The organism is Saccharothrix australiensis, assembly GCF_003634935.1.
In the GTDB taxonomy this organism is placed as follows: Bacteria; Actinomycetota; Actinomycetes; order Mycobacteriales; family Pseudonocardiaceae; genus Actinosynnema; species Actinosynnema australiense.
Window position 1 is genome coordinate 6,789,050 of the sequence record NZ_RBXO01000001.1, and the last position, 56,955, is coordinate 6,846,004.

Below are 56,955 nucleotides of genomic sequence, written 5' to 3' on the forward strand. Positions count from 1 at the left end.
GCGCCTCCACCTCCCCGGCGAGCGGTGGGCGGCGTTCGTCGACCGCCTCAAGCGGTAGCGTCCGGATCGGGGTGGGCGTACCGGATCGCGTCCGGGTCCGTCGTCCCGCCCCGGTACAGGAACTGGCTCAGGCCGCCCCACGTCCGGCGCTCCTCCGCCAGGGTGTCCGGCAGCGCCAGCCGCAGCTCCTCCAACAGCTTCCACCGGTACAGGTCGAAAGCCGTCCGCAGGCGCTCGGCGTACGCCAGCATCGCGTGCGTCGCGTTGCGGTACAGGCCGTAGGACAGGACGAAGAGCGCTCCCGTCCACAGCAGGGCCACCTCGCCGCGCAGCACCGGGTGCCAGAACCCCGCGAAGGTGTGGCACACCAGCAGTGCCGCCAACGCGAGCACCACAGGCGTCATCCGGTAGGCCGCCCGGCACAGCGCGAAGGCGCACACGGCGATCGCGAAGACCGTCAGCCACGCCGCCACGCCCTCGACCCGCGGCAGCCGCCACGCCAGCCACCACGTCAGCGGCACCCCGAACAGCGGCAGGAACGCCGCCACGGTCAGCAGCAGGTCCACGGAGACCTTGGCGTCGCGCACCGTGTCGGCGAACTCCTGCGGCAGCACCGTCCGCAGCCGCGTCCACAGGACCACCGCGTCCAGCCGGTACCGGGTCGACGGGTGCTGCTCGGCCGCGCGGACCACGTTGCCCATGCCGGTCGGCGACACGTCGGCCGGCGGTTGCGGGTAGCGCAGGAACAGGTCCCGCTGCACCTCGGCCCGCCGGTCGCGGACGTCCTGCTCCACCACCGACAGGTGCGCGTCGAGCCGGCGCACCAGCCCGGTCACCGCGCCCACCCGCTCCTCGGTGTCGGCGCGGACGCCGCGCACCAGGTCGGCGAGGACGGCGGCCGTGCCGCCCGGCCACGTCGGCGGGTGCTGCGCGGGCAGGGCGTCGAGCCGGTCGAACGCCGAGCGGGCGGCCTCCTCGGTCAGCGTGCCGGGCGTCGCGTCGGCCGGGTCGGGCCAGGCGGCCCGCTCGGCGGCCAGCGCCTCCTCGCGCTCGCGCAGCGCCTCGTCCCGGTCGATCAGGGCCCGCCGCGCGGCGCGGTGGCGACGGGCGAGCGGTTCCCGCGCCCGCGCCGCCCACGCGGGCCAGTGGCCCTGGCACACCCGGTCCTGCCACTCGCGCAGCGTGCCCAGCACGAACGTCAGGAACGCCACCAGGACGAGGAACCCCAGCACCAGGCCGAGCTGCACGGTCGCGGGACGCCCGCCCCACGACCGGACCGCGCCCTCGACACCGGCGAGCGTCGTCCACACCACGACCGCGGTGCCGCCCGCGAACACCAGCACCGGGAAGAACGCGGAAACCAGGGCGCGCTTGTCGAAGTACCCGGTGATCTCGCGCAGCACCGAGGCGAACATCAGGCGTCGGGCTCCATCGCGCCGTGGAAGAACACGCGGCGGCAGTGGGGCGGCCGGCCGTCCCCCTCCGGTGCGCGCGGCAGGTGGAACGTCGGCGGCGCGCACTTGCGGCACACGTACCGCAGGGCGGCGACGTCCGGGTTGCCGGAGCGGACCGCCGAACCGTCCGGCAGGTCCAGCGGGAGGGCTTGTTCGATCGCCGCGCGCGGCACCACGCCGGACGGCAGGCCGTCGCGTTCGACGAGCACGAACGCCAGCCCTTCGCGCACCACCAGGTCGGCCAGGTCGACCAGTTCGTCCGGGTGCAGTTCGTCGGGTTCGCCGCCGACCACGGCCAGGACCGGGCAGCGGTCCGCCAGCGCGGTCAGCGTCGCCGTGCCCGGCGCGGCCAGCTGCGGTCTGCCCAGCACGCCAAGCGGCACGCCGTCCGAGGTCACGACGACGGCGTACTCGGCGTCCGCGCGCTCCACCGCGGCCCTCGCCCTCGGCACCTCGTCGTCGTACCGCACGACGACGTGGCTCCTGGCCAAGGACGACAACCGCACCGAGCCCACCACCCGTCACCTCGTGAACGAGTGCCCCATCGTAGGGACGCGGTCCCGACCACGTCCCCGCAACGATCGGGAACGCGCGGGCGCGTCACCCGTCGTCGGAGGGCCGCTCCCGCCGCGCGAGGGCACGCAGGGCAGGCAGGTCCAGGCCGGTCATCCGCTCGACCTCCGCCGCGTCCAGCGCGCCGCAGTCCGTCGCCCGGAGGAACGACGCCGACAGGGCCTGCGCGGTCGCCGGCTCGTCCAGCACCGCGCCGCCCGCGCGCGACACGTAGTCCCGCAGCCGGCGCGCGTCGGCCTCCGCGCCCTCCCGGTGGTGCGCGTGGACGGCCGCGTACCGGGTGACCAGCTGCGCCGGGTGGAGGTCCCAGCCCTGGTGGAAGCCGTGCGCCAGGGACCGCCGGACCAGGGCGTAGTGGGTCCGCCAGCCGTGTTCCACCCGGTCGCCGACCGGCAGGGCGTTCGTGGAGCCGTCGGACAGGGCCACGCCCGTGCCGGCCGCCGAGACCTGCATGACGTGCCGGGCGAAGTCGCACGCGCCGTGCGCCAGGTGCTGGTGCGCCGCGCCCAGCCCGCAGGCCGCCGTGTAGTCGTAGGTGCCGAAGTGCAGCCCGGTCACCCGGCCCCGGCCCGCCTCGATGAACGTCGGGATCGCGATCCGCCCCCACCGGTCCACGATCGACCGCGGCGTCTCGACCTGGATCTCGAACCGGAGGTCCGACCCGAACAGGTCCAGCACGTCGCCGAAGACCTCCACCTGCGCCACCGACGTCACCTTGGGGAAGGTGATGACGAAACCCGGCGGCACGTCGCCGAGCGCGGTCAGGAAGACGTCCAGGGTGCGGATGCCGCGATCGCGCGACGCCCTGGTGTCGAAGGACTTCACGCGCAGGCCGAACCGGGCGGGCGCGACGCCGTCAGCGAGCCAGCCCCGCACGACGCGCGCGGCGCGCTCGGCGTCGTCGTCCTCGTCGGGCCGGGAGCCGTAGCCGTCCTCGAAGTCGATCCGCAGGTCCTCCACGGGTTCGGCCGCGAGCTTCGCCCGGACCCCGGCGTGCAGGACCCCGGCGGACGCGGCAGGCAGGTCCAGCACCCGCGCCAGGTCCGCCGGCGTCGGCGCGTGCTCCGCCAGCGCGTCCAGCGCCCGCCGTCCCCACTCGGCGACCGTGTCCGACGTGACGCGGTCGGCCGGCACGTAACAGGTGTGCACGGGCTGCCGCCCCTCGGGCGCCCGCTGGTCCACGTCGGCCAGCCGGGCGGTGACCGCCGCGACGGCCGCCGGGTCCAGGGACGTCCGGGGCACGTCAGGCGATCCGCTCGTACGCGGGCAGCGTCAGGAAGTCCACGAAGTCGTCGGCCAGCGCGACCTGCTCGAACAGCTCCACGGCCAGGTCGAGGTGCTCGCCGTCGAGCCGGTCCCGCGTGTCCCGCAGGAGCGAGCGCACCAGGTCGGCGGTGACCGGCGTGCCGTCGTCCAGCACGACGCCGTTGTGGACCCACTGCCACAGCTGGGACCGGGAGATCTCGGCGGTGGCCGCGTCCTCCATCAGGTTGTGGATCGCCGCCGCGCCGTTGCCGCCCAGCCACGACATCAGGTACCGCACGCCGACGTCCACGGCGCCGGTCACGCCCGCGCGGGTCGCCTGCCCGCCCGCCGACGCGAAGTCCAGCAACTGGTCGGCGGTGACGTGCACGTCCTCGCGCGGCACGTCGAGCTGGTTGGGCCGGTCGCCCAGCCTGTCGTCGAAGACCTCCGCGCAGACCGGGACCAGGTCGGGGTGCGCCACCCAGCTCCCGTCGAACCCGTCGTCGGCCTCGCGCCGCTTGTCGTCGCGCACCTTCGCCAGCGCCCGCCGCGTGACCTCCGGGTCGCGGCGGTTCGGGATGAACGCCGCCATGCCGCCCATCGCGAACGCGCCGCGCTTGTGGCACGTCCGCACCAGCAGCTCGGTGTAGGCGCGCATGAAGGGCGCGGTCATGGTGACGCTGTCGCGGTCCGGCAGGACGTGGTCCGCGCCCTGGTCGCGGAAGTACTTGATGATGCTGAACAGGTAGTCCCAGCGGCCCGCGTTGAGGCCCGAGGCGTGGTCGCGCAGCTCGTAGAGGATCTCCTCCATCTCGAACGCGGCGGGGATGGTCTCGATCAGCACGGTCGCGCGGACGGTGCCGTGCGGTACGCCGAGCCGGGCCTGCGCGGCGGTGAACACGTCGTTCCACAGCCGGGCTTCCCGGTGGCCCTCCAGCTTCGGCAGGTAGTAGTACGGCCGGCCGAGCCGGGCGTTGTGGAAGAAGTGCAGGCCGAAGTCCACCAGCGCGCCGACGGCGGGCGCGCCGTCGACCTCGATGTGCCGCTCGGGCAGGTGCCACCCGCGCGGGCGGACGACGATGGCCGGGCGCGGGCCGTCGCCGAGCACGTAGCGCTTGCCCTCGGGCGACCGGTGCTCGATGGTGCCGCGCGCGGCGTCGTAGAGGTTGACCTGGCCGGCGACGACGTTGCGCCAGTGCGGGGTGTTCGCGTCCTCCAGGTCGGCCAGCCACACCTTCGCGCCCGAGTTGAGCGCGTTGATCGCCATCTTCCGCTCGGTGGGCCCGGTGATCTCGACGCGGCGGTCGCGCAGCGGCTCGGGCGCCTCCGCGACCCGCCAGTCGCCCTCCCGGACGTGCGCGGTCTCGGGCCGGAAGGACAGCGGTCGCCGCCGCTTCCGGAGGGCCAGCAGCTCGTCCCTGGTCGCGGCGAACGAGCGGTGCAGCCCGGCGACGAACTCCAGGGCGTCCGGCGTGAGGATCTCCGCACCCCGGTCCACCTCGCCCCCGAGCACGCGGATACCGGTCATGGGAGCCCACCTCTCTGGCGACGCCTTCTGCTGTGCGGACTATAGTTTTTGCATCGCGGAACAGCAACGAAGGGTGGACCGGATGGCGCTGGAGTCCACGGGCGGCGTCCAGTCGTTGCGGCGCGCCTTCGACCTCCTGGAGAAGCTGGCCGACGCGGGTGGCGAGGCCGGCCTGTCGGAGCTGGCCGCCGCGTCGGGGCTGCCGCTGCCGACCATCCACCGGCTGATCCGCACCCTGGTCACGTTGGGGTACGTGCGGCAGAACAGCAACCGCCGGTACGCCCTCGGGTCGCGGCTGATCCGGCTCGGCGAGAGCGCGTCGCGGCAGTTCGGCACGTGGGCGCGGCCGTTCCTGGCGGAGCTGGTCGAGGTGGTGGAGGAGACCGCGAACCTGGCCGTGCTGGACGGCGACGAGGTGGTGTACGTCGCGCAGGTGCCGTCCCGGCACTCGATGCGGATGTTCACCGAGGTCGGCAGGCGGGTCCTGCCGCACGGCACGGGCGTGGGCAAGGCGATCCTGGCCCAGTTGCCGCGCGCGGAGGCGCGGGCGCTGCTGGCGCGGACCGGCCTGCCCGCCGTGACGCCCAACACCATCACCGACGTGGGCGAGCTGCTGGCGGCGCTGGACCGGATCGCCGAGCGGGGGTACGCGCTGGACGAGGGCGAGCAGGAGCTGGGCGTGCGCTGCATCGCGGTTCCGCTGCCGGGCGCGCCGGCGCGGGCGGCGGTGTCGGTGTCCGGGCCGGAGGGGCGGCTGACCGAGGAGGCCGTCCACCGGATCGTGCCCGAGATGGTCGCGGTCGCCCGCCGGCTGTCCGACCGGGCCACCCTCGCGTGACCCGCTGTCACACGATCGGCTGACCCCGCAGGACCGGGCCGGGACGGGCGGGCGAAGATCTCCGGCGTGGGAACGACGCATGAGGGCCGCACCCTGACCCTGCACTGGGACGACCGCCGGGTGGTGGGCCGGTGGAGCGACGGCGCGGAGCTGGACCCGGTGCCCGCGGACGAGCCGGCCGACCGCGTGCAGTGGCTGGTGGACCTGATCGCGGAGTACCGCCGCGCCTACCCGGGCGCGCGGGTGCGGGCGACGAACCGGGACGACGGGTGGCGGGAGCCGTCGTCCGGGCGCCTGCGGCACGTGGTGCGGCGCGAGCGCGCCGCCGGGCCGTCCTACGTGGTGCGGTCGGCGCTCGAACCGCTGCACTACCACGTGCTCCCGGCCCAGCGGCAGGTCAAGGAGTGCTGGCACCGCTGCGCCGACGCGTGAGCCGGCCCGCGCCGGTCGCCCGGCCGGTGGTCAGCCCAGCAGGGCGTCCACGAACGCGGCCGGCTCGAACGGGGCCAGGTGGTCCGCGCCCTCGCCGAGGCCGACGAGCTTCACCGGCACGCCCAGCTCCCGCTGGACCTGGAACACGATGCCGCCCTTGGCGGTGCCGTCCAGCTTGGTCAGCACGATGCCGGTCACGTCGACCACCTCGGCGAACACGCGGGCCTGGGTGAGGCCGTTCTGGCCGGTGGTGGCGTCGAGCACGAGCAGCACCTCGTCCACCGCGGCCTGCTTCTCGACCACGCGCTTGACCTTGCCCAGCTCGTCCATCAGGCCGGTCTTGGTGTGCAGGCGGCCGGCGGTGTCGATCAGGACCGTGTCGACGCCCTCCTGCACGCCCTGCTTGACCGCCTCGAACGCCACGGACGCCGGGTCCGCGCCCTCCGCGCCGCGCACGGTGTGCGCGCCGACGCGCGAGCCCCACGTCGCCAGCTGGTCGGCGGCGGCGGCGCGGAAGGTGTCCGCCGCGCCCAGGAGCACGGTGCGGCCGTCGGCGACGAGCACGCGGGCCAGCTTGCCGGTGGTCGTGGTCTTGCCGACGCCGTTCACGCCCACGACCAGCACCACGGCGGGCTTGCCGGAGTGCGGCAGGGCGTGCACCGCGCGGTCCAGCTCGGGGTGCAGCGCGCCGATCAGCACCTCGCGCAGCAGCGCGCGGGCGTCGTCGGACGAGCGCACGCCGCGGGCGGCGATCCGCTCCCGCAGCGCCGCCACGACCTGGTCGGTGACGTTCGCGCCGAGGTCGGCCAGCAGCAGCGTGTCCTCGACGTCGGTCCACGAGTCCTCGTCCAGGTCGCCCGCGCCGAGCAGGCCGAGCAGGCCCTGGCCGAACGTGGAGCGGGACCGGGAGAGCTTGCCGCGCAGCCGTTCCAGCCGGCCGGCCGTCGGCTCGATCTCCTCGATCTCGGACGCCTCTTCGGGCAGCGGCACCTCGACGAAGCCGCGCTTGACCGAGTCGCGCGGCACGGCCGCGTCGTCGCCGACACCGGGCTGGCCGTCCACCTCGGTGCGGTCGGCGACCGGGTGCCGCACGGGCTCGGGCGCGGTCGGGGCCTCGGCGGCCGGCGGGGCCGCGGGCGCCGTGCCCGGTCGCTCCTCGGGCCGGGCCGGGGCCGCGGGCTCGGCGGCCGGCGGCGGTTCGGCCACCGGCGCGGCGCGCTGGGCAGGCGGCTCGACGGGTGGCTCGACGGGCCGCGCCGCGGGCTCGACCGTGTCCCCCGGCTCGGCCGGCTTCACCGGCTCGGCCACGCGCTCGGGCGCGGCGAACGTGACACCGCCACCCGCCTGGTAGCCGCCCGCGACCGGCTTGGGCCGCTCGGGCTCGGACAGGCTGATCCGCCTGCGCTTGGCCAGCACGACACCGGTGACGAGGGCGACCGCGAGCAGTGCCGCGACGACGACGACGATCCAGATCAGGAGCTCGGTGGACACGCCCCAATCCTCGCACGCCACGACTTGTCACCAATCAACGAACAATATTGATTTCCGGCTACTTTCCAACCAAAACCCTTGCGCTCGGAGCGCGCTGTGGAATAGGACACAGGCGTGCGGGTGATCGGGTTGATCTCGGGGACGTCGATGGACGCCATCGACGTGGCGGTCGGCGACTTCACCCTGGACGGCCCGGTCGTCGTCCTGACCCCCGTCGCGCACGGCGAGCACCCGTTCCCGCCCGAGCTGCGCGCACCGCCCGCCGACGCGCGCGACCTGTGCGTGCTGGACACCCGCCTGGGCCAGGCGTTCGCCGAGGCGGCCCGGCCGCACGCGGCGGACCTCGTCGCCTCCCTCGGCCAGACGGCGCACCACTGGGTGGCGGACGGCCGCTGCCTGGGCACGCTCCAGGTCGGCGCGCCCGCGTGGATCGCCGAGGCCACCGGGCTGCCGGTGGTCGCCGACTTCCGGGTCCGGGACGTCGCCGCCGGCGGCCACGGCGCGCCGCTCGCGAGCACGCTGGACGCGCTGTGGCTCGCCGAGCTGCCGGGGGCCGTCGCGCTGAACGTCGGCGGCATCGCGAACATCACCCGGATCACGCCCGACGGCGTGCTCGCCTGCGACACCGGTCCGGGCAACGCGCTGATGGACGCCGCGATGACCGCGCTGTCCGGCGGCCTGCGCACGCACGACGTCGACGGCGAGTTCGCCGCGCGCGGCCACGTGCACGCCGAACTGCTCGACCGGCTGCTCGCCGACCCCTACTACGCGCGGCCCGCGCCGAAGTCCACCGGCAAGGAGCACTTCGACCGCGCGTACCTCGACCGCGTGACCGACGGCCTGGTCATGCCCGCCGAGGACCTGCTGGCCACGCTCACCGAGCTGACCGCCCGCACCGTCGCCGACGCGTGCGCCGGCGCGTCGACCGTGATCGGGTCGGGCGGCGGGATGCGCAACCCCGTCCTCGTCGACTCGTTGCGCAGGCGGGTGGACCTGCGCCGCAGCGACGACCTGGGCCTGCCGGCCGACGGCAAGGAGGCGTACCTGGCCGCCCTGCTGGGCTTCTTGACCTGGCACGGGCTGCCCGCCAACGTGCCCGCCGCCACCGGCGCGACCGGACCGCGCCTGCTCGGCTCGATCACACCCGGCCGGGCGCCCCTGCGCCTGCCCGAACCCGCGGGCGCCCCCGTCACCGGGCTCCGGATTGGAGGACACCGTGCGCGCGCTTGACCTCGCGATCATCGTGCTGTTCCTGGCGGGGATGCCGTTGCTGGGGGTGTGGATCGGCGGGCGGCAGCGCTCCGCGACGGACTACTTCGTCAGCGAGCGGCGCATCCCGTGGTGGGTGGTGTGCGTGTCGGTGGTGTCGGCGGAGACGTCGACGCTGACCGTGCTGTCCGTGCCGACCATCGCGTACGGCGGGACGATGACCTTCCTGTCGCTGTCGATCGGGTACCTGCTCGGGCGGGTCGTGGTGTCGTTCGTGCTGCTGCCCAAGTACGTCGCGGGCGAGCTGGTCACGGCGTACGGGTTCCTCGGCGAGCGGTTCGGCGGCGGGCTCCAGGGCACGGCGTCGGTGACGTTCCTGGTCACGCGGCTGCTCGCGGACGGGCTGCGGCTGTTCGCCACCGCCATCCCGGTCAAGGTCGTGCTCCTGGCCTACGGGGTGGACGCGTCCTACTGGCTGATCGTGGCCGTGCTCGGCCTGGCGATGGTCGTGTACAGCTTCCTGGGCGGCGTGCGGGCGGTGGTGTGGGTCGACGCGATCCAGATGCTCTGGTACGTGCTGGGCGCGGCGGTGGTGATCGCGGTGCTGTCGGGGAAGCTGCCCGACGGGTGGTTCGCCTCCGCCGCGGACGCCGGGAAGTTCCAGGTCCTCGACTTCGCCGCCAACCCGCTCACCTCGCAGTACGCGGTCCTGACGGCGTTCGTCGGCGGCGCGGTGCTGTCGATGGCGTCGCACGGCGCGGACCAGTTGGTCGTGCAGCGGCTGATGGCGACCAAGGACGTGCGGGCGGCGCGGAAGGCGCTCGTCGCCAGCGGTGTCGTGGTGTTCCTCCAGTTCGCGCTGTTCCTGGTCATCGGCGTGCTGCTGTGGGCGTTCTACCGGGGGGCGCGGCCGGTCGAGGACCTGAAGCTGAACAACGGCGACGAGCTGTTCGCGCACTTCATCGTGCGCGACATGCCGCCGGGGCTGTCCGGGTTCGTGATGGCGGGCATCCTGGCGGCGGCGCTGTCGTCGTCGCTGGGCGCGCTGGCGTCCTCGACGGTGGCGGACGTGTACCAGCGGGTGGTGCGGCGGCCGCTGAGCGAGGCGGAGGTGCTCCGGCAGGGCCGGATCTGGACCGTGGTGTGGGCCGGCCTGCTGGTGGTGTGCGCGGGGTTGTTCGCGTCGTTCACCCGGCGCGGGAACCCCATCGTGGAGCAGGGCCTGTCCATCGCCGGGTTCACCTACGGCGCGCTGCTCGGCGCGTTCCTGCTGGGCCTGCTGTTCCGCGGCGCGCGGCAGGCCGACGCGGTGGTGGCGTTCGTGACGACGGTCGCGGTGATGGCGTTCGTGATCCTGGGCGTGAAGTTCGTCGGGCCGGAGGCGTCGGTGGTGATCGACTTCTCGGCGGCGACGACGACCTCGAAGGCGCTGGCGTACCCGTGGTACACGCCGATGGGCGTGCTGGTGACGCTGGTCGTGGGCGGGTTGCTGGCGCTGCGGCACAAGGGCGACCCGCCGGAGGTCGACGTCGCGGCGCGCACCGGGGCGGCGTGACGTCCCCGGGTACCCGTGCCCGGTCACCGGGCCTCGTGCCGGTCGCCGGGGTCGCGTGACCGTCGCCGGGGGCCGTCACCCGCGCCCGGACGGCCCCCGCGGCGACCTCAGGCCGCCCGGTACGCCACCAGTTCCAGGTGCAGGCGGAACCCGAGGCGGTCGAACATGCGCCGGGACGAGGTGTTGCCCACCAGGATCGACGCGGCGGCCTGCGGCCGGGCGCCGAACCGCTCGGCGAGCTTCCACACCAGCTCGGTGACCAGCGCCGAGCCGACGCCCGCGCCGCGCACGCCGGGCTCCACCGCGACGAAGTCGAGGTAGTACTCGCCCGGCTCGGCCTTGCCCGCCGCGTACCCGAGCACGGAGTCGCCGTCCATCGCCACGACCACCGTGTGCTTGCCGGTGCCGTCCACGAGCTTGCGGCCGGACAGGTAGGTCTTGGGGAAGCACCGCTCGTGCAGCACGGCCACCGCCTGGTGCACGGCCGAGTCCGTCGGCAGCACGCGCATCTCCCGCGCCGGCCCGGTGCGGGGGCAGCTCGCCTCGCGCAGCAGCAGACCGCGCAGGCCGTCGCCGTCGAGCACGTGGATACCGCTGGCGCGGCCGGCGGTGAAGCCGTGGCGCCGCGCGAACGCCGCCAGCCTGCGGTGCTCGGTGTGGCCGTACACCTCGCGGTCGACGATGCCGCGCAGCAGCGGCGCGGCGTGCGCGTACAGCGCGTCGGCGGTCTGGTCCCAGATCCGGCTGCCCGCCGGGTGGTTCACCGGCACGTCCACGAACGGGCCGTGCAGGAACACCCGGTTCAGCTCGGTGTCCACCTCGACGCTGAGCACACCGCACAGGCGGCCGGAGTCGTCGGTGGCGACCACCGTGCACGAGGGCCAGTCGGGTTCGAACTCGGCCAGTTCCTCGGTCAGCTCGCCGAGCGTCTCACCGAGGTAGCCGATGTGGTGCGCGGCGTCGGCCTGGAGCCGGACGAGCAGCGCCGGCACCTCGGCGAAGTCGTCAGGTTCGGCGAAACGGATGTCATACATGCCGGAATAGTCACTCGCGGGGCCAGCCCGGCGCGAGGGAGTTTTCCGACCCGCGCGCCGGCGACCTGACCAGGGACGTCGCGTGGCGCGTGCCGTCGCCGCGCGCCACGCCGGCGGGCGAACCGCGCCCGCCCGCCGAGGGGTATCTCTTGCCGCGGGCCCCGGGGTGGTGGACCCTCAAGGCGTGAGTGAGGAAACGATCCAACTCGAACTCAACGACAGCGGGGTGGCGGTAGACCTGCCGATGCCTGCCAACCAGCGGGACCAGGTGCAGGAGGTCCCCTACCGGCCGGTCGAATTCCGGGACGACGATCTGCCCAGCGCGCTGGCGCGGGCGTCCTCGTGGTTGCGGCAGACCCAGGACTGGCTGGGCGAGCCGGTCGACGTCATCGCGGTCCACCTGGACTACGACGACACGAAGGGTTCGCCGTACTACAACCTCAAGTTGTTGTGCAACGACGAGGACCTGGCCGGTGTGCCGCGCGTCGTCCGGAAGCACGAAGGCACGGTTACCCGCCAGTAGCGTACCGTTGGCGTCATGCCAGAACGCGTGTACCCGTCGGTGATCGCCGCGGCCAAGCTCCTGTTCCGCGTGCTCGATCTCCGCATCACGGTGGACGGGGCGCGTCACGTGCCGATCACCGGCGGGGCCGTGTTGGCGAGCAACCACGTCAGCTACCTGGACTTCATCTTCGCGGGCCGCGGGGCGTTGCCGTCCCGCCGCCTGGTCCGGTTCATGGCCAAGCACGAGGTGTTCGAGCACCGGGTCTCCGGGCCCCTCATGCGTGGGATGCGCCACATCCCCGTGGACCGCTCGGCGGGGCAGGAGTCCTACCAGCGGGCGCTGGCCGCGCTGCGGGCCGGTGAGGTGGTCGGCATCTTCCCGGAGGCCACCATCAGCCGGTCGTTCACCGTCAAGGACGTCAAGAGCGGAGCGGTGCGCCTGGCCGCCGAGGCCGGCGTGCCGCTCCTGCCGACCGCGGTGTGGGGCACCCAGCGGCTGTGGACGAAGGGCCGGCCCAAGAGCCTGACGCGGCGGCACGTGCCGGTGACGGTCGTCGTCGGCGAGCCGATCGAGCCGACCACCGACGAGGCCCTGCGCGCCCGGATGCAGGAGCTGCTCGACGAGGCACAGTCCCGCTACCCGGAGCCCGGCGAAGGCCAGTGGTGGCACCCGGCGCACCTCGGCGGCACCGCGCCGACCCCGGAGGAAGCGGCCGCCCTGGACGCCCACCGCCACTGACCCGCGCGGCCGCGAACCCCGCTCTGTCGGTGCCGCGTGGGACAATGGAACCGGGGGCCGGAGGCCACACCCGAACCACGCCGACGCCGCAAGGGCGAGCAGCCCGCCGAGCACCGCCCCACCGTTTTGTCGGTGGCCCGTGGGACAATGGACTCGGGGGCCGGAGGCCACGCGGCTTCGGAAACCCCGGCGCCCGACCACCCCCGGCACGGCACCCCGTCGAACGGGTTGCGACCCGCCGCGACTAGGACTCCGCCCGCCCGTCCCCATCCGCGCCGGCGCTCGACCCGGCGGCTCCCGCACCCGATCCCACCGCACCCGATCCCACCGCGCCGGCAGCCGACCCGACCACACCGGACCCGGCCGCACCAGCGCCCGCATCCCCGGCCGGCGCGGCGGGCCGCAGGTTCTCCCGCCCCCGCAGGCGCTGCGAGATGACCTGGCTGATGCCGTCACCCCGCATCGACACGCCGTACAACGCGTCCGCGATCTCCATCGTCGGCTTCTGGTGCGTGATGATCAGCAGCTGCGACCGCTCCCGCAACTGCTCGAACAGGCCGATCAGGCGGTGCAGGTTGGTGTCGTCCAGGGCCGCCTCGACCTCGTCCATCACGTAGAACGGCGACGGCCGCGCCCGGAAGATCGCCACCAGCATCGCCACCGCCGCCAGCGACTTCTCGCCACCGGACAGCAGCGACAGCCGCTTGACCTTCTTGCCCGGCGGCCGGGCCTCCAGCTCGATGCCGGTGGTCAGCATGTCGTCGGGCTCGGTCAGCACCAGCCGGCCCTCGCCACCGGGGAACAGGACCTTGAACACGACCTCGAACTCGCGCGCCACGTCCTCGTAGGCCGACGTGAAGACCTCCAGGATCTTGTCGTCGACCTCCTTCACGACGGTCAGCAGGTCGCGCCGCGTGGCCTTGATGTCCTCCAGCTGGTTGGACAGGAACTTGTACCGCTCCTCCAGCGCCGCGAACTCCTCCAGCGCCAGCGGGTTGACCTTGCCCAGCAGCGACAGGTCGCGCTCGGCGCGCTTGGCCCGCCGCGCCTGGGTCTCCCGGTCGTACGGGATCGGCTGCGGCGCGGTGACGGCCTCGCCGCGTTCCTTCGCGGCCTCGTACTCGGCGATCTCGGCGGGCGACGGCGGGATGCGCACGTCGGGCCCGTACTCGGCGACCAGGTCGTCCAGGCCGATGCCGAAGTCCTCGGCGACCTTGGCCTCCAGCTGCTCGATGCGCAGCCGCTGCTCCGCGCGCAGCACCTCGTCCCGGTGCACGGCGTCGGTCAGCTTCTCCAGCTCGACCGACATCTCCCGGACCAGGTTGCGCACCTGGACCAGGTAGGTCTCGCGCTGCGCCTTGCGCTCCTGCGCGACGTCGCGCTCCCGCGCGGCCCGCGCGAGGGACTCGGCGATCCGCTCCAGCGCGACCTCGCCGCCCCGGACGACGGCCTTCGCCACGACGGCGCCGCGAGCACGGGCCGCGTGGGCGCGCTGGGCGCGTTCGCGCGCCTCCCGCTCCGCCCGCGCCGCCCGGCGCAGCCCGTCCGCCTTGCCCTGCAACGCCCGCGCCCGCTCCTCGGCGGTCCGCAGGTGCAGCCGGGCGTCGACCTCGCCCTGGCGCGCGGCGGCCAGCTCGGCGGCGGCCTGGTCGCGCTGCGCGGTGTCCGGCTCGTCCTCCAGCGGCTGCTCCTCGGCGACCAGGAGGCGCTCCTCCAGCTCGCCCAGCTTGAGCAGGTTCTCCTCGCGCGCCGCCTCGACCTTCGCCCGCTGCGCGCGCACGCGCTCGACCTCGGCCTCCGCCGACCGCACGGCCGCCGCGAGCCGGTTGAGCCGTTCCGAGGACCGGGCACGCCGCACCTTGGCCTCGTTGAGCTGCTCCTTCAGGGCGTTGACCTCGGTGCGCCGCGCCTGCTGCTCGGCACGCGCGCCCTCCAGCGCCGCCGCCGACCGCTCCAGCGCCCGTTCGGCGAGCGCGAGCCGCTCGGCCGCCTCGTCCACGGCCGCCTGCACCTCGATCACGCTCTGGCTGCGCCCGGAACCGCCGACCGCCCAGTCCGCGCCGAGGACGTCGCCCTCGCGGGTCACGGCCCGCAGGCCGGGGTCCGCCTCGACCAGCGCCCGCGCGGTGGCCAGGTCGTCCACCACGGCCAACCGGTCCAGGGCCCGGTGCAGGGCGGGGCGCAGCGCCTCGGGCGCCTGCACGAGTCCGACCGCCCACCGCGCGCCGTCCGGCAGGGCGGGCGGCGCGGGCGGCGGCGCGACGGGCGCGGCGTCGCCGATGAGCACCCCCGCCCGGCCGGCGTCCTGCTCCTTCAGCAGCTCCAGGGCGGCCACCGCGTCCTGCCCGGACGCCACGGCCACCGCGTCGGCGACCGGTCCCAGCGCCGCCGCCAGCGCCACCTCGTACCCCGGCTCGACGGTGAGCAGCGCGGCGACGGACCCGAGCAGGCCGGGCAGCCGGGACGCCAGCAGCGCGCCCGCGCCGTCCTTGCGGGTCAGGCCGAGCGAGAGGGCGTCGACCCTGGCCCGCCACGACGCGATGTCCCGCTCGGCGGTCCGCTCGGCCCTGACCAGCTCCTCCACCCGGCCGCGGGCGGCGGCGTCCGCCTCCACCGCGAGCCGGTGCCGCTCGTCGAGCCCGACGTCGTCCTCGTCCTCGGTGCCGGTGACCTCGCGCGCCTCGGCCAGCTCCGCCGCCGCCACCTCGGCGCGCTCCACCGCCTCCGCCAGCGCGACCGACATCCGCTCGATCTCCTCGGCGGTCGCGGACGTCTTCGACCGCAACGCCTCCACCTGCCCGGACAGCCGGGCCAGGCCCTCGCGCCGGTCGGCGATCGCCCGCACGGCCGCGAGGTGCGCCTGCTCCGCCGCCGACACCACGCGCTCCAGCTCGGCCCGCGTCTCCACGGCCTCCGCCAGGCCGACGCGGGCCTCCGTCACGCCGTCCTGGAGTTCCTGCTCCAGCAACGCCGTCTGCTCGGCCTCGGCCTCCAGCTCGTCCGGGTCGCGCCCGCCGCGCGGCGCGTCGACGGCCGCCGACAGGTGCCGTTCGCGTTCCACGGCCAGCCGCACCGTGCCGCGCAGCCGCTCCTCCAGCGCCGACAGCCGGTACCAGGTGTCCTGGGCGCGCTGGAGCTTCGGCGCGTCGGCCGCGACCTGGTCCTCCAGCTCGTTCTGCTGCGCCTGCGCCTGCTGGAGGGCGTGCTCGACCTCGGTGCGCCGGGCGCGGGCCGCCGCCTCGTCCTGCTCCTCGCGGGCCAGCGCCGCGCGCCGCGTCACGAGGTCGTCGGCCAGCAGGCGCATCCGCGCGTCCCGCAGCTCGGACTGCACGACCTGGGCCCGGCGCGCGATCTCGGCCTGCTTGCCCAGCGGTTTGAGCTGGCGGCGCAGCTCGGCGGTGAGGTCGGTGAGGCGGGTCAGGTTCGCCTGCATCGCCTCCAGCTTCCGCAGCGCCTTCTCCTTGCGCTTGCGGTGCTTGAGGACGCCGGCGGCCTCCTCGACGAACGCCCGCCGCTCCTCGGGCTTGGACTCCAGGATCGCGGCGAGCTGGCCCTGGCCGACGATCACGTGCATCTCGCGGCCGATGCCGGAGTCCGACAGCAGCTCCTGGATGTCCATCAGGCGGCACGAGCTGCCGTTGATCTCGTACTCGGTCGCGCCCTCGCGGAACATCCGGCGGGTGATCGACACCTCGGTGTACTCGATCGGCAGCATGCCGTCGGCGTTGTCGATGGTCAGCGTCACCTCGGCGCGCCCGAGCGGCGCGCGACCGGAGGTGCCGGCGAAGATGACGTCCTCCATCTTGCCGCCGCGCAGGTCCTTCGCGCCCTGCGTGCCCATCACCCAGCGGAGCGCGTCGAGCACGTTGGACTTGCCGGACCCGTTCGGGCCGACGACGCACGTGATGCCCGGCTCGAAGCGCAGCGTGGTAGCCGAGGCGAAGGACTTGAAGCCCTTCAGCGTCAGGCTCTTGAGGTGCACCGGGGCAGCCTACCCGTGCGCCACCCGATCCCGTGGCGGACGCGCTGACCTGCCGCGATCACCTCCGACCCGCGCCGAGGGGAGGGCGGTCAGCGCTCCACGAAACCGGTCAGGCCGCCGCGGGCCTCCGACCAGCGTTCCACTACTGAGTCCACCCGACCGGGGGTACGCCCGGAACGCAGCGCGTCCAGCAGCGAACGGCACGCCTCCTCGGTCCCCTCGGCGTTGACCTCGACCCGCCCGTCACGCAGGTTCGACGCGCTGCCGACAAGTCCCAGCTCAAGCGCCCTGGCACGGGTCCACCACCGGAATCCGACGCCCTGCACGTGCCCGCGCACCCAGGCGGTGAGGCGTACCGCCCGCTCTGCTCCAGTCACTCCAACCATCCCGACATTTCACCCGTTAGTGGTACGGTGCGCGACCGTGACTGCACGGCGCGGTAACCGATCCGTCATGGGCGGACTCGTCGGATTGCTCCTCGGAGCCGCCGGTGCGACCGGTGTGGCCTTCGCCGGCCCCGAACAGCTCGCCCCGTTCGTCGCGCCCACCACAGCACAGCGGGCCCACGGCGACAACACGGGCGTCGGCGGTGTCGGCGGGGTCGGGATGCCCGCGGGCTCCCCCGAGCCGACCGCGACCGCGCCCACGACGACCGCGCCGCCCGCCACCACGACCACCGGAACGACCACGACCACCACCACGACCGAGACCACGACGACCACCACGACCGCGGCGCCCACCACGACGACCACGACCACCGCCGCGGAGGTGCCGCCGGCGTCCGGGGCGCAGCGGGTCGTGGACCTCGCGAACGAGGCACGCGCCGCCGCCGGCTGCGCCGCGCTGGCGGTCGACGAGCGGGCCGTGAAGTCCGCCCAGGGCCACAGCGACGACATGGCGGCCCGCGACTACTTCTCGCACGACACGCCGGAGGGCGTGGACTTCGCCGCCCGGATGCGCGCGGCGGGCCACCCCGCCCCGGGCGGCGAGAACATCGCCAAGGGCCAGCGCACGCCCGAGGCGGTCATGAAGGCGTGGATGAACTCCGACGGCCACCGCCGCAACATCCTGAACTGCGAGTTCACCACGATCGGCGTGGGCCTGGCCACCGACGGCTGGTACTGGACCCAGAACTTCGGCTGGTAGCCGTGGACGACACCACGGCCCCGCCGCTCCATCGACACCACGGCCGAGCCGTGCATCCGACAGGGGAGATCGCGTTGACCGAGGGGCTGTACGAGGCGCCGGAACCCGACCGCCGCCGCCCGCGCGTGTCGCCGAACATCCTGCTGGCCGCCTCCGGCGTGGTGGTGGCGACGATCTTCGCGTCCATCGCCTCGATCGCGGCCGGGTCGCAGCACGCCGCGCCCGCCAAGCCGATCCCGCGCGAGGACGTCGTGTCGCGCAACTCGCTGACCACCGCGCCGAGCACCACGACGGCGTCGGTGGCGGTCACCACGACCGCCGAGACGACGACGTCGACCGGCGGGACCACCACCACGACGACCACCACCACGCCCAAGCGGACCCGCGTGACGACGGTGACCCGCGCCGACGGCACCACCACGACCACCACCGTCGAGGAGCCCCAGCAGCCCCAGCCACCCCAGCCGCCGAACCCGACCCCCACCGTCGCGCCCACGTCCACGGACGACCCGCCGACCAAGCCGACGACGACCTCGGACACCTCGACTCCGACCACCACGACACCCCCGACCGGCGCCTCCTCCTCGTCGACCGGCTGAGGCCAAACGACCACCTCACGCGGGGGTGACGGACCACCACACGAAGGGGTGGAGGGCCGGGCCAACGATGAGGAGGCCGCCGTGCGCCGCCGATAACCCGGACACCCGACCATCCGTCCGGGTTGCCCACAGGGAGGTGGCGTGCCAGAGGAAGCCCAGCAGAAGTCGCCGAAGAGGAAGAGGAAGGTCCCGACGGTGGCGCTGCTCGCCGGCGGTGGCGCGGTCGTCGCCACGGTGGTGGCCGCGCTCGCGTCGGTGCTGGTCGGCGGCGACGACGCCCCCGCGCCGGAGGCGGTGCCGCCACCGCCTCAGGTCGAGGTCCAGGCGTCGGTCAGCACGTCGGTCCGGGTGGCGGACGGCCGGACGTCCACGGTGGTGATCACGGTGTCGACGCGCCCCTCGCCGTCGAATGCCGCCGATGCCGTCGCGCCGAGGGCCGAGGAGCCGCCGGCCGCCGCGGTGACCACCACCGCGCCCGCGCAGGCCCGGCAGCCGACGACGACCCAGCCGCAGAGCAACCCGCCGACCTCGTACGGGCCGATCCCCGACCCGCCGTCGTCCTCCACCACCGCGCCGACCACGAGCCCGCCGCCAACCACACCACCCCACGAGGAAGAAGACGACGACGAGGAGCCCTAACCCCCGCCCTTCTCGCCCTCCACTCCCCCATCGCCCCTGCACGCGCCTCGCGAGGCCGCGTCGGGTTGTCGCGCCTGATTTCCCGCCGATCACGCCCTTCGATCGGCGGGAAATCAGGCGCGACGGCCCGACAAAATGGCGGCCGAGCCGCCGCGACGAAGTCGCGGCAATCCAACACAGCCCACCTACCACACGTCCCCGCCGCGCCAGTCGCACGCCAGCGGGCCGCTGAGGTCCACGTCGGCCGTCACCGGCAGCACGAAGACGCCGCCGTCGTCCTCCTCGGTGCGCTCCGGGCCGCCGGGCGCCAGCACCGAGGTCGGCCCGAGCCACCGCCGCCACCCGCGCGCCGCGTAGAAGTCCACCGCGTCCTCCGCCGCACCCAACGCACCCAGCTCGTACGCGCCGCGCACCACGTCCTCAAGGGCCGTCATGACGGCCGCGCCGTGCCCGCGCTTGCGGCGGTCCTCCCGCACCGCCACGGCTTCCACGTAGCCCGTGCGCCACGCCCGGCCGCCGTGCACCAACCGGCGCTGCACCACGGAGCCGTGCCCGACGAGTTCGTCGCCGTCCCACACCAGCGCGTGCACGCCGCCCAGCGCGTGCTCCCAGTCCTCGTCGCTGAACTCGCCGTCGAACGCGGCGTCGCACAGCTCGCGCGCCTCCGCGAGCACCGCCGGTTCCACATCGGACGTGTGCGCCGTGATGATCACTGCTGTCCTCCCCCGAGGGTGACCGGTCCTCTGACCGCCACCGCCGACCGCTCGGGACCCGCGGTCGCCCGGCGTGCGCCGGCGCACGGTCCCGTGATGGACAACGACCGGGTCACCCCCGAAGTGCCCGTCGCCACCCCGCGCCGACGCGACGCGGATCACAAAATGATCATGTCACGACGAGCCTCGCCCCCTCGCTCCACTCCTGACGAGAGGACGGGGACATGACTGAGCACACGGGTTCCGCGGGCACCCCACCGCGGATCGTGGTCGTCGGCGCGGGCTACGCGGGACTGGCGGCGGCCAAGCTGGCGGCGAAGTGGACCGACGCACGGGTCACCCTGGTCAACGCCCACGACCGGTTCGTGGAACGGGTGCGGCTGCACCAGCTCGCCGCCGGGCAGCGGCTGCGCGACCTGCCGCTCGCCGACCTGCTGCGCGGCACCGGCGTCGACCTGGTGGTGGACCGCGTCACGGCGATCGACCCCTCGACCCGCGAGGTCCGGCTGACGCGCGGCGCGCTGACCTACGACCGGTTGATCTACGCGCTGGGCAGCCACGCGGACCTGGACTCCACGCCGGGTGCCCGCGAGCACGCCCGCACCATCGCCACCAGGGAGGACGCCGAGCGGCTGCGCGCGGACCTCGCGCACGCCCGGACGGTGGCGGTCGTCGGCGGCGGCCTGACGGGGATGGAGGCCGCCGCCGAACTGGCCGAGTGCCACCCCGGCCTCGGAGTAACGCTGATCACCAGCGGCGTGCTCGGCGACGCGCTGTCCGACCGGGCTCGCCGCCACGTGCGCGACGCCTTCGACCGGCTCGGCGTCGAGGTCCGCGAGCGGACCCGCGTCACCTCGGTCCACGCCGGGGGCGTGACGCCGGCCGACGGCGCGTCGATCACCGCCGACACCGTCGTGTGGACGGCGGGGTTCCGCGTGCCCGACCTGGCGCGGGAAGCCGGGTTCGCCGTCGACGACCGCGGCCGGATGGTCGTGGACGACACCCTCCGCTCGGTGTCGCACCCGGAGGTGGTGGGCATCGGCGACGCCGCCGCGGTCCGCCGCCCCGGCGGCGCGGAGCTGCGCATGGCGTGCGCGACCGGGATGCCCGCCGCGCAGCAGGCCGTGCGGGCGCTCGCGGACCGGTTGCGCGGCCGGCAGCCCGAACCGTTCCGGTTCCGCTACCGCCAGCAGTGCATCAGCCTCGGCCGGGGCGACGGCGTCATCCAGTTCGTCGACCACGACGACCGCCCGAGCGGGGCCGTCCTGACCGGACGCCTCGCCGCCCTGTACAAGGAGTCCGTGGTGCGCTTCACCGTCCTGTTCCAGCACTACCCCACCCTGCCCGCGGGCTGAGCGTCACAGCTCGAACCGGTAGCCCATCCCCGGCTCCGTCACCAGGTGCCGGGGGTGCGACGGCTCGGGCTCCAGCTTGCGCCGGAGCTGGGCCAGGTACACCCGCAGGTAGTGGGTCTCCTTCGCGTACTGCGGGCCCCACACCTCCTGGAGGAGCTGCTTCTGCGCGACCAGCCGGCCGCGGTTGCGGGCCAGGATCTCCAGCAGGCCCCACTCGGTGGGCGTGAGGTGGACCTCCTCGCCCGCGCGGACGACCTTCTTCGCGGCCAGGTCGACGGTGAACGACGCCGTCTCCACCACCGCGTCCTCGCCCTCGACCACCGCCGACCGGCGCACCGCCGCCCGCAGCCGCGCCAGCAGCTCGTCCATGCCGAACGGCTTGGTCACGTAGTCGTCCGCGCCCGCGTCCAGCGCCTCCACCTTGTCCGTCGAGTCGGTGCGGGCGGACAGCACGATGATCGGCACGGACGACCAGCCGCGCAGCCCCGCGATGACCTCCGCGCCGTCGACGTCGGGCAGGCCCAGGTCGAGCACCACGACGTCCGGTTTGCCCTCGGCGGCGACTTTGAGCGCGCCCGTGCCGTCGTGGGCGGTGAGCACCGAATAACCCCGTGCGGAGAGGTTGATCCGCAGCGCGCGCACGATCTGCGGTTCGTCGTCGACCACGAGCACCTTCGTCACGGTGCGACACTACGTCCTGCGTCGCCCGACACGCCGCGCACGACTCCGCTTTCGCGTGTTCCTGATGCGGTCTTTATGCCCTTGACCTCCGCATTTGCGCAGATTTGCCGGGTCAGGAACCGCATCGGTGCGGACCCGATGAGTACATCCGGGTGCGAATGAATCCGTTCGCTGGACATTGGTACTGCGACAGTGCGAATGTCCTGTCCGAATTCGGACAAGCGCTCACGGTCGGTGAGCCACGAGGAGGTCCTCGATGACCACCAGTGTGACCAACCAGGATGCGTTACAGCTCGTGGTCGCCGTGCACCGGCTGATCCGCAGCCTGCGGCAGTCGGGTCCGGTCCGGCGGTTGCAGCCGACGCAGCTCCTCGTCCTCGCCGAGCTGGCCGCACAGGGGCCCATGCGCATCGGCGAGATCGCGGTGCGCGCGCTGTGCTCGCAGCCGACGGCGACCACGGTGGTGACCGGACTGGAATCCGGCGGCCTGGTGCGCCGGGAGGCGGACCCGGCGGACGGCCGCGCCACGATCGTGGAGCTGACCGGCGCCGGCCGCGACACCATCCTGTCGCTCGCGCACGGCGAGGCCGAACTGCTGTCCGAGCGGCTGTCGCGGCTGTCCGAGGAGGAGCGCGACCACGTCCGCTCGGTCACGCCGCTGCTGCGCCGGCTCGCGGAGCCGAAGAAGCGCTGAGCCGCACCGGCCTCACGCCGCGCCGCGCGGCCTGGGCTGGCACCGCGGGCACGAGTAGGACGAGCGGTTCATGAACGGCTCGCGGACGATCGCCGTGCCGCAGCGCCGGCACGGCCGGTGCTGCTGCCCGTAGACGTTCAGCGACCGGTCGAAGTAGCCCGACCGGCCGTTGACGTCGACGTAGAGCGCGTCGAACGACGTGCCGCCCTCGCCCAGCGCCTCGCGCATCACCTCGGTGGCGTGCGCGAGCACCTCGGCCGCCTTCACGCGGGTGAGCTTGGCGGTCGGGCGCAGGCTGTGCAGGCGGCTCCGCCACAGCGCCTCGTCGGCGTAGATGTTGCCCACGCCGGACACCAGCGTCTGGTCCAGCAGCGCCCGCTTCACGTCGGTGCGCCGCCGCCGCATCGCCGCGACGGCCGCGTCCGGGTCGAACGCCGGGTCCATCGGGTCGCGCGCGATGTGCGCCACCGGCAGCGGGAGCGGGGCGCCGTCCACCTCCACGACCTCGGCCAGCGCCAGGCCGCCGAACGTGCGCTGGTCCACGAACCGCAGCTCGGGCCCGCCGTCGGCGAACCGCACCCGGACCCGCAGGTGCTTCTCGTCGGGCGCGCCGGGCGGCTGGACCAGCATCTGGCCGCTCATGCCGAGGTGCGCGAGCAGGGCGTCGCCGTCGGACAGCTCCACCCACAGGTACTTGCCCCGCCGCCGCGCCGCCAGCATCGACCGGCCGGCCAGCCGGGACGCGAAATCCGCCGCACCCGGCAGGTGGCGGCGGATCGCGCGGGCGTGCAGGACCTCGACCTCGGCGACGGTCCGACCGGCGACGTGCTCGTGCAGGCCCCGGCGGACGACCTCGACCTCAGGCAGCTCGGGCACGTGGTCGGGTCAGTCCTCGGTCTCGGTCTCTCCGGTGGCGGCCTCCAGCTCCTCCAGGAGCTCGTAGGCGGCGGCCTGCGGCTTGGTGGGCTTGAGCATCCAGCCACCGGCCTGCGTGGTGTCGCGGACCAGGACGAGGCCCTGGATGCCGCCGTTGCGGGAGGCGTTCAGCGGTCGGGAGCGGCGGTGGTCGCGCACGCGCCGGTTCGTGCGGACGTTCGTGGCATACATCGGCGTCAGTCTTCCTCGCTGGGTGAAGTCTGCGGTGGAGCCTGGTCGTCCGCGTGGCCGTTCCCGGACGCGGCGGCCTCCTGCTCGGCGCGAACGCGTTCGGACAGCACGCGGTAGGCGGCCTCGGCCGCCTTCTGCTCGGCTTCCTTCTTCGTACGGCCATCGCCGGCGCCGTAGGACCGACCACCGACGAGCACCGTCGCGGTGAACTCCTTGCGGTGGTCCGGCCCCTGGTCGTCCACCCGGTACTCGGGCACGCCCAGGCCCGCCGATGCGGTGAGCTCCTGCAAACTGGTCTTCCAGTCCAACCCCGCACCGCGCAGCGGCGCCTCCGCCAACAGCGGGTCGAAGAGGTGGTGGACCAGTCGACGCGCGGTCTCGATCCCGAACTGGAGGTAAGCCGCGCCGATGACGGCCTCCAAGCCGTCCGCGAGGATGCTCGCCTTGTCCCTGCCGCCGGTCAGCTCCTCGCCGCGACCGAGCAGCAGGTGCCCGCCCAGACCGTCCTCGCCCAGCCCCCTGGCCACACCCGCCAGCGCGTGCATGTTGACCACGCTGGCACGGAGTTTCGCGAGCTGCCCCTCGGGCAGGTCGGGATGGGTGCGGTACAGGTGGTCGGTGACGACGAGGCCGAGCACCGCGTCGCCGAGGAACTCCAGTCGCTCGTTCGGCGGCAGGCCGCCGTTCTCGTACGCGTACGACCGGTGCGTCAGCGCGAGCGTCAGCAGCTCGGCGTCCAACGGGACGCCGAGCGCTTCGAGCAGCGGGGCGCGGTCGGCGGACCGACCGCGCGACGACCTACCCCCCACTGGTGCCGCTTCCTTAGCCTTCGGAGGGTCAGGCCGGCTGGACGACCTGGCGGCCGTCGTACTGGCCACAAGTCGGGCAGGCGACGTGCTGCGGCTTCGGCTGGCGGCAGGCCCGGTTCGAGCAGGCCACCAGGTGCACGGCAGCGGTCTTCCACTGAGCGCGGCGCGAGCGCGTGTTCGAGCGCGACATCTTCCGCTTCGGGACGGCCACGACTAGTTCTCCTCTGGATTGTCACGATTCCCGCCGAACCGCTCCTGGAGAGCGGCCCAACGGGGGTCAATCGTCTCATGCCCGTGGTCGGGCCCGAGCTCGGCCAGCTTGCCACCGCAGTCGACGCACAGCCCGAGGCAGTCCGGCGAGCACAGCGGCACCTGCGGCAGCGCGAGCACGATGGCGTCGCGCACCACAGGTTCGAGGTCGACCAGGTCGTCGTGGAGCCGACTGACCTCGTCCTCCTCGGTGGTCTCGTCGGTGGTGCTGTCCGGGTACGCGTACAGCTCCGTCAGCTCCACCTCGACCTCGGACGACAGCGGTTCCAGGCAGCGCGAGCACTCCCCTTCGACCGTCGTCCGGGCCGTGCCGGTCACGAGCACGCCCTCGACCACCGATTCGAGCAGCAGGTCGAGCTCGATGTTCCCACCCGGCGGCACCGCGATCACGCCGAGCAGGCCGACGCCCTCGGCCGGCACCGAGCGGGTGACGGCGCGGCTGGCGCCCGCGCGACGCCCGAGGTCCCTGGTGTCGATGACCCAGGGCCCGGTCGCTGTGGGACGCGTGGACGCGTGACGATGCTCAGACATGATGTTCGGTGTTTGCCGACGGGCGCCTTGCCACGGCCAGCCGGTCAAGGGTACGGGACAACGGGCGTCGACGTGAAATCGGCAGGTCGAACGTCGTCCGGTCGGGTGTGGACAGGGGTGCCGGGAGGTCAGGAACGGGCGTTCGCCTCGTGGTAGTCGAACGGCGCCGCGGCGCTCGCCACGGCCGGGCCGCGCAGGTGCGAGCGGCCCTTGCCGACGGAGCGCAGGGTGTGGGCGAGCAGGTCCTCGAAGTCGGCCAGCTTGCCGTCGACGTAGGCGTCGCACTCGCTGCGCAGCCTCGTCGCCTCGGACCGCGCGGCCTCCAGCACACGGGCGGCCTCGGCGTGCGCGGCCCGCACGACCTCGGTCTGGTCGACCAGCCGGGTCTGCTCGGCACGGCCCTCCTCGATCGCCCGCTCGTAGTTCGCGCGGCCCGCCTGCACCATGCGGTCGGCCTCGGCGTGGGCGCGGCCGACCAGGTCCTCGTACTCCTGGCGACCGGCCGCGATGGTGCGCTCGGCCTGGTCCTCCGCCTCGGCGACCGCCCGCTCGGCGCGGGCACGGGCCTCGGACAGCATCCGCTCGGCCTCGTGCTGCGCCTCGGCCACCATCCGCTCGGCCTCGGCCCGCGCCTTGCTCGTGGTCGCCTCCAGCTCGTGCTGGGCCTTGCCGACCAGCTCGTCGCGGTGGTCCAGCACGTCCTGCGCGTCGTCCAGCTCCGCCGGGATGGCGTCGCGCACGTCGTCGAGGAGTTCGAGCACGTCACCGCGCGGCACGACGCACCCGGAGGTCATCGGCACGCCACGCGCTTCCTCGACGATCGTGACCAGCTCGTCGAGGGCCTCGAACACCCGGTACACGGCACACTCCCCACGCCCACACAGCGGTACCCGTCCTAGTGTGCCCTGCCGGTCACCCCGCCGTGGGGAGATCGGTAGGGCGTGTCCCACCCCTCAGCGCGAGATGTCGACCAGCACGAAGCTCGCGTAGTGGTCGGCCGTGTAGAAGTACGACTTCGGCGACGAGTTGCCCGTCACGATCCGCCGCGCGCCGCGGGTGGAGCTGCCGGGCGTCTTGACCGTGTACTCCCGGTAGTACCCGGACGAGCACGCCGGGAGGATGCGCTCCCGGTTCCGGAAGGTCTGGTCGTCCTGCGGGTACGGGTACGGCCCGCCGCGCTGGACGAGGCGCACGGTGTCGGTGGCCTGGGACGGCAGGGCGGACAGGGCGACCCGGCGGAAGGCCGACGTGTCGCCGCAGGCGGCCTGGGGGGTGGTGGCCTCCGCGGTCGCCGGCGCGGCGACCCCGAGGGACCCGACGAGAACGAGGAGCAGGGAGAGCAGCGCCGTGGCGGCGCGCGTGGTGATCTCGCTCATGTCACACCAGGCTAGTCACCCCGAGTGAGCATACCGCCACGACGAGGTGAACCGGTCGTGACCGATCAGCGGCGTTCCGCGAGGCGGTGCGTCAACCGCGCCATGATCGACGGCGGCAGCAGCGTCGAGACGTCGCCGCCGTAGGTCGCCACGTCCTTGACCAGGGAGCTGGCCAGGAAGCTGTAGATCGGGTTGGTCGGCATGAACAGCGTCTCGACCCCGGTGAGCTGGTGGTTCATCTGCGCCATCTGCAGCTCGTAGTCGTAGTCGCTGACCGCGCGCAGCCCCTTCACGATGGCCTGGATGTCGTTCTCGCGGCAGTAGTCGACCAGCAGGCCGTGCCACGAGTCGACCCGCACGTTCGGCCACTGCGCCGTCACCTCGCGGAGCATCTCCGTCCGCTCCTCGACCGAGAACAGGGTCTTCTTGTTCTTGTTGATGAGCACGGCGACGACGACCTCGTCGAAGAGCTTCGCCGCTCTGCCGATGATGTCCAGGTGTCCGTTGGTCGCCGGGTCGTAGGAGCCGGGGCACACGGCACGCGTCATGGTTTCGGACGGTAGCACCCGATCGGATGCGTCCACTCTGGTGCGTGGTCCGCATCACCCGTAGGGGTCACGTGCTCGGCCCAGTACAGGGCCGTGTCGCCGTATCGCTTGCTGCGCAAGGATTCCAAGGGACTGGGCCAGATCGGCTCAGCGCTGCGCGCGGCGCGTTCGACGATGACCACCGTGCCGTCGGCGGTCCACCCGTTGGCCACCAGCGCGGTGAGGACGCGGTGCAGCTCGTCGTCGCCCACGGCGTACGGGGGGTCGGCGAACACCACGTCGCAGGGCTGCTCGGCGGGCGCGGCGACGACGGCGTCCGCGGTGCGGGCGATGACTGTCGCGCCGGGCAGGGCGAGCGCCTTGGCGTTGGCCTTCAGCACTTCGGCAGCCCGCTTGTCCGACTCGACGAACACGGCGTGCGCCGCGCCTCGCGACAACGCCTCGAAGCCGAGCGCCCCGGAACCCGCGTACAGGTCGAGCACGCGGGCGCCGTCGAGCTCCACGAGGGCTTCGAGCGAGCTGAACAGCGCTTCCCGCACCCGGTCGGACGTGGGGCGGGTGCCGCGCGGCGGCACTTGCAGGCGACGGCCCCCGGCGACGCCCGCGACGATCCTGGTCACGGCTCCATCGTCGCAGGCGCGCCGACGCCGGGACGAACGCCCGGCACGCGGCCCCCCTCGACGGCGGGAGACGGTCCGACGCGGTCGCGCCGGAGCCCGACCCCACCCGGCTCGGCCCTGCCCGCCCGCGCCTGCCCGCCCGCGCCTGCCTGCTCTCCCGGCCCGACCCGGCCACCCGACCCGGACCGCCCGGCCCGGTCGACCCGGCCCGACCCGCGGCCACTACCCGGTTCGGCAGGCCGAAGGTCGCAGACCCGGCGTCACGACCGCGGAACAGCCCGCACCGCGCGACACCCTGCCCGGTGCTCACCGCCCGCAGGACGCCCCGCGACCGGTCCCACCGGACCTTCTCGACGCGTGAGGACGCCCACAGCCGCCGCACGTCCACTGTGGACCAGGCGACCACCGGCCTCAGGCCAGCGCCTGCCACCACCCGTCGACCGCGGGCGGGTCCTCCACGTCGATCCGTTCACCCGGACGCGGCACCGCGAGTGGGATTTCCCACGCCTTGGCCTCCCGCCACACCCGGTCGACCGGTTCGGCCCAGTCGTGGAACGCCAGGTTGAACGTCGCCCAGTGCACCGGGATCAGCAGGCCGCCGCGCACGTCCCGGTGGGCCGCCACCCCCTCCTCCGGCGTCATGTGGATGTCCGGCCACCCCGGCCCGTACGCGCCGATCTGGATCAACGACGCGTCGAACGGCCCGTACTCCGCCCCGATCCGCTCGTACCCGTCGAAGTACCCGGTGTCACCGCTGTAGTAGACGCGGTGCCGAGGCCCCAGGATCACCCACGACGCCCACAGCGTGTTGTCCCGCTGGAAGCCGCGCCCGGAGAAGTGCTGCGCCGGCGACGCGACCAACCGCACGCCGGCCACCTCGTGCGACTCGTCCCAGTCGAGTTCCACGATCCGGTCCTCGGGCACCTTCCACCGCCGCAGGTGCGCCCCGATGCCCAGCGGCACCACGAACACCGCCTCGCCGGACGCCACCAGCGCCCGCACCGTGGGCAGGTCCAGGTGGTCGTAGTGGTCGTGGGAGATGACCACCGCGTCGACCTGGCCGACCTCGCTCAGCTCGTGCGGCACCGGGTGCATCCGCTTCGGCCCGATCAGCCGGGACGGCGAGCACCGGTCGCTCCACACCGGATCGATCAGGACGCGCGCGCCGTCGATCTCGACCAGGCTGGACGCGTGGCCGTACCACGTGACGTGCAGCCCCTCGGCCGACCCGCCCGGACTGGGCGGCACCAGCGGCACCTCGCCCACCGGGTGCCGCTGCTGGCCACCGAAGAACAGCTCCCGCGCGGTGTCGCCCGCTCCGTCGGACGGCACGGCGCGGGTGCGCGCCCGGTTGCGGAACCTGCCGTCGCGGAACTGCGGGGAACGCCGCACGCGCTCCCCGCCGGGCGTGCCGCCCAACGCGACGGGCACGTCGCGCAACGCCCACGCGAGCGCACCCGCCGCCACGCCAAGCAGCGCTGCGGTGACCTTCTTCATGGCTCCTCCAACGGCCGGCTCGACCTTCGGGTTCCCACGAAACCGGAGATCAACCGGTGGAGTGACGTCCGGCGCTGTCGCGGCCCGTCGTCGGGCACCAGCCGTCATCGCCGGTCACAAGAAGTCATGACCGCATTCCCCGTCACCGGGCCACCCCGCCCGGCGACGACGTGATCGGGCCGGGCGTCCGCTGTGGACGCCCGGCCCGATCACGACGCCCGAGGGCTACCCCAGGACGACCAGCAGGTCACCGCCTTCCACCTGCTGCACGCCCCGCACCGCGAGCCGCTTCACGCGCCCAGCCCTGGGCGCGGTGATCGCGGCCTCCATCTTCATCGCCTCGATGGTCGCGATCGTCTGGCCCGCCTCGACCTCGTCGCCCTCGTCGACCGACGGCGTGACCACACCCGCGAACGGCGCGGCCACCTGGTCGGGGTTGTTCCGGTCGGCCTTCTCCGCCGCGGGCACCTCGGCCGCGATCGACCGGTCCCGCACCTGGATCGGGCGGAGCTGCCCGTTCAGGGTCGCCATCACGGTGCGCATGCCGCGTTCGTCGGCCTCGCCGATCGCCTCCAGGCCGATCAGCAGCCGCACGCCCGGCTCCAGGTCGACCGAGTACTCCTCGCCCGGTCGCAGGCCGTAGAAGAAGTCCTTGCTGCGCAGCACGCTCGTGTCGCCGTACGCGTCGCGGTGCGCCAGGAACTCCTTGGTCGGCCCGGGGAACAGCAGCCGGTTCAGCGTGGCGCGGCGGTCGTTCGCCAAGCCCGCGCGGTCCTCGTCGGTCAGCTCCGCCACGCCCCTGGGCGCCGCGCGCCCCTGGAGCGCCTTGCTGCGGAACGGCTCCGGCCAGCCGCCGGGCGGGTCGCCCAGCTCGCCGGACAGGAAGCCGACCACCGACGCGGGGATGTCGAACTTGTTCGGCTCCGCCTCGAAGTCCTGCGGCGACACGCCCGCGCCCACCAGGTGCAGCGCCAGGTCGCCCACGACCTTCGACGACGGCGTCACCTTGACCAGGCGGCCCAGCATCCGGTCCGCCGCCGCGTACATGGCCTCGATCTCCTCGAACTTCTGGCCGAGGCCGAGCGCGACCGCCTGCGTGCGCAGGTTGGAGAGCTGCCCACCGGGGATCTCGTGGTGGTACACGCGGCCCGTCGGTCCGGGGATGCCGGACTCGAACGGCGCGTACACCTTGCGCACGGCCTCCCAGTACGGCTCCAGGTCGCACACCGCCTGGAGGTCGAGGCCGGTCGCGTGCTCGGTGTAGTCGGTGGCCGCCACGATCGCCGACAGCGGCGGCTGGGACGTGGTGCCCGCCATCGATGCCGCCGCCCCGTCCACCGCGTCCACCCCGGACTGGATGGCCGCCAGGTAGGTCGCCAGCTGACCGCCCGCCGTGTCGTGCGTGTGCAGGTGCACGGGGAGGTCGAACTCCTTGCGCAACGCCGTGACGAGCCGCGCGGCGGCCGGCGGCCGGAGCAGGCCCGCCATGTCCTTGACGGCCAGCACGTGCGCGCCCGCGCCGACGATCTGCTCGGCCAGCTTGAGGTAGTAGTCGAGCGTGTACAGGCGCTCGTCCGGGTTGGACAGGTCCGCCGTGTAGCACAGCGCCACCTCGGCGACGGCCGTGCCGGTCTCGCGCACCGCCTCGATCGCCGGGCGCATCTGCTCGACGTCGTTCAACGCGTCGAAGATGCGGAAGATGTCGATGCCGGTCTTCGTCGCCTCTTCGACGAACGCGGTGGTCACGGCCTCGGGGTAGGGCGTGTACCCCACGGTGTTGCGACCGCGCAGGAGCATCTGGAGGGTGATGTTCGGCACGGCTTCCCGCAGCGCCGCGAGGCGTTCCCACGGGTCCTCGGCCAGGAAGCGCAGCGCCACGTCGTACGTCGCGCCGCCCCACGCCTCCAAGGACAGCAACTGGGGCGTCATACGTGCCACGTGCGGCGCCACCGCGAGCAGGTCCTTGGTGCGCACACGGGTCGCCAAGAGCGACTGGTGCGCGTCGCGGAACGTCGTGTCGGTGACCGCGAGCGCCTTCGACTCGCGCAGCCAGCGGGCGAAGCCCTCCGGGCCCAGCTCGGTGAGCTTCTGCTTCGACCCGGCCGGCGGCTCGGTGGCCGTGTCGATCGCGGGCAGCTTGTCCTTGGGGTCGACCGCGGACGGGCGGGGTCCGTTCGGCCGGTTCACCGTCACGTCCGCGAGGTAGGTCAGCATGCGCGTGCCGCGGTCGGCGGAGTGCCGCGCGGTCAGCAGGTGCGGGCGCTTCTCGATGAACGACGTGGTGACGCGGCCCTCGTAGAAGTCCTCGTCGTCCAGGACCGCCTGGAGGAACGGGATGTTCGTGGAGACGCCCCGGATGCGGAACTCGGCGACCGCGCGGCGGGCGCGTGCCACGGCGGCGGCGAACGTCCGGCCGCGGCAGGTGAGCTTCACCAGCATCGAGTCGAAGTGCGCGCCGATCGCGGTGCCCGCGCCGGTCGTGCCGCCGTCCAGGCGGATGCCCGAGCCGCCCGGCGAGCGGTAGGCGCTGATCATGCCGGTGTCCGGGCGGAACCCGTTGGCGGGGTCCTCGGTGGTGATGCGGCACTGGAGGGCCGCGCCGCGCAGCCGCACGGCGTCCTGGCTGAGCCCCAGGTCCGCGAGGGACTCGCCGGACGCGATGCGCATCTGCGACTGCACCAGGTCGACGTCGGTGACCTCTTCGGTGACCGTGTGCTCCACCTGGATGCGGGGGTTCATCTCGATGAACACGTAGTTGCCGCGCGGGTCGAGCAGGAACTCGACGGTGCCCGCGTTGCGGTAGCCGATGTGCCGCGCGAACCGCACGGCGTCGGCGCAGATGCGCTCCCGCACCGCGGGGTCGAGGTTCGGCGCGGGCGCGATCTCGATGACCTTCTGGTGGCGGCGCTGCACCGAGCAGTCGCGCTCGAACAGGTGCATCACGTGGCCCTCGCCGTCGGCGAGGATCTGCACCTCGATGTGCCGCGGCTCCACGACCGCCTGTTCGAGGAACACCGTGGGGTCGCCGAACGCGGACTCGGCCTCGCGGGACGCGGCCTCCAGGGACTCGCGCAGCGCGGCGGGGTCGTCGACCTTGCGCATGCCGCGCCCGCCGCCGCCCGCGACGGCCTTCACGAACACCGGGAAGTCGATGTCCTCGGCCGCGGCGAGCAGGGCGTCGATGTCGCTCGACGGCTCGCTCGACTTGAGCACGGGCAGGCCGGCCTCGCGGGCCGCCGCGATCGCGCGGGCCTTGTTGCCGGTCAGTTCGAGGACGTCCGCGGGCGGGCCGACGAACGTGATGCCGGCCTGCGCGCACGCCTTCGCCAGTTCGGGGTTCTCCGACAGGAAGCCGTAGCCGGGGTAGACCGCGTCGGCGCCCGCCTTGCGCGCCGCCTTGATGATCTCCTCGACGGACAGGTACGCCCGCACGGGGTGGCCGGGCTCGCCGATCTCGTAGGACTCGTCGGCCTTGAGCCGGTGCAGCGAGTTGCGGTCCTCGTGGGGGAAGACGGCAACCGTGCCGGCGCCCAGCTCGTAGGCAGCGCGAAAAGCCCGGATCGCGATCTCGCCGCGGTTGGCGACAAGAACCTTGCGGAACATTCGGCGTTCCCTCCCAGGTCACTCGGCGGTGAATCAAGGCAAGCTACCGTGCAGATCCCGCTCCTCGGGAGCTGCTTCCCACGTGACGGACGTCATCGTGATCGTTCACCCACGCGGTGGAGCAGCCGCCGACCCGGCGGCACGGCGCGAGGATTGTCCCTTGCCGGACCGCCGTGCGCAGCCTTCTGACGGGGGGCTCACACCACGCGCGGCGGTGCGTCCGGGCGACCACCGCCGCATCACCCGATAGTGATCTTGACCCCTCTCGAACGCACGTTCGACAATGGACCCGCAACGCCCACTGCCGAGACCGACCCGAGCAGCCGAGAGGAGTCCCTATGTCCAGTGGTGTCAGAGCGGTGGTGGCGGCCTCGAACGCCCCGTGGTTCGTCCGCCACCCAGTGCACCGAGCTTCGGGCGCGAGTTCCCGATCAACCACGGCGAGTGGGCGTGCCGCCGCGCCGCCGGCCGGTCAGGGCGTGCCGGTCGAAGGCGCGGCGTCCACCTCCAGTCCGGGATGACAGCAGCCGCGGTGGTACCGCGATCGACGCGATCACGACAGCAGGATGGCGGCAGCGGTGATCCTGGCAGGGGTGATCCTGGCAGCGGTGATCGCGGCGGTGCTGAGACCGCGGCGATGGCGGCTTGAGCAGGGCAGTCACCGTTCGGCAGGTCGACGCCACCGAGGCGGACGCGGCCTCCGGTCCAGGTCCGGCCCGCCCCGGAGCACGGCGCACGGGGTCCCTCCGCGGTCCCGCACGTGGCCCTACTCGTGGTCCTGTAGTCGGGTCGGCGGCCCGGCCCGGTCGCTCGCGTCGGCATCAGCGGGTCCCACCTCCGGTAGTCCAGGTCCGACCGCGGGCCGTCGGAGCCGCCCGGAGCCGCCGGGCCGGTGACACCACGCGTGGTGCCCCACCGGCTCCGTACCCACGGCCGAGGGCCCCGACCTCATTGAGTGGCGAGGGTCACGCGTCAGCCTTGGCACAAAGCACGAGCGGGCAGCGGTCACGCGCGCCGGCCCGGAGCGGGCCGCGACCACCACCCGTAAGCACCAGCCTCCGCAGCGTCGACCGCGCGCCGACAACGGTCAAAAACTCGACTGCGGCGGTCCGGGCGAAAAGCGGCGTTTCTTCACGAATGGGTGGATTCGCGCCCGCCGGGGTGTGCTCACCGTAAGCGAACGATGACCGAGTCGTGACACCGTGCTCGCTGCATCGGGTGACGGACGGTGTCGGGTTCTCGGTAGGGTTGGGCATATGGCCGGGGCTGAAGGGACTGGGCAGCCTGCTGCCCGCACCCACTTCGACGTTGTTCTGCGCGGGTACAACCAGCGGCAGGTCAACGAACGCGTGACACGTCTGGAGTTCGACCTCAAGAACTCCACCAGAGCACGTGACGCCGCCGCCGCCCAGGTCGCGGAGCTGGGCAAGCTCCTCAACAGCACCCGCGCCGAGCTGGACAAGGTGAAGGCGCAGCTGGGCAACCTGGCCAACAGCCCGGTGAACGCGTCGAACGTCACCGAGCGTGTCCGCGTGATGATGTCGCTGGCCGAGGAGGAGATCGCCGACATCCGCAAGGGCGCGATCGACCAGGCCAACGCCACGCGTGCCGAGGCCGAGCGGTTCGCCGCCGAGGGTCGCGCCGCGCACCAGCGCGCGATGGGCGAGCTGGACGAGCGCCGCAAGCAGCTGGAGGCGGCCCACCAGCAGCGGGCGGCCGAGCTGGAGAAGCAGTACCAGGACCGCAGGGCCGAGCTGGAGCGGTCGCACGAGGAGCTGCGGAGCAAGCTGACCGCCGAGCACGAGACGCTGCTGGCCGAGACGCGGGCGGACCGCGAGCGCGTCGTGGCCGAGTACGACGCGAAGAGCCAGGCGCTGGACGCCCGCCGCGTCGAGTTGGACGCGAAGTACAAGGGCTACCACGACGACCTGGACAAGGAGTACGACGAGCTGCGCACGACGCTCCGCAAGGAGCACGAGGTGCACGTCGAGGAGGCCAAGGCCGAGGCCGCCCGGCTGCTCGACGAGGCCCGCGCCGAGGTCGGCAAGCTGCGCGCCGACTCGGAGAAGCAGATCGCCGAACTGGAGTCCGAGGCGCTGGCCAAGGCGGAGAAGGCGGTCGCCGACGCGAACGCCTACGCCGAGAAGACCACCGCGGACGCCAACGCCAACGCCGAGAAGACGGTGACCGAGGCGAACGCGCGGGCCGAGCAGACCATCGCCGAGGCCAACGCGAAGGCCGAGCAGGCGGTCGCCGAGGCCACCGCCAAGGCGGAGCGGACGGTCAAGGACGCGGACGCCCACGCGGACCGCCGCATCACCGACGCCGACCGGAAGATCACCGAGCTGCGCGGCCTGCACAAGTCGCTGTCGGAGCAGTTCATCGCCGCCCAGGCCGCCATGGTCCAGGCGGTGTCCTCGCTGAAGTCGCTGGACGCCGAGGAGTTGCCCCAGTCGGAACAGTCGCGGTCGGAGCAGCCCGCCGCCCTGCCGGAGGCGGAGCAGCCGGCGGCCCTGCCGGCGCCCGAGCAGGCAGTGTCCGAGCAGGCAGCGCCCGCACAAGCAGTGTCCGAGCAGGCGGCGTCCGAGCAGGCGGCGTCCGGACCGGCAGCTCCCGAGCAGGCGGCGTCCGGACCGGCGGCGGCCGAGGAGCAGCCGGTGTCCGAGCAGCCGACCAAGAAGTTGCCGTTCCGCCGCAGCCAGTAGGGCGTCGCGCGGCAGGTCCGCCCGCTACTGCGGGAGCTGGTCGGCGGGCACCACCTCGGCCGCAGGCGGCGTGGTGATGTCCGCCGGCTTGCCCCAGTCGGTGAAGCGGGTGGTGGACTTCTTGACCACCTTGCCGTTCAGCTCGAACCGGTACTCCGCCTTGAGCGGCGCGGCGGTGTTGTCGACCCACACCGCGGCGGCGATGGTCACCCCGTACTCGGCGAGTTGCGTGTGCTGGAGCTGGATGTCGGGGTCCTCGATGACCTTCGCCATCTTCATGGGGTCGACCACGAGTTCGTAGCGGCTCGTGGGCACGCCGTCCAACTGCTCCTCGCCGCGTCCGACGATGAGCGCCGCACGCGGCTGCACGTAGTCGAGTTCCGCGCCGACGGTCGCGCCGGGACCGAACCCGCGCAGCAGGGCGTCGACCTCGCCGCTGTTCTGTCCGGTGTAGAGGCCCCACTTCTTGCCCTCGGGCATCGGTGCGCCGTCGACGTGCACGTACAGGCCGTCACGGACCATGACGACGTCCATCCTGCGGGTCTGGCCGCCGGTCGCCACCTGCATCGCCATCGACCCGGCGACGTGCTCGCCGTCTTGGCGGAGCGTGCCGTCGACGGTGTTGCGCACCTCGGTCGCGTCGCCGTCGGACGCGAAGCTCTCGGTGTGGAAGCGAGCGGTCTTGAGGTCCGCCCGTCGTTGGTCGATGCGCTCGGCCAGCAGCGCCAGGTCGCCCTTGGGCGGCGAGGACGTCGCCGGCGCCGGCGCACCACCGGACGAGCAGCCGACCAGCAGGGACGCGACCAGCGCGAACGGGATCAACGCGAGCGGAAGACGGCGCACAATGCGGCGACGATACTCCAAGGGCCCGGTCGCCGGTCAGCGCAGCAACACGTCCCACTCGTCGCGCACGGGCGGCAAGTCCAGGTCCTCTTGCGCCATGAAGTCGCGCCGCCACTGGCCGGCCGTCCGAGCCGAGTGCACGAGGAACGCCGAGCCGGCCACCACGCAGCCGACCGTGAGCACGGCGGCGACGCGCACCACCCACCCGCCGTCCGACCACGCCCGTGCCGCCACCACCACCGGCAGGGCGAGCACCAGCAGGTCGAACAGCCGGCCCACGACGTCCCGCCACGGTGGCCGCGTCACGAGCCGCACGCCGGCGTCGGCGACGGTGTCGCACTCGTCCGGCCCGTGCACGCGGAGCCGGGTCGCCTCGATGCGGCGCATCGAGATCTGGCCGTACACCGACCACACCGTGCCCGCACCGAGCACGAGCAGCAGCACGTCGACCAGGTGGAAGATCCAGGGCGCGCCCGCGTTCGCCACCGCCGAGCCGAGCGCGCCGAGCAGCATCAGCCCGCCCGACGCCTTGAGCGACCCCAGGTACCGGGTGGACAGCCACGACGGCAGCAACGACCGGACGACCATCTCCCGCACGTCGGGACGGGCGGCCATCAGCTCCCGCACCTCGGCCCGCGCCCGAGCCACCGCCAGGTCACGCGACTCGCGATCCGCCGACCCGACGCCCGACCCACGACCACCCGACCCACGACCAAGCGACCCACGGCCAGCCGACCCACGGCCAAGCGACCCACGGCCACCCGGTACCCGCCCACCCGGCACGCGACCGCCCCGATCGACACCCGACCCGCGACCAACCGACCCGCCGCCCGGACCATCATCGCCCGAACCGCCGCCGGCCGGATCACCGCGACCCGGATCACCACCGGCCGGCTCGCCACTCGGATCACCGCCGGCCGGCTCGCCACTCGGATCACCGCCGCTCGGACCACCGCTACTCGGACCACCGCCGCTCGGGTCACCGCAGGCCGGGTCACCGCCGGACGGCTCGGTCGTCGGGCCGGGCTCCGCGGCCGGTGTGCCGTGCGGCGGGGGTGTGGACGGCTCGTCCGGCGCGCGGGCCGGCTGCTCGTCGGCCGGGGACGGTTGGGTAGCGGGGGTGCCCGCGGTGTCGACTGCCGACGGCTCGCGCATCTACGCCTTCTCCAGGTATTCCGCCCGTTCCTCGTCCAGCAGGCCGGCCACCAGTGACGCCAGGCCGGGGTGTGCCGCCAGTTCCGGGTCCGCGTCGACCACTCGGGACGCCACCAGGCGCGCCTCCGCGATCACGTCCTCGTCGCGCAGCAACGACAACATCTTCAGGCCGGACCGCGTGCCCGACTGCGCCGAGCCCAGGATGTCGCCCTCGCGCCGCAGCTCCAGGTCCAGCTGGGCCAGCTCGAAACCGTCGAGCGTGGACTCGACGGCCCGGAGCCGACCCATCGTCGACGTGCCCTCGGGCATCTCCGTCACCAGCAGGCACAGGCCCGGCGCGCTGCCCCGGCCCACGCGACCGCGCAGCTGGTGCAGCTGGCTGACGCCGAACCGGTCCGCGTCCATGATCACCATGACGGTCGCGTTCGGGACGTTCACGCCCACCTCGACCACCGTCGTGGCGACCAGGACCTGGACCTCGTTCGCCGCGAACGCCCGCATCACGGCGTCCTTGTCCTCGGGCGGCATCCGGCCGTGCAGGACGTCGACCCGCAGGCCACGCAGCGGCCCCTCGGCCAAGCGCTGCGCCACGTCCACGACCGCGAGCGGCGGACGGCGGTCGGACGCGTCCTCCTTCGGGGGCTCGTCGCCGGACGCCTCCTCGGCCTCGCCGTCGCCGATGCGCGGGCACACCACGTACGCCTGGTGGCCCTTGCGGACCTCCTCGTGGATGCGCTGCCAGGCCCGGTCCAGCCAGGCGGGCTTCTCCGCCACCGGCACGACGGACGTGCTGATCGGCGACCGGCCACCCGGCAGCTCGCGCAGCGCCGAGACCTCCAGGTCGCCGTAGACCGTCATGGCCACCGTCCGGGGGATCGGGGTCGCGGTCATCACCAGCACGTGCGGCGTGGAGCCGCCGGACCGGCCGCTCAGCGCCGCCCGCTGCTCGACGCCGAACCGGTGCTGCTCGTCCACCACGACCAGCCCCAGGTCCGCGAACTCGACCTTGTCCTGGATCAGCGCGTGCGTGCCCACGACGATGCCCGCCTCGCCGGTCACGATCTCCAGCAGCGCCTTCTTGCGCTGCGCCGCGCCCATCGAGCCGGTCAGCAGCGTGACCCTGGTGGCGTGCTCGGCGCCGCCCAGCTCGCCCGCCTGCCCCAGGTCGCCGAGCAGGTCGCGCAGGGACCGCGCGTGCTGCGCGGCCAGCACCTCCGTCGGCGCGAGCATCGCGGCCTGCCGGCCGGCGTCCACGACCTGGAGCATCGCGCGCAGCGCCACCATCGTGTTGTGCGTGACGATGAAGTGGTCCGTCACGTACAGCTGGGACGGGTGGGCGACCGAGATGCACTGCACCGGCTTCACGCCCACGAACTCGACCCGCTCGACGTACCGGGCGGGCGACGCGGTGCGGTCCAGCGCGTCCCGGAACGGCGGGAACTCCTCGGGCAGCCGGACGAACACCTCGTGCTGCTCGTAGCCGTAGCGCACGACGCCGGTGCCGCCCAGCGACTCCGCCAGCTCGCTCACGTACTCGGCCAGGTGCGTGGACTCGGTGCGGAACACCACGTCCAGCCCGTCGCACGACCCGCCGGTGGTCAGCAGGCCCTGCAACAGCTCGTGCCGCTCCTTGACCGGCGCGAGGTCCACGCAGTCCAGGTCCGGCGCGACGACCATCGGCAGCCGCCACCGGAACGGGTCGCCATTCGCCAGCAGGTCGTCCCGGATCTCCCGCAGGGTCCGCACCTCGCCGCCGTGCGTGGCCCACAGGTGCTCCAGGTCGCACTCGACGGACTTGCCGTCGGACAGCACCACCCGGAACACCTCGCGCTCCCCCTGCGGGAACACGCCGGTCACCGTGGTCGCCGTGCCGTCCGCCGAGACGACCTCGTCGCCGAGCCGCAGCTCGCCCATCGGCACGAACCCGCCGGGGGTGAGCACCAGCGCGTCCAGCGGCTGCGCCTTGCCCGAGCCCACCTCGCCCTGCAGCAGCCGGTTCATCGGGTGCTCGCCGGACAGGTCGCGGGCGATCCGCTCGCCCACCTCCCGCTGCCCGGCGGTCAGCTCGAACGGCAGCCGCGCGTCGAACGCGTCGCCCACCAGGCCCCGCTTCGGCGGGCACGCGGGCGCGGGGCGGGCCGTCGCGGACCGGCGGCGCTGCGCCAGGGCGAGCTGCACGGCCATCGCCTCGTCCCACTTGAGCCGCTGCTGCGCCACGGCGATCGCCGCCCACCCGTCGGGCCGGTGGATGTCGCGCAGCGCCTTCTCCAGTGGCACCAGCCCGCGCTCCTCGCGCAGGTCGGCGGGCAGCGGGTCCTCGGCCACGCCGTCCCACACCGCGAGCACCTGCTCCACGCAGTTGGACACGTGCCAGGACTGGATGCCCTGCGCCGCCGGGTACACCGGGATGAACGCACCGGCGAACCTGGCCGCCGCCTCGTCACCGACGTCGTCGAGCACCTGGTAGTCCGGGTGGGCGAGCTGGAGCTTGCCGTTGAACATGCCGACCTTGCCCGCGAACATCGCCTCGCGGCCGGGCAGCAGCTCCCGCTCGACCTTGCGCGAGCCGCGCCCGAAGAACACCAGGTGCAGGTCGGACGAGCCGTCGGTGATCACCGCCTCCAGCAGCTCGCCGCTGCGGCTCTTCATCCGCCGCTGGCGGGCGCTCTTCACGCGCGCCTGCACGGTGGCGTGCTCGCCCAGCTCCAGGCCCTTGATCTCGGTGAGCTTGCCGCGCTCGTCGTACCGGCGCGGGTAGTGCCGCAGCAGGTCGCCGACCGTGGTCAGGCCGAGCCCGGCCGCCAGCGCGTCGGCGCTCTTCTTCCCGAGCACCGACACCAGCTTGTCGTCGAAGGTCGTCATCCCGGCCTATTCAACTACTCGACACCGACAACGAGCACGGCGCCGGGCTGACCGCCCGGATACGCCGCCATCTCCACCTCCGGGTGGGTCACGCGGAGGTGGTGCTCCACCTCGTCCGCGAGCCCGTCGGGCGCGTCCTCCCCGAGCAGCACCGTCACCAGCTCCCCTCCACCCGCGAGCATCCGGTCCACCAGCCGGCACGCCAGCGCCGCCACGTCGGCCGGGCCGGGCTCGATCAACAGGACCTCGCCGTCCAGCATCCCCAGCAGGTCGCCGGGCCGGCACGGGCCGACCCACGTGATCGCCTCCCGCTCGGACACCCTGACCTCGCCCCGCCTGGTCGCGGCGGCGGCCTCGGCCATCGCCACCACGTCGTCGCCCGCCCGCCGCGACGGGTCGTGCACGGCCAGCGCGGACAGCGCCTGCACCGGGGAGAACGTCGGCACCACGACCACGTCCTGCCCGGCCTCGGCGGCCTGGGCGACCACCTCCGCCAGCGGTTCCCGCAGGTCGGGGTCGCCGGGCAGCAGCGTCACGTGCCGGGCGCGGGTGCTCACGACCACCGCGAGCAGGTCGGCGACGTCGTCGGTCGGCCCGGCCACCACCGCGCCCTCGGACCGGAACAGCTCGCGGGCGCCGTCGCCCTCGACGAGCACCACCACCGCGCGGTCCCGCACGAACCGGGGCGCCTGGGCGGCGATCTGGTCGGCGAACCGCGCCACCGTGATCCGGTGCGGACGCCCCTCGGCGATGCCCGCCTCGACGGCCGCGCCGATGTCGTTGCAGTGGACGTGCACCGTCCAGCCGCCCATGCCGTCGCCGACCACGGAGACGCAGTCGCCCAGCGCGCCGAGCCGCCGCTTGAGGCGCTCGGCGTCGGGCGTGCCGTCGAGCAGGTACATGACCTCGTACTCGTACTCGGCGGACCCGGCCTCCCGCGCGGTGGTCAGCGACTCGGGCGGGCGGGGCGGCGCGGCGGCGGGCGGCGGTTCCACCGCCTGGCCGGTGATCACCGCGACCAGCGCGTCCAGCAGCACGACGAGGCCCTTCGCGCCCGCGTCCACCACGCCCGCCTTGGCCAGGACGGCGAGCTGGCGCGGCGTGTCGGCCAACGCCCGCGCGCCGGCGCCCGCGGCGGCGGTGACCACCGCGTCCAGCTCGTCGGAGGGGCAGTCGCGGGCGGCCTCGGCGGCGGCGTGCAGCACGGTCAGCACCGTGCCGGGCACCGGCCGGGAGACGGCGGCGGTGGCGAGTTCGTCGGCGCGGCGCAGCGCGGCGCGCATCGCCTGGCCGCCCGCCGTGGACGCGCCTTGCGCGGCTTCCGCCAGGCCCCGGAGCACCTGGGACAGGATCACCCCCGAGTTGCCCCGCGCGCCCGCCAGCGCGCCGCGCGCGAGCGCGGCCAGCGCCTGGCCTGCCGAGTCGGCGCGGGTGCGGAGCAGGGAGTCCTGCGCGGACCGCATGGTCTGCGAGAGGTTCGTCCCGGTGTCGCCGTCGGGCACCGGGAAGACGTTGATGCGGTCGATGTCGTCGCGGTTCGCATCCAGGGAGCGGACGCAGGCGTCCGCCCACCGGCGCACCGCGACCGCATCGAGAACCTGCATGGCGAGGAGGGTATTCGACCCGGTTTGGTGGGGGAGCCGGCCATTGCTACCCTGTCTGGGTTGCCATGCCCGGCTGAGGCTTGTGCACGCTTGCGCGCCCGCCGGGGCGTGAGTACCGCTGGATAAACCTTAAGGAGTGGCTGACGTGGCTGCCGTGTGCGACGTCTGTGGCAAGGGGCCGGGCTTCGGCAAGTCGGTCTCGCACTCCCACCGGCGCACCAACCGCCGGTGGAACCCGAACATCCAGACCGTGCGCGCGAAGGTCTCGTCTTCGCAGCGCCAGCGGCTGAACGTGTGCACCTCCTGCCTCAAGGCGGGCAAGGTGGTTCGCGGCTGAGACCGCGTCCGAGCGTTGCCGAAGACCCCCAGGACGCGTCCTGGGGGTCTTCGCGCGTCCGCGGCCCCGACGTCCGTACCGCACCGCTGCCCGTACCGCACCGCTGCCCGTACCGCACCGCCGCCCGTACCGCGCACGGGCGGCACCCGGAGCGACGCCGGCGGTGAGCCGTGCCACCCCGCGCGCCTCGGGCGGTGGGGAGTGGCCCGCCCGGCCGACCGGGTGGCCGACCGGGGACGGGCGCGAGGGCTAGGGCAGCTTCCAGTCGATCGGCTCCGCGCCCTGCTGGACCAGCAGCGCGTTGGCCTTGCTGAACGGGCGTGAGCCGAAGAAGCCCGCGCCCGCCGACAGCGGCGACGGGTGGGCCGATTCCACGCACGGGTACGGCGCGAGCAGCGGCTTGAGGTTGCGCGCGTTGCGGCCCCACAGGATGGCCACCAGCGGCTCCTCGCGCGCCGCCAGCGCCTTGATCGCCTGCTCGGTGATCGGCTCCCAGCCCTTGCCCTGGTGGGAGTTCGACTTGCCGGGCTGGACCGTCAGCGCCCGGTTGAGCAGCAGCACGCCCTGCTCGGTCCAGGGGGTGAGGTCGCCGTTGGACGGCTTGGGGTGCCCCAGGTCGTCCATGTACTCCCGGTAGATGTTGATCAGGCTCTTGGGGATCGGCCGGGTCTCCGGCGACACCGAGAAGCTCAGGCCGACCGCATGGCCGGGTGTCGGGTACGGGTCCTGGCCGACGATGAGCACCCGCACGCCGTGGAACGGCTGCTGGAACGCCCGCAGCACGTTCTCCCCGGCCGGCAGGTAGGTGCGCCCGGCGGCGACCTCCGCGCGCAGGAACTCCCCCATCCGGGCGATCTGATCGGCTACCGGGGCCAGTGCCCGCGCCCAGCCGGCTTCCACGATTTCCTCAAGAGGACGTGCCACGGCGGAGGACCCTATCCCAGTCGGTGTGACGCAGGCCCGCGTGGTGGGCATCTCAGTCGAGGCGGCGGAGCGCCTTGCGGTAGGTCGCGATGTTGTCCACGTACTTGGCGACCACGAACTGCCACGCGCCCTCGGGCACCACGTGGCCCTCGCGGACCTTCGCGGGCACGCCCAGCGCCATCGACCGGGCGGGCACGTGGCCGTCGAAGGAGACGACCGCGCCCGCGCCGACGACCGCGCCGGTCTCCACCACCGCGCCGTTGAGGACCACCGAGCCGGACGCGATGAGGCAGTGGTCGGCGATGGTCGCCCCTTCGATGTGGACGTTGTGGCCGATCACGCACTCCGCGCCGATCCGCACGGGGTGGACCTCGGTGCAGTGGACGACCGTGCCGTCCTGGACGGACGTCCGGGCACCGACCTCGATGCGCCCGGAGTCGCCGCGCAGCACCGCCTGCGGCCACACCGACGCGTGCGCGTGCAGGTGGACGTCGCCGATCACCGTCGCGTCCGGGTGCACGTAGGCGTCCGGGTGGATCACCGGCTCGTGGTCGCCCAACGCGTAGATCGCCACCGCCGCGCCCCCTAGAGTTCCTTCGCGTAGCAGAGGCTGTCCGGGTGGTGCCGGTACACGCCGAAGTTGTCGATGGGCCGGTACCCGCTCGACTCGTAGAGCCCGATCGCCTCCGGCTGGCGCGTCCCCGTCTCCAGCACCATGCGGGTGCGGCCCGCGGCCCGCGCCGCCGACTCGAGGCCCGCCAGCACGACCCGCGCGAACCCCTTGCCGCGCACCGAGTCCACCGTGTACATGCGCTTGATCTCCGCGTCGCCGGGCCGGATCGAGTCGACGGCCACGTCGTGGGCCCGCCACCCGCCGCAGGCGACCGGCTCGCGGTCGAGGTAGCCGACGACGAAGTGGCCGCGCGGCGCGGCGAACTGCGCCGGGTCGACGGGCGTCACGTCCTCGTCGCCGTACCGGACCACGAAGACCTGCTGGAGCCGGGCGATCAGCCGGACGGCGTCCGGATGGCCATACGCCCGCGTGCACAGTTCCACGCGACCGAGATTACCTACCGCCAGTGCTCCCAGCCAGGAGGCTTCTCGTACGCCCGGCCGTCCACCGTCACCCCGCTGCCGTGCCGGACCGTGCCGATGGTGCGCCACCCCTCGGGCACGGCGGCCGGCTCCGGGAACGTCGCCGCCAGCGCGTGGTCCTCGCCACCGGTCAGCACCCAGTGCCGCGCGTCCGCGCCCAGCGCGGACGCCACGTCCAGCAGGCGCGGGTGCACCTCCAACAGCTCGGTGCGGATGTCGATGCCGATGCCCGACTCCTCCGCGATGTGCCCCAGGTCGGCCAGCAGGCCGTCCGACACGTCGACCATCGCCGTCGCGCCCGCCGCGGCGGCCTGCGGCCCTGCGGCGTAAGGGGGTTCGGGGTTCCGCTGCGCGCCCACGACGGCCACCGGCGACCGGAAGCCGCGGCCCAGCACGGCCAGCCCGCCCGCCGCCCAGCCCAGCCGCCCGCACACGGCCACGACATCACCCACTTGGGCTCCCGAACGGGTGACCGGCTCCATCCCGCCGAGGTCGCCGAGCGCCGTAACGGAGATCACCAGTGTCGCGGAGGACACCATGTCGCCGCCCACGACGCCCGCGCCCGCGACGGCCGCCTCCTGCCACAGCCCGGCGGTGAGGCCCTCGACGAGCGCGGACGGCGTGTCGGACGGGCAGGCCAGGCCGATCAGCAGGGCCGTCGGCCGCGCGCCCATCGCGGCCACGTCGGCCAGGTTCACGGCCGCCGCCTTGCGGCCGACCTGCTCGGGAGACGACCAGTCGAGTCTGAAGTGGACACCTTCGACGAGCACGTCGGTGGAGGCGACGACCCGCCCGTCGGGCGCGGCCACGACAGCCGCGTCGTCACCGGGCCCGAGCAGGGTGGTGGGCGGCTGCGTCCGACCTGCCGTCACCCGGCGGATGAGACCGAACTCACCCACTTCAGCGACCGTGTCCGCGTTCCGCGGCGGCTCCGGACGCAAGATTGCCTCCCGTTCTGAGCATTCGGAACCCCGACTGGGGTACGTTGCTGACCACGTTCCTACCCCGACCTCACCTGTCGCGACGAAGGGGCACGCCGTGGTGCACGCATACATCCTCATCCAGACCGAGGTCGGAAAGGCAGCCGCCGTCGCGGCTGAGATCTCCGGCATCCCCGGCGTGGCCACTGCCGAAGACGTCACCGGCCCGTACGACGTCATCGTGCGCGCGGAGGCGGACACGGTCGACCAGCTGGGGCACCTCGTGGTCGCCCGCATCCAGAACGTCGAGGGCATCACCCGAACACTGACCTGCCCGGTGGTGCACCTCTAGCGCCGTGCTGTCATAACCGGGTGGCACAGGACTCGGAACCCACCCCCCTGCTCCCCAAGGCGCTGCTCGGGCTCGCCGTCGGCCTGCCGCTGCTGCTCGCGGCGGGCGTGGCCGCGGCGGGCCTGCTCCTCGGGGCGGACGACCGGGCGGCGGGCCCGGTGGACGCCGGACCCGACCGCTCGGGTCCGCTCGCCCTCGTGCCGGTGCCCGCGCCCGCCGCCGAGGGCGCGGAGTGCCGGTCGCTGCTGGGCGCGCTGCCCGCGCAGCTGCTCTCGAAGGGGGCGGCGCTGCCCCGCCGCGAACTCGCCGCGCCCGCGCCGGCGGGCGCGCTGGCGTGGGGCGACGCCGAGCACGACCCCGTCGTGCTGCGCTGCGGCCTGGACCGGCCGGTCGCGCTGACGCCGACGTCACAGCTCCGGGTCGTCTCCGACGTGCAGTGGCTGGAGATCGCCGAGGGTGACCAGGCGACCTGGTACGTGGTGGACCGGCCCGCCTACGTGGCGCTGACGATCCCGTCGGACGCCGGCACCGGGCCGCTCCAGGACGTCTCGGCGGCGATCCGCGACACCCTGTCCGCCGTCCCGGTCGACACGGGGAGCTGAGCCGCCGCGCCGACCGGGCGCGGGGCTCAGCGCAGGCCCGTACCCCGCGCCAGCGCCGTCTCGATCAGCGTGGTCAGCAGGGTGGGGTAGTCCACGCCCGTCTCGGCCCACATCCGCGGGTACATGGAGATCGGCGTGAACCCCGGCATGGTGTTGACCTCGTTGACCACCAGCTCGTCGTAGTCCGTGACGAAGAAGTCGACCCGCGCCAGGCCCTGGCAGTCCAGCGCGCGGAACGCCGTGACGGCCATCGCGCGCAGCTCCTCCGCCACCCGGTCGTCCAACTTGGCCGGGATGTCGAACTCGCAGACGTCGTCGAGGTACTTGGCGTCGAAGTCGTACCAGTCGACCGCGCCGCCGACGACCCGCAGCTCGGCGGGCAGCGAGGCCGCCACCCGGCCGTCGGGGAACTCCAGCACGCCGCACTCGACCTCGCGGCCGGACACCGCGGCCTCGACGATCACCTTGGGGTCGGTCTTGCGGGCCAACGCGATCGCGCTGTCCAGGTGCGACCAGTCCACGACCTTGGAGATGCCGACCGACGAACCGGCCCGCGCCGGCTTCACGAACACCGGCAGGCCCAGCCGCTCGCGGTCGCGCTCGGACACCGTCTCGTCGCCGCGGTGCAGGATCGCGTACTCGCCGACGGGCAGGCCGGCGCCCCGCAGCAGGCGCTTGGTGAACTCCTTGTCCATCGCGACCGCCGACGCCAGCACGCCCGGACCGACGTACGGGATGGACGCCAGCTCCAGCAGGCCCTGGATGGTGCCGTCCTCGCCCCAGGCGCCGTGCAGCACCGGGAACACGACGTCGACCTCGCCGAGCACCTCGTCCGGCGCGACCGGCGTCAGCTCGCCGCCCGACACGGGCACGAGCGAGCTGACCGACGGCAGCTGCCGGTCCCGCGCCCGCAGCGCCCTGGTGTCGTCCGCGCCGATCACCCACCGGCCCTCGTCGTGGGTGATGCCGACCGGCACCACGTCGAACCGGTCCCGGTCCAGGTGCGCCAGGACGCTGCCGGCGGAGAGGCAGGACACCCGGTGCTCGCTGCTGCGCCCGCCGAACACCACGGCGACCCTGGTCTTGCGTCGTGTCATGGTCAGCGACCCTACCCGGACGCGACAACGGGCTGCTCAGACGGCGCGCAGGAGGTCGACGAGCACCGGCAGGGCGGCGGTCAGCTGCTCCCGCGAGCAGGCGCCGTACCCGATGGCGACGCCGAACACCCTCGGCCGGCCGGCGTGGTGCCGGGCGAGGCCGTCCAGCCGCAGCCCGCGCGCCTCGGCCGCGACCAGGAGGTCCCGTTCCGCCCGCGCGTCCGGCAGCGGGACGACCACGTGCGCGCCGGCGTCGTCGCCGAGCACGGAGACGCCGGCGGCGGCGAACGCCGACACCACCGCCGCCCGCCGCTCGGACAGCTCCCGCCGCAGCTTGCGCAGGTGCCGCCCCAGGTCGCCGGTGCGGGCGAGCTCGACCAGCACCCGCTGCCCGGCCGCGGACGGGCTGGTGCCGGTGCGGTCGCGGTGCGCGAGGACCTCGGCCGCGATCGGCTCGGGCGCGACCATCCAGCCCGCGCCCAGCGTCGGGGTGAGGATCTTGCTCGTGGTGCCGAGGTGCACCACCACGTCCGGGGCGAGGGCGGCGAGCAGCGGCAGCGGTGCGACGTCGTAGCGCAGCTCGCCGTCGTAGTCGTCCTCCACGACCAGCCAGCCCTCCCGCCGGGCGCGCTCCACGAGGGCGACGCGCCGCGCGGCCGACATCCGGCCGCCCATCGGGTACTGGTGCGCCGGCGAGCAGTAGACGGCGCGGACCCCGTCGGGCACGCCGTCGACCAGCAGCCCCTCCTCGTCCACGGGCGCCTGCACGACCTTGATCCGGGCGGACCGCAGCGCGCCGACGGCCCGCTGGTAGCCGGGTTCCTCCACGGCCACCACGTCGCCGGGTTCGAGCACCGCCGCCGCCAGCTCCACCAGCGCCGCCGTGGTGCCGCCGGTCGCGAGCACCAGCTCCGCCCGCAGCCCGCCCCGCACCGCCAACCCGCGGTGCCGCAGCAGGTGCTCGGCGACGACGGCCCGGTACTCGGGCAGGCCGCCGCGCTGGGGCCGGAACAGCGGCAGGGAGTCCGCCGCCGCGCGCCAGGCCCGCCGCCAGGCCGCGCGGTCCAGGCCCTCCGCCCACGGCGCGCCGGGCGCGAAGTCGACGACGTCCGGCGCCGGTTCGGGGGCGGGCGCGCGTCGGGACCGGCCCTTGAGCGAGCCGGGCGGCGTGGTCGTCACGTAGGTGCCCGAGCCGTGCCTGCCGGCGATCCAGCCCTCGGCGTGCAACTGCTCGTAGGCCGCCGCCGTGACGGTCCGGCTGACGCCCAGCCGCGCGGCCAGCGCGCGGGTGGAGGGCAGCCGGTCGCCGCTGCGCAGCCGCCCGTCGGCCGCCGCCGCCCGCAGCGCCTCCGCGAGCTGCACGGCCAACGGCTCGGCGGAGTCGCGGTCCAGCGTCACGGGCAACGCGGTCTCGGACAAAGTGGCCTCCCCGGTTACCGGTGAATTGGCTCTTGTAGAGGGCCACTTTACCCCTGATGCTGCACCCATGACGTTGTCACCGACGCCTCGCAGCACCATCAACCGGGGCAAGCACCGCGCCGTCACCGAACGGGAAGCCCTGCACGCCGTGCTCGACGCCGCCCTGGTGTGCCACCTCGCCGTGGTGGTGGACGGCGCGCCGCTGGTCCTGCCGACCGGGTTCGGCCGCGACGGCGACACCATCTTCCTGCACGGCTCCACCGGCGCGCGCAGCCTGCGCGAGGCCGCCACCGGCGTCCCGGTGTGCGTGGCCGTGACCCTGGTCGACGGCGTGGTCTACGCGCGCTCGGTGTTCGACCACTCCATGAACTACCGCTCGGCCGTGGTCCACGGCACCGCGGTACCCGTCACCGACCCGGAGCGCAAGGCGCACGCGCTGAAGGTGCTCACCGAGCACATCGCGCCCGGCTCCTGGGACTACGCCCGCCCGCCCACGGCCAAGGAGCTGGCCGCCACGTCGGTGCTCGCGCTCGACCTGACCGAGGCGTCCGTGAAGATCCGCAGCGGCCCGCCCGGCGACGAGGACGAGGACGTCGCCGCCAACGCCCGGTGGGCCGGCGTGCTGCCGCTGCGCACGCACTGGGGCGAGCCGGAGCCGGACCCGCTGCTGGTCGGCGAGTGGGCCGTGCCCGAGCACGTCACGGGGCGGGACTAGCCCCCGCCACCGGGTCGAACCGGAACGGGCGCAGGGTGCGCCCGCCGTCGCGGTACACGTGGATCGTGATGGCGGGGTCCGGTCCGTCGTTGCGCACCTGGTGCACGTAGTCGGGGCCGAACACCCGCGACTGGCCAGCCACCAGGTGGTGCAGCACCTGGCGGCGGCCGGCCGTGACGATCTCCGTGAGCGAACCGCTGACCAGCGTGAACGCGCCGGTGGTCGGGCCGTGGTCGTGCAGGTCGGTGTGCTGGCCGGGCAGCCAGCCCAGCAGCCAGACCTCCTGCTCGGCGGTCTTCTCCACCAGGGCGGAGAAGCGCTCGTCGGGGTCGTAGCGCAGCAGGTGGGCCCAGCGCTCGCGCCGCGCCGCCACGTCGAGCGCGATCCGCACGGGGTGCAGCGCGGCGTGCGACTGGGGCAGGGCGATCGTGTTCTCCGGAACGGCGAACATGGTTCCTTCTCGGGACGGTGCGGTGCGGGCGTCACGGGCCCGCGCGGGACGCGGAAGGGTCACCGGGAAGGACAGAGCGCGCTGGCGACCAGGCGGAGGTCGATGTGACCCCGCCCGTCGATCATGGCGCGGAAGGACATGGCGACGAGCCTGGCAGCGACACCGCGACCCGGCAACCGCGTCCCACGAACTGGAACGCCTTTCACCCACCAGTGCGACCACACAAGATGCAAAGCTCTCGACCCCTGGGGCTGAAGCCCTGCACCCCTCCAGAGCTGAAGCCCTTCAGGTTTTCAAAGCAACGCCACCACAGCAGGGACACCACGGACTCAACGCGCCCGGAAGCCACGCAAGTCCTGGACGGTCGTCGGGAACGCCACGCAACCGGACCACCCCCTCGCCTGAGTACGAATCCGCCGCGCCGATCCCCCGTGGGTGCTGACTCTGGCCCGCAGCGACCAGGTCGCGGCCACTGATGGCCGAACAGACGGGAGATCCGAACGGCGGATTCGTATCCAGGCGAGGGGGTGGTCGTCTTGCGTAGCGTCCCCGACGACCGTCCAAGACCCGGCAGCCTTCCAGGCACGCGCACTCCGTGCTCACCCTGCCGTGGTTCCGTTGCTCCAAAACCAAGAAGCGCGAAGCCGCGAACCGGGAGCCACAGGAGCACGACACCCATCCCCCGAGACTGAAGCCCTTCAGGTTTTCAACGCAACGCCACCACAGCAGGGACACCACGGACTCAACGCACCCGGAAGCCACGCAAGTCCTGGACGGTCGTCGGGAACGCCACGCAACTGGACCACCCCCTCGCCTGAGTACGAATCCGCCGCACCGATCCCCCGTGGGTTCCGACTCTGGCCCGCAGCGACCAGGTCGCGGCCACTGATGGCCGAACAGACGGGAGATCCGAACAGCGGATTCGTACCCAGGCGATGGGGTGGTCGTCTTGCGTAGCGTCCCCGACGACCGTCCAAGACCTGGCAGCCTTCCAGGCACGCGCACTCCGTGCTCACCCTGCCGTGGTCCCGTTGCTCCAAGAACCGACGGGACACCAGTCAGGCAGCGATCAGCGACAGCCGTAGCGTCGGTGGCCCGCTAAAGCGCCCCCAGCACGTCGGCCACGAGGTCGGCCGCGTCCTCGCACCCGGCCGACAGGCGGACCAGCCCCTCCGGCACCGGGTCGCCCCACTGGGCGCGCCGGTCCGCCGTCGTGTGCAGGCCGCCGAAACTCGTGGCGGGCGCGACCAGCGCGGACCGCTCCAGGAAGCGCTCCACCGCCGCGGCGTCCCGCAGCTCGAACGTCAGCACCCCGCCGAACCGCCGCATCTGCCGGGACGCCAGGGCGTGCGCCGGGTCGTCCGCCGCGCCGGGCCACCGCAGCCCCGACACCGCCGGGTGCCCCCGCAACGCCTCGTACAGCGCCGCCGCGTTCTCCGCCTGCCTCGCCAGCCGCAGGTCCAGCGTGCCCAGCCCCCGGTGCGCCAGCCACGCCTCGAACGGACCGGGGATCGCGCCACCGACCGTCCGGGCCGTGCGCAGCCGCTCCGCCAGGCCCTCGTCCACCGTGGACACGTGGCCGAGCAGCACGTCGCTGTGCCCGGCGACGGCCTTCGTGTCGCTGCACACCACGACGTCCGCGCCCAGCGCCAGTGGCCGCTGCCCCAGCGGTGTCGCGGTCGTGTTGTCCACCGCCAGCAGCGCGCCGGCCGCGTGCGCCGCACCGGCCAGCGCGGCGATGTCGCACACGTCCAGGCCGGGGTTGGACGGCGACTCCACCAGCACCAGCCGCACCCCGTCGAACGACGGGTACGGCCCCGCCGTGGGCGCCTCGACCACCTCGACCGGCATCCCGGCCACCAGCGTCCGGGTCAGGAAGTACCCGTCGCCGGGCAGCACCACGGTGTCGCCGGGCGACAGCACCTCGCGCAGCAGCGCGGAGACCGCCGCCATCCCGGACGGGAACAGCACGGCCGTGCCGCCGTCCAGGTCGCCCAGCGCGGTCTCCAGCGCTCGCCACGTCGGGTTGTGCGGCCGGCCGTAGGTGTCGTCGCCGCCCAGGTGGTAGGCCGACGCGAACACCGGTCCCGCCAGGAACGGCTCGCCGACCGCGGCCGGCGTCGAGTGCACGACCCGCGTGCCGTCGCCCAGGTCCCCGGTCACTGCCGCTCCGCCTTCCGCTCGCGCTCCAGCAGCGCCGCCGTCAGCGCGCGCGGGTCCAACCCCTCGTGGCACACCCGGTGCACGCCGTCGGTGATCGGCATGTCCACGCCGATCCGCGCGGCGAGCTCCCGGATCGACGAGCACGACTTGACGCCCTCGGCGACCTGGCCGTGCGCGGCCTCCTGCGCCCGCGCCACGGTGTCGCCCCGGCCCAGCCGCTCACCGAACGACCGGTTCCGCGACAGCGGCGACGCGCAGGTCGCCACCAGGTCGCCCAGCCCGGCGAGGCCGGCCAGCGTCAGCGGGTCCGCGCCCAGCGCCGCGCCCAGCCGCGCCGTCTCCGCCAACCCGCGCGTGATGATCGACGCCATCGTGTTGTCGCCGAAGCCGAGCCCGGCCGCCATGCCGCACGCGAGCGCGATGACGTTCTTGCACGCGCCGCCGAGTTCGCAGCCGACCACGTCCACGTTGGTGTAGGGCCGGAAGTACGCGTTCGAGCACGCGTGCTGGAGCTCCACCGCCCGGTCGTGGTCGGTGCACGCGATCACGGTCGCGGTCGGCTGCTCGGCCGCGATCTCCTTGGCCAGGTTCGGCCCGGACACCACCGCGACCCGGTCCTCGGGCACCTCGGCGACCTCGCGGATCACCTCGCTCATCCGCTTCAGCGTGCCCAGCTCCACGCCCTTGGCGAGGCTGACCAGCGTCGAGTCCGGCGGCAGCGCCGAGCGCCACCGGGCCAGGTTGGCCCGCAGGGTCTGGCTCGGCACGCCCAGCACCACCGCCCGCGCGCCGTCCAGCGCCTTGCCCGCGTCCGCCGTCGCCACCAGGTTCGGTGGCAGCACGGTCGTCGGCAGGTAACCGGAGTTCACCCGCGACCGGGTGATCTCGTCGGCCACCTCCGGCCGCCGCGCCCACAGCACCACGTCGGTGCCCGAGTCGGCCAGCACCTTCGCGAAGGCCGTGCCCCACGACCCCGCACCCATCACCGCGACGCGCTCCACGTCAGCCCTTCTTCGAGTAGAAGCCGTCGGGCGCGGCCTCCTGGCGGATGTCCGCGAGGAGGTCCTTCACCTCGCCCATGAGCACGTCGGTCACCTCGCGCAGCAGGCCGAGCGTCTGCGGTCGCCCCCGGTACGCCGACAGGTCGACCGGTTCGCCGACCTTCGTGACCACGGTCTTGCGCGGGAACGGGCGGAACTTCTTCCGGTAGTGGTCGTAGACGTCGCGGGTGCCCCAGCGGGCGGCCGGGATGACCGGCACGTCGTGCTCCAGCGCCAGCCTGGCCACGCCGGTGCGCGAGCCCATCGGCCAGCCGTCCGGGTCGCGGGTGATGGTGCCCTCCGGGTAGATGACGACCACCAGCCCGTTCTCCAGGGCCTCGTGCGCGGCACGCAGGCTCTGCTGGGCGTCGGCGGTGCCCCGGTAGACGGGGATCTGCCGGGCGCCCTTGATGACCGTGCCGAGCACGGGGACGTTCCACAGGCTGTGCTTGGCCAGGAAGTGCGGCACGCGGCCCTGCTTGTGCGTGAACACCGCGTCGTAGACGGGGTCCAGGTGGGACACGTGGTTCATGACGAGGAGCGCGCCACCCGTCTTGGGGATCCGCTCCGCGCCCTCGTTGCGCCGCCGCGCCATCAGCGCGGTGGCCGGGTAGAAGACCGCCGCGGCGACCCCCACCCAGAAGCCGCCCTTCTCCTTGGCCACAGTTCTCCCTCTCGTCACCCACAGCTCGCGCCTGGAGTCTTCCCCGCGGGCCCGCGGGAGGTCCAGTCGAGGTGTGTCCGGTCGCGCCGCCTCGGCGTCGCGGTTCGACCGCGTGCCGGTCGGCCGCATCGGGGAGTATGGCGGTGTGCGTGCCGACGTGGACCTCGTGGTGCCGGTCAAGACCCTGCAACGGGCGAAGACGCGGCTGGTGGGGGTGACCGACGACCGGCCGGCGCTGGCGCTGGCGTTCGCCCTGGACACCATCGCCGCCGCGCTGCCCGCCGTGCGGGGGGTGCTCGCCATCACCGAGGACCCGGCGGTGGCGGCGGAGCTGCGGGCGATGGGCGTGGCCTCGGTGCCGGGGCCGGAGGGGCTGAACGAGGCGCTGCGGTTCGGGGCGGACGTGCTGCGGCGGCGGGACCGGCGCTCGGTGGTGGGCGCGTTGCAGGCCGACCTGCCCGCGCTGCGGACCGACGAGCTGGCGCGGGCGCTGGCGGCGGCCGAGGGGCGGTCGTTCTGCCCGGACCGGCAGGGCACCGGGACGACGCTGCTGCTGTCCGCGCCGGGCGGGGACCTGGACCCGAGGTTCGGCACGGGTTCGGCGGAGGCGCACGCGCGGGACGCGGTGGCGCTGGTCGGGCCGTGGCCGTCGCTGCGCAACGACGTGGACACGGCGGCCGACCTGGAGCTGGCGGCGGGCCTCGGCCTGGGGCCGCGCACGTGCGAGGCGCTGAGCCCGGTCTGCTGACGCCGGCACCGCGCCCGGCGGGCGGTCGGCCCCGATCACCGGGCGGTGGTGAGCCAGGGCGCGGGCTCACCACCGCCCATGAGGGCCGCCGCTCTGGTCAGCCGCCGGCCGGGTCAGCCGCCGGCGAGGTCCGCCGCCGGCCGCACTCACCACCGGCCGAACGCCGCCGCCGTCGGACGCCGCCGCCGGCCGGGCACGGCGCCGGGCCCCCGCACCGACCGGTCCGCCGGCCGACCGCCCCGCCGAACCCGGCTCCGCCGATGGCCGGGTCGGTCCGGGGCCGGTCGGCCGGCGCCGGGTCGGCGGACCGCGGGTCCGCTAACAGCAGGCCGAACCGTCACCGCAGCCGCGACCGCTCAGCATCGGGCACGCGAACCCGTAGTCCGGGTCCGGGGCCAGCGGCAGTCGCTTCCGCGGTCCGTCGGTCGACCTGGCCGACTCCGTCGACGGCGAGGTCTTCAGCGTCACGTTCGTGTGCGTCTCCTGGGCGTCGTACGCGCCCTTGGTGAGCTTCAGCACCTCCACGCCACGTCCGAAGTCCGCCACGACCACGCGGTCGCGGTGGAAGTACGGCGCCCACGACACCGCGCCCTCCGGCCGCCAGTACGCCACCTGGATCGGGTTCTTCGGGTCGGTGATGTCCAGGAACCGCGTCCCCTGCTCGTACCACGAGTAGGCGACGATCCGCTGCTTCACGTCGAAGTAGTGCGCCGAGCAGAACACGTCCGGGCCGGGCACGGTGCCCTCCTGGTCGTCCGGGCTCCACACGCCGACCGTCTTGAGGGTGAACGGCTTGTCCGGCGTGGCCCGCCACGACTCGCCGTTGGTCGAGCCCTCCAGCGACGAGATCACGAACCGGCCCTGGTCCTTGCACGTCGCCGAGCCGAACGCCTCCTCGGTGTGGAGGAGGAGGCTGCCCGCCGGGTGCTCCCGCGTCGGCCTCGGCCCGTCGGCCAGCGTGCGGCCCACCGGGCGGAACGAGTTGTGCGAGAACGACGTCGGCATGTCCAGCTTCGGCGCCGCGCCACCCGCGTACGGCACCGGGTCGTACGGCGTCGCCTGGCGCACCTTGCCCGTCAACGGGTCGCGGTGCCAGCCGCGCGTGTGGTAGCCGCGGGTGCCGCCGGTGCCCGCCACCCACGCGATGCCCGCGCCGTCCACCTGGACGTCGTGGGTCATGTGCGTCTCGCCCTGGTTGCGGTTGAGGTCGACGTACGTGGTCAGGGTCTTCGGGTTGCGCGGGTCGCGCAGGTCGGTCACGAACACCTTGCCGGACCGGCGGTAGGTGTCCGGGTCGTTGGACGGCGTGCCGTCGTAGCCCGTCGTCCACAGGTACGTGCAGTCGTTGATGCACGTGGTGATGTGGCCGGTGCCCATCTGCGCGAAGTTCAGCAGCTCCAGGTTGGCGGGGTCGGCCGCCGACACGATGTAGACGCCGGTCGGCCGCTCGTTGCCCGGCTGCCTGCCGAACGCGGTGCGCTCCCGCGCCAGGAACACCAGTTTGCGCTTGGGGTCGACGGTGACGTCCTCGTTCTCCCAGAACCGCTGCTCCGGGTCGTCGCCGGGCAGCGCCAGCTCCTTCTTGGTGAGGTGGTCCAGGAGTTTCGGGTCGTCCTGGTTCGTCACGTCGTAGGTCTTGAGGCCGAACGTGCCGCTGACGAACATCACGTCGCGGTGCCGGTACTGCGCGAAGTTGATGGAGATCGCGCCCGCGGTCTCCGGGATCGACTTGCGCAGCTCGACGTTCTTCGCGGCCGGCGCGAGCCCGCCGCTCGGAGCACCGGCCGGCGCCGGCGCGTCCTGCCCGACGGGTGCGCCGGGAGCGGGCGCGGCCGTCGCGCCGCCACAGCCCAGGAAGCCGAGCAGCACCCCGGCGACCACCCCTGCCAGAACCCTCATGCCCGCCGCTCCTTCCGGTAGTGGGGCTATCGCGGAGCGTGGCAGGTCCGCGATCGGCGGCACCACCTCCGATCGGCTACCGTTGCCCGCCGTGGCGGAGCAGGCGACGGTGAGCGCGCACCACCCCGACGGCTCGGCGACCGCGCTGCGCGACGACGGGGTGCTGGTCGACGTGCCCGCCGCCGCGGTGGCCGAGGGCGGGTGGCGGTCGCTGCGGCCCGGTCAGCGCGTCACCCTCGACCGCGGTCCCGACGGCGCGGTCCGGGCGGCCCGTCGCCCGGTGTGACCCGCCACTCGCTGTGACCCGCCACTCGTTGTGACGCGTCCGCCCGGTGTGCGGCGTCCGCCCTTCGGGACGCGCCGCTCGACACCCCGAGCGCGCTGCCGCCCCGGCGCTCCGCGTCCACACTCGGTCACGCGGCGCGCGGTACCCCGACCCTTCGCCACCGCCTCGGAACACCCCCGACGGCCCACTGCGCGACGCCCGCGCAGCACCCCGCGCCACCCCGGTCCGCTGTGACGCGGAGTTCATCTCATCGACGGCTGCGATCGGCGCGTGACCGCCGATTGTGAGGAACAATGCCATTC

At 73.8% G+C, this 56,955-nt stretch carries 56 protein-coding genes (2 of these 56 only partly in view); 20 read left to right on the top strand and 36 right to left on the bottom strand.

Annotated elements, in window-relative coordinates:
• Positions 1-58 carry the 3' portion of a DUF397 domain-containing protein gene (locus C8E97_RS28790; protein ID WP_121008520.1) on the top strand. The gene continues 122 nt to the left of window position 1, outside the view, so 58 of the gene's 180 nt are visible here — the last part of the coding sequence; the start codon falls outside the window, past its left edge; it ends in the stop codon at positions 56-58.
• Here the strand turns inward: C8E97_RS28790 and C8E97_RS28795 are convergent.
• From C8E97_RS28795 to aceB, 4 genes are all read right to left on the bottom strand, one after another.
• On the bottom strand, positions 48-1,415 hold the full coding sequence (locus tag C8E97_RS28795) for a hypothetical protein (protein WP_121008521.1): 1,368 nt from the start codon (positions 1,413-1,415) through the stop codon (positions 48-50). The two genes, C8E97_RS28790 and C8E97_RS28795, sit on opposite strands and share 11 nt — an antisense overlap.
• On the bottom strand, positions 1,415-1,960 hold the full coding sequence (locus C8E97_RS28800; RefSeq protein WP_147455262.1) for a hypothetical protein: 546 nt from the start codon (positions 1,958-1,960) through the stop codon (positions 1,415-1,417). Before C8E97_RS28800 ends, C8E97_RS28795 begins: the two co-directional genes overlap by 1 nt.
• 94 nt (positions 1,961-2,054) lie before the next feature.
• On the bottom strand, positions 2,055-3,269 hold the full coding sequence (locus C8E97_RS28805) for a DUF6986 family protein (protein ID WP_121008523.1): 1,215 nt from the start codon (positions 3,267-3,269) through the stop codon (positions 2,055-2,057).
• A gap of 1 nt (position 3,270) precedes the next feature.
• Positions 3,271-4,800 carry a malate synthase A gene (gene aceB, locus C8E97_RS28810; protein ID WP_121008524.1) on the bottom strand — a complete coding sequence of 510 codons (1,530 nt, stop codon included), beginning with the start codon at positions 4,798-4,800 and terminating at the stop codon, positions 3,271-3,273.
• 82 nt (positions 4,801-4,882) lie between these two features.
• Between aceB and C8E97_RS28815 the strand changes: the two genes are divergently transcribed.
• Both C8E97_RS28815 and C8E97_RS28820 read left to right on the top strand, forming a co-directional pair.
• Positions 4,883-5,638: an IclR family transcriptional regulator gene (locus tag C8E97_RS28815; protein WP_121008525.1), complete on the top strand. Its 756-nt coding sequence runs from the start codon at positions 4,883-4,885 to the stop codon at positions 5,636-5,638.
• Between the two features lie 66 nt (positions 5,639-5,704).
• Positions 5,705-6,070 carry a hypothetical protein gene (locus C8E97_RS28820; protein WP_121008526.1) on the top strand — a complete coding sequence of 122 codons (366 nt, stop codon included), beginning with the start codon at positions 5,705-5,707 and terminating at the stop codon, positions 6,068-6,070.
• 30 nt (positions 6,071-6,100) lie between these two features.
• On the opposite strand, the gene ftsY is transcribed toward C8E97_RS28820, so the two are convergent.
• Entirely contained in the window at positions 6,101-7,561 is a 1,461-nt protein-coding gene (gene ftsY / locus C8E97_RS28825) for a signal recognition particle-docking protein FtsY (protein ID WP_121008527.1), read from the bottom strand.
• Between the two features lie 114 nt (positions 7,562-7,675).
• Between ftsY and C8E97_RS28830 the strand changes: the two genes are divergently transcribed.
• Positions 7,676-8,791, top strand: a complete 1,116-nt coding sequence (locus C8E97_RS28830; RefSeq protein WP_121008528.1) for an anhydro-N-acetylmuramic acid kinase — start codon at positions 7,676-7,678, stop codon at positions 8,789-8,791.
• A complete protein-coding gene (locus C8E97_RS28835) occupies positions 8,778-10,325 on the top strand; it encodes a sodium:solute symporter (protein ID WP_121008529.1) in 1,548 nt (515 codons plus the stop codon). Before C8E97_RS28830 ends, C8E97_RS28835 begins: the two co-directional genes overlap by 14 nt.
• Before the next feature lie 107 nt (positions 10,326-10,432).
• Here C8E97_RS28835 and C8E97_RS28840 read toward each other — a convergent pair whose 3' ends face one another.
• Positions 10,433-11,359 (bottom strand): GNAT family N-acetyltransferase, encoded by a 927-nt coding sequence (locus tag C8E97_RS28840; protein WP_121008530.1) that lies wholly within the window; start codon positions 11,357-11,359, stop codon positions 10,433-10,435.
• A gap of 184 nt (positions 11,360-11,543) precedes the next feature.
• Between C8E97_RS28840 and C8E97_RS28845 the strand changes: the two genes are divergently transcribed.
• The gene (locus C8E97_RS28845) at positions 11,544-11,882 is read left to right on the top strand and encodes a hypothetical protein (protein ID WP_121008531.1); all 339 of its coding nucleotides are present in this window, start codon (positions 11,544-11,546) and stop codon (positions 11,880-11,882) included.
• A 15-nt stretch (positions 11,883-11,897) separates the two neighbouring features.
• The gene (locus tag C8E97_RS28850; RefSeq protein WP_121008532.1) at positions 11,898-12,602 is read left to right on the top strand and encodes a lysophospholipid acyltransferase family protein; all 705 of its coding nucleotides are present in this window, start codon (positions 11,898-11,900) and stop codon (positions 12,600-12,602) included.
• Positions 12,603-12,846: 244 nt separating this feature from the next.
• Here C8E97_RS28850 and smc read toward each other — a convergent pair whose 3' ends face one another.
• Together smc and C8E97_RS28860 are read right to left on the bottom strand one after the other, a co-directional pair.
• Positions 12,847-16,584, bottom strand: coding sequence for a chromosome segregation protein SMC (gene smc, locus C8E97_RS28855; RefSeq protein WP_121008533.1), 3,738 nt, complete (start codon positions 16,582-16,584; stop codon positions 12,847-12,849).
• Positions 16,585-16,673: 89 nt separating this feature from the next.
• On the bottom strand, positions 16,674-16,970 hold the full coding sequence (locus C8E97_RS28860) for an acylphosphatase (protein WP_121008534.1): 297 nt from the start codon (positions 16,968-16,970) through the stop codon (positions 16,674-16,676).
• Positions 16,971-17,037: 67 nt separating this feature from the next.
• Between C8E97_RS28860 and C8E97_RS28865 the strand changes: the two genes are divergently transcribed.
• The 3 genes from C8E97_RS28865 (at position 17,038) to C8E97_RS34985 (ending at position 18,968) form a co-directional block, all read left to right on the top strand.
• Entirely contained in the window at positions 17,038-17,730 is a 693-nt protein-coding gene (locus C8E97_RS28865) for a CAP domain-containing protein (protein WP_246019248.1), read from the top strand.
• A gap of 74 nt (positions 17,731-17,804) precedes the next feature.
• Positions 17,805-18,329, top strand: a complete 525-nt coding sequence (locus C8E97_RS34980; protein ID WP_170212020.1) for a hypothetical protein — start codon at positions 17,805-17,807, stop codon at positions 18,327-18,329.
• Between the two features lie 141 nt (positions 18,330-18,470).
• A complete protein-coding gene (locus C8E97_RS34985; protein WP_170212021.1) occupies positions 18,471-18,968 on the top strand; it encodes a hypothetical protein in 498 nt (165 codons plus the stop codon).
• Between the two features lie 185 nt (positions 18,969-19,153).
• Here the strand turns inward: C8E97_RS34985 and C8E97_RS28880 are convergent, their stop codons facing one another.
• On the bottom strand, positions 19,154-19,681 hold the full coding sequence (locus C8E97_RS28880) for a GNAT family N-acetyltransferase (RefSeq protein ID WP_121008537.1): 528 nt from the start codon (positions 19,679-19,681) through the stop codon (positions 19,154-19,156).
• A 224-nt stretch (positions 19,682-19,905) separates the two neighbouring features.
• On the opposite strand from C8E97_RS28880, the gene C8E97_RS28885 reads away from it, so the two are divergent.
• The gene (locus tag C8E97_RS28885) at positions 19,906-21,036 is read left to right on the top strand and encodes an NAD(P)/FAD-dependent oxidoreductase (RefSeq protein ID WP_121008538.1); all 1,131 of its coding nucleotides are present in this window, start codon (positions 19,906-19,908) and stop codon (positions 21,034-21,036) included.
• Between the two features lie 3 nt (positions 21,037-21,039).
• Here the strand turns inward: C8E97_RS28885 and C8E97_RS28890 are convergent, their stop codons facing one another.
• Positions 21,040-21,717, bottom strand: coding sequence for a response regulator (locus C8E97_RS28890; RefSeq protein WP_121008539.1), 678 nt, complete (start codon positions 21,715-21,717; stop codon positions 21,040-21,042).
• Positions 21,718-21,973: 256 nt separating this feature from the next.
• On the opposite strand from C8E97_RS28890, the gene C8E97_RS28895 reads away from it, so the two are divergent.
• Positions 21,974-22,411 carry a MarR family winged helix-turn-helix transcriptional regulator gene (locus C8E97_RS28895; RefSeq protein WP_121008540.1) on the top strand — a complete coding sequence of 146 codons (438 nt, stop codon included), beginning with the start codon at positions 21,974-21,976 and terminating at the stop codon, positions 22,409-22,411.
• Between the two features lie 12 nt (positions 22,412-22,423).
• Here C8E97_RS28895 and mutM read toward each other — a convergent pair whose 3' ends face one another.
• The 11 genes from mutM to C8E97_RS28950 all read right to left on the bottom strand — a co-directional run bounded on the left by mutM (position 22,424) and on the right by C8E97_RS28950 (position 32,772).
• A complete protein-coding gene (gene mutM / locus C8E97_RS28900; RefSeq protein WP_121008541.1) occupies positions 22,424-23,287 on the bottom strand; it encodes a bifunctional DNA-formamidopyrimidine glycosylase/DNA-(apurinic or apyrimidinic site) lyase in 864 nt (287 codons plus the stop codon).
• A 9-nt stretch (positions 23,288-23,296) separates the two neighbouring features.
• A complete protein-coding gene (locus C8E97_RS28905) occupies positions 23,297-23,518 on the bottom strand; it encodes a hypothetical protein (protein WP_121008542.1) in 222 nt (73 codons plus the stop codon).
• A 5-nt stretch (positions 23,519-23,523) separates the two neighbouring features.
• Positions 23,524-24,327 carry a ribonuclease III gene (rnc, locus tag C8E97_RS28910; RefSeq protein ID WP_121008543.1) on the bottom strand — a complete coding sequence of 268 codons (804 nt, stop codon included), beginning with the start codon at positions 24,325-24,327 and terminating at the stop codon, positions 23,524-23,526.
• A 28-nt stretch (positions 24,328-24,355) separates the two neighbouring features.
• Complete coding sequence (gene rpmF, locus C8E97_RS28915; RefSeq protein WP_121008544.1) at positions 24,356-24,538, bottom strand: 50S ribosomal protein L32; 183 nt, start codon at positions 24,536-24,538, stop codon at positions 24,356-24,358.
• Positions 24,539-24,540: 2 nt separating this feature from the next.
• Positions 24,541-25,128 (bottom strand): YceD family protein, encoded by a 588-nt coding sequence (locus C8E97_RS28920; RefSeq protein WP_121008545.1) that lies wholly within the window; start codon positions 25,126-25,128, stop codon positions 24,541-24,543.
• Between the two features lie 128 nt (positions 25,129-25,256).
• Positions 25,257-25,988, bottom strand: a complete 732-nt coding sequence (locus tag C8E97_RS28925; protein ID WP_121008546.1) for a DivIVA domain-containing protein — start codon at positions 25,986-25,988, stop codon at positions 25,257-25,259.
• A 93-nt stretch (positions 25,989-26,081) separates the two neighbouring features.
• Positions 26,082-26,504: a guanyl-specific ribonuclease gene (locus C8E97_RS28930; protein WP_121008547.1), complete on the bottom strand. Its 423-nt coding sequence runs from the start codon at positions 26,502-26,504 to the stop codon at positions 26,082-26,084.
• Between the two features lie 65 nt (positions 26,505-26,569).
• Positions 26,570-27,052, bottom strand: coding sequence for a pantetheine-phosphate adenylyltransferase (coaD, locus tag C8E97_RS28935; protein WP_121008548.1), 483 nt, complete (start codon positions 27,050-27,052; stop codon positions 26,570-26,572).
• Positions 27,049-27,672, bottom strand: a complete 624-nt coding sequence (gene rsmD, locus C8E97_RS28940) for a 16S rRNA (guanine(966)-N(2))-methyltransferase RsmD (protein WP_121008550.1) — start codon at positions 27,670-27,672, stop codon at positions 27,049-27,051. Before rsmD ends, coaD begins: the two co-directional genes overlap by 4 nt.
• A gap of 411 nt (positions 27,673-28,083) precedes the next feature.
• Positions 28,084-29,169: an MBL fold metallo-hydrolase gene (locus C8E97_RS28945; RefSeq protein WP_121008553.1), complete on the bottom strand. Its 1,086-nt coding sequence runs from the start codon at positions 29,167-29,169 to the stop codon at positions 28,084-28,086.
• Between the two features lie 225 nt (positions 29,170-29,394).
• Positions 29,395-32,772, bottom strand: a complete 3,378-nt coding sequence (locus tag C8E97_RS28950) for a pyruvate carboxylase (RefSeq protein WP_121008555.1) — start codon at positions 32,770-32,772, stop codon at positions 29,395-29,397.
• Positions 32,773-34,121: 1,349 nt separating this feature from the next.
• Here C8E97_RS28950 and C8E97_RS28955 point away from each other — a divergent pair.
• Positions 34,122-35,477, top strand: a complete 1,356-nt coding sequence (locus C8E97_RS28955) for a coiled-coil domain-containing protein (RefSeq protein ID WP_246019249.1) — start codon at positions 34,122-34,124, stop codon at positions 35,475-35,477.
• A 24-nt stretch (positions 35,478-35,501) separates the two neighbouring features.
• Here C8E97_RS28955 and C8E97_RS28960 read toward each other — a convergent pair whose 3' ends face one another.
• The 4 genes from C8E97_RS28960 to C8E97_RS28980 all read right to left on the bottom strand — a co-directional run bounded on the left by C8E97_RS28960 (position 35,502) and on the right by C8E97_RS28980 (position 41,941).
• A complete protein-coding gene (locus tag C8E97_RS28960) occupies positions 35,502-36,320 on the bottom strand; it encodes an SCO4651 family lipoprotein (protein WP_147455264.1) in 819 nt (272 codons plus the stop codon).
• A 36-nt stretch (positions 36,321-36,356) separates the two neighbouring features.
• Complete coding sequence (locus C8E97_RS28965) at positions 36,357-36,935, bottom strand: hypothetical protein (protein WP_147455265.1); 579 nt, start codon at positions 36,933-36,935, stop codon at positions 36,357-36,359.
• A gap of 540 nt (positions 36,936-37,475) precedes the next feature.
• A complete protein-coding gene (locus C8E97_RS28975; RefSeq protein ID WP_121008561.1) occupies positions 37,476-40,337 on the bottom strand; it encodes a helicase-related protein in 2,862 nt (953 codons plus the stop codon).
• 14 nt (positions 40,338-40,351) lie between these two features.
• Positions 40,352-41,941 carry a DAK2 domain-containing protein gene (locus C8E97_RS28980; protein WP_121008563.1) on the bottom strand — a complete coding sequence of 530 codons (1,590 nt, stop codon included), beginning with the start codon at positions 41,939-41,941 and terminating at the stop codon, positions 40,352-40,354.
• A 145-nt stretch (positions 41,942-42,086) separates the two neighbouring features.
• Here C8E97_RS28980 and rpmB point away from each other — a divergent pair, with 145 nt between their 5' ends.
• Positions 42,087-42,278 (top strand): 50S ribosomal protein L28, encoded by a 192-nt coding sequence (gene rpmB, locus C8E97_RS28985; RefSeq protein ID WP_015804671.1) that lies wholly within the window; start codon positions 42,087-42,089, stop codon positions 42,276-42,278.
• Positions 42,279-42,527: 249 nt separating this feature from the next.
• Here the strand turns inward: rpmB and C8E97_RS28990 are convergent, their stop codons facing one another.
• From C8E97_RS28990 to C8E97_RS29005, 4 genes are read right to left on the bottom strand one after another with little or no spacing between them, the layout of a single operon-like run.
• Entirely contained in the window at positions 42,528-43,202 is a 675-nt protein-coding gene (locus C8E97_RS28990; RefSeq protein ID WP_246019250.1) for a uracil-DNA glycosylase, read from the bottom strand.
• Positions 43,203-43,254: 52 nt separating this feature from the next.
• A complete protein-coding gene (locus tag C8E97_RS28995; RefSeq protein ID WP_121008566.1) occupies positions 43,255-43,776 on the bottom strand; it encodes a gamma carbonic anhydrase family protein in 522 nt (173 codons plus the stop codon).
• Between the two features lie 11 nt (positions 43,777-43,787).
• Positions 43,788-44,258, bottom strand: coding sequence for a GNAT family N-acetyltransferase (locus C8E97_RS29000; RefSeq protein ID WP_121008568.1), 471 nt, complete (start codon positions 44,256-44,258; stop codon positions 43,788-43,790).
• A gap of 14 nt (positions 44,259-44,272) precedes the next feature.
• Positions 44,273-45,238, bottom strand: coding sequence for a thiamine-phosphate kinase (locus C8E97_RS29005; RefSeq protein WP_121008570.1), 966 nt, complete (start codon positions 45,236-45,238; stop codon positions 44,273-44,275).
• Between the two features lie 97 nt (positions 45,239-45,335).
• On the opposite strand from C8E97_RS29005, the gene C8E97_RS29010 reads away from it, so the two are divergent.
• The gene (locus C8E97_RS29010; RefSeq protein ID WP_121008572.1) at positions 45,336-45,569 is read left to right on the top strand and encodes an Lrp/AsnC family transcriptional regulator; all 234 of its coding nucleotides are present in this window, start codon (positions 45,336-45,338) and stop codon (positions 45,567-45,569) included.
• Between the two features lie 20 nt (positions 45,570-45,589).
• Positions 45,590-46,171 carry a DUF3515 domain-containing protein gene (locus C8E97_RS29015; RefSeq protein WP_121008574.1) on the top strand — a complete coding sequence of 194 codons (582 nt, stop codon included), beginning with the start codon at positions 45,590-45,592 and terminating at the stop codon, positions 46,169-46,171.
• A gap of 26 nt (positions 46,172-46,197) precedes the next feature.
• On the opposite strand, the gene C8E97_RS29020 is transcribed toward C8E97_RS29015, so the two are convergent.
• Complete coding sequence (locus tag C8E97_RS29020; RefSeq protein WP_121008576.1) at positions 46,198-47,268, bottom strand: D-alanine--D-alanine ligase family protein; 1,071 nt, start codon at positions 47,266-47,268, stop codon at positions 46,198-46,200.
• A gap of 36 nt (positions 47,269-47,304) precedes the next feature.
• Positions 47,305-48,756, bottom strand: a complete 1,452-nt coding sequence (pdxR, locus tag C8E97_RS29025; protein ID WP_425470684.1) for a MocR-like pyridoxine biosynthesis transcription factor PdxR — start codon at positions 48,754-48,756, stop codon at positions 47,305-47,307.
• Between pdxR and C8E97_RS29030 the strand changes: the two genes are divergently transcribed.
• The gene (locus C8E97_RS29030) at positions 48,755-49,402 is read left to right on the top strand and encodes a pyridoxamine 5'-phosphate oxidase family protein (protein ID WP_121008580.1); all 648 of its coding nucleotides are present in this window, start codon (positions 48,755-48,757) and stop codon (positions 49,400-49,402) included. The genes pdxR and C8E97_RS29030 overlap by 2 nt on opposite strands.
• Here C8E97_RS29030 and C8E97_RS29035 read toward each other — a convergent pair.
• The 4 genes from C8E97_RS29035 to C8E97_RS29050 all read right to left on the bottom strand — a co-directional run bounded on the left by C8E97_RS29035 (position 49,386) and on the right by C8E97_RS29050 (position 53,720).
• Positions 49,386-49,853 (bottom strand): cysteine dioxygenase, encoded by a 468-nt coding sequence (locus tag C8E97_RS29035; RefSeq protein WP_121008582.1) that lies wholly within the window; start codon positions 49,851-49,853, stop codon positions 49,386-49,388. The genes C8E97_RS29030 and C8E97_RS29035 overlap by 17 nt on opposite strands.
• Positions 49,854-50,951: 1,098 nt before the next feature.
• A complete protein-coding gene (locus C8E97_RS29040) occupies positions 50,952-52,016 on the bottom strand; it encodes a cystathionine gamma-lyase (RefSeq protein WP_121008584.1) in 1,065 nt (354 codons plus the stop codon).
• Positions 52,013-52,999, bottom strand: coding sequence for an NAD(P)H-dependent glycerol-3-phosphate dehydrogenase (locus tag C8E97_RS29045; protein ID WP_121012645.1), 987 nt, complete (start codon positions 52,997-52,999; stop codon positions 52,013-52,015). The genes C8E97_RS29040 and C8E97_RS29045 overlap by 4 nt, the downstream gene beginning before the upstream one ends.
• A gap of 19 nt (positions 53,000-53,018) precedes the next feature.
• A complete protein-coding gene (locus tag C8E97_RS29050; protein WP_121008586.1) occupies positions 53,019-53,720 on the bottom strand; it encodes a lysophospholipid acyltransferase family protein in 702 nt (233 codons plus the stop codon).
• A gap of 145 nt (positions 53,721-53,865) precedes the next feature.
• On the opposite strand from C8E97_RS29050, the gene cofC reads away from it, so the two are divergent.
• The gene (gene cofC, locus C8E97_RS29055; RefSeq protein WP_121012648.1) at positions 53,866-54,468 is read left to right on the top strand and encodes a 2-phospho-L-lactate guanylyltransferase; all 603 of its coding nucleotides are present in this window, start codon (positions 53,866-53,868) and stop codon (positions 54,466-54,468) included.
• 318 nt (positions 54,469-54,786) lie between these two features.
• Here cofC and C8E97_RS29060 read toward each other — a convergent pair whose 3' ends face one another.
• A complete protein-coding gene (locus tag C8E97_RS29060) occupies positions 54,787-56,367 on the bottom strand; it encodes an LVIVD repeat-containing protein (protein ID WP_147455266.1) in 1,581 nt (526 codons plus the stop codon).
• A gap of 91 nt (positions 56,368-56,458) precedes the next feature.
• Between C8E97_RS29060 and C8E97_RS29065 the strand changes: the two genes are divergently transcribed.
• Positions 56,459-56,653, top strand: a complete 195-nt coding sequence (locus C8E97_RS29065) for a cold-shock protein (RefSeq protein ID WP_147455267.1) — start codon at positions 56,459-56,461, stop codon at positions 56,651-56,653.
• Positions 56,654-56,946: 293 nt separating this feature from the next.
• A protein-coding gene (locus C8E97_RS29070) for an RNA degradosome polyphosphate kinase (protein ID WP_121008592.1) crosses the window boundary here: on the top strand, positions 56,947-56,955 show its beginning. 2,259 nt of this gene lie beyond the right edge of the window; the window shows 9 of its 2,268 coding nt (coding positions 1-9); it begins with the start codon at positions 56,947-56,949; its stop codon lies beyond the right edge, outside the window.

Bases quoted from the DNA above. Each gene is read 5' to 3' on its own strand.
- C8E97_RS28975 (WP_121008561.1), bottom strand. From the start codon at position 40,337: ATGACGACCTTCGACGACAAGCTGGTGTCGGTGCTCGGGAAGAAGAGC.
- C8E97_RS28980 (WP_121008563.1), bottom strand. From the start codon at position 41,941: ATGCAGGTTCTCGATGCGGTCGCGGTGCGCCGGTGGGCGGACGCCTGC.
- C8E97_RS29045 (WP_121012645.1), bottom strand. From the start codon at position 52,999: ATGGGTGCGGGGTCGTGGGGCACGGCCTTCGCGAAGGTGCTGGCCGAC.
- C8E97_RS29020 (WP_121008576.1), bottom strand. From the start codon at position 47,268: ATGACACGACGCAAGACCAGGGTCGCCGTGGTGTTCGGCGGGCGCAGC.
- C8E97_RS28950 (WP_121008555.1), bottom strand. From the start codon at position 32,772: ATGTTCCGCAAGGTTCTTGTCGCCAACCGCGGCGAGATCGCGATCCGG.
- C8E97_RS28860 (WP_121008534.1), bottom strand. From the start codon at position 16,970: ATGGTTGGAGTGACTGGAGCAGAGCGGGCGGTACGCCTCACCGCCTGG.
- C8E97_RS28965 (WP_147455265.1), bottom strand. From the start codon at position 36,935: ATGGCCGCCCGTCCCGACGTGCGGGAGATGGTCGTCCGGTCGTTGCTG.
- coaD (WP_121008548.1), bottom strand. From the start codon at position 27,052: ATGACGCGTGCCGTGTGCCCCGGCTCCTACGACCCGGCGACCAACGGA.
- C8E97_RS28885 (WP_121008538.1), top strand. From the start codon at position 19,906: ATGACTGAGCACACGGGTTCCGCGGGCACCCCACCGCGGATCGTGGTC.
- C8E97_RS28920 (WP_121008545.1), bottom strand. From the start codon at position 25,128: ATGTCTGAGCATCGTCACGCGTCCACGCGTCCCACAGCGACCGGGCCC.
- pdxR (WP_425470684.1), bottom strand. From the start codon at position 48,756: ATGGGTGCAGCATCAGGGGTAAAGTGGCCCTCTACAAGAGCCAATTCA.
- C8E97_RS28840 (WP_121008530.1), bottom strand. From the start codon at position 11,359: ATGTATGACATCCGTTTCGCCGAACCTGACGACTTCGCCGAGGTGCCG.
- C8E97_RS29060 (WP_147455266.1), bottom strand. From the start codon at position 56,367: ATGAGGGTTCTGGCAGGGGTGGTCGCCGGGGTGCTGCTCGGCTTCCTG.
- C8E97_RS29030 (WP_121008580.1), top strand. From the start codon at position 48,755: ATGACGTTGTCACCGACGCCTCGCAGCACCATCAACCGGGGCAAGCAC.
- C8E97_RS28930 (WP_121008547.1), bottom strand. From the start codon at position 26,504: ATGAGCGAGATCACCACGCGCGCCGCCACGGCGCTGCTCTCCCTGCTC.
- C8E97_RS28865 (WP_246019248.1), top strand. From the start codon at position 17,038: ATGGGCGGACTCGTCGGATTGCTCCTCGGAGCCGCCGGTGCGACCGGT.
- C8E97_RS28795 (WP_121008521.1), bottom strand. From the start codon at position 1,415: ATGTTCGCCTCGGTGCTGCGCGAGATCACCGGGTACTTCGACAAGCGC.
- C8E97_RS28905 (WP_121008542.1), bottom strand. From the start codon at position 23,518: ATGTATGCCACGAACGTCCGCACGAACCGGCGCGTGCGCGACCACCGC.
- C8E97_RS29035 (WP_121008582.1), bottom strand. From the start codon at position 49,853: ATGTTCGCCGTTCCGGAGAACACGATCGCCCTGCCCCAGTCGCACGCC.
- C8E97_RS28895 (WP_121008540.1), top strand. From the start codon at position 21,974: ATGACCACCAGTGTGACCAACCAGGATGCGTTACAGCTCGTGGTCGCC.
- C8E97_RS28850 (WP_121008532.1), top strand. From the start codon at position 11,898: ATGCCAGAACGCGTGTACCCGTCGGTGATCGCCGCGGCCAAGCTCCTG.
- C8E97_RS28815 (WP_121008525.1), top strand. From the start codon at position 4,883: ATGGCGCTGGAGTCCACGGGCGGCGTCCAGTCGTTGCGGCGCGCCTTC.
- C8E97_RS28945 (WP_121008553.1), bottom strand. From the start codon at position 29,169: ATGAAGAAGGTCACCGCAGCGCTGCTTGGCGTGGCGGCGGGTGCGCTC.
- aceB (WP_121008524.1), bottom strand. From the start codon at position 4,800: ATGACCGGTATCCGCGTGCTCGGGGGCGAGGTGGACCGGGGTGCGGAG.